Below are 56688 nucleotides of genomic sequence, written 5' to 3'. Positions count from 1 at the left end.
GGATGCGTCGGCTCCGGCTTGGGCGCAGGCTCGGGCGTCGACGGCACGTCGGGCAGGGGTATGAACTCCAGAGAGTCCTCGTCCGGCAGGGTCATCCGCCCGGCCTTCCAGTCCGCCTTGGCCTGATCCAGCCGGGCCTGGCTGGACGAAACGAAATTCCACCAGATCAGCCGCTCGCCCACGGGTTCGCCGCCCAGGACCATGACGCTGGACGGGCGGATGGCCTTGATGGTCGGCTCGGCGTTCGGTTCCAGCACGACCATCTGACCCTCTTGGAAGGTGCGGTCGCCGACTTCGATCTCGCCCTTGGCGATATAGAGGGCGCGTTCGGAATAGCCGCCGGAGCCGACGAAACTCTTGCCCGGCGGTGGCGCGGTGCGCACCCCCTCGGCCAGTTCCCAGTGGATATAGAACAGGGGCGACGAGGTCTTCACCGCCGCCCTGGCCCCGTAGGCCTCGCCCGCGACCAGCCGTGCGAACAGGCCGTTGTTGTCATAGGCGGGCTGATCCGCCTCGCCGTGGTGATGGAAGCTGGGATCGACCTCCTCGGCCTCGTCCGGCAGGGCGATCCAGGCCTGCATGCCGTGCATGGGGCCGCCGGTCGCCTTCTTCAGCGGATCGGTGCGCTCGGAATGGACGATGCCCTTGCCGGCGGTCATCCAGTTGACCTCTCCCGGACGAATGGCCTGGGTCGCACCGGTATTGTCCCGGTGCATGATCTCGCCCTCGAACAGATAGGTCAGGGTCGACAGACCGATATGCGGATGCGGCCGCACATTTATGGCCTCGGACCCTGGCGCGAACTCCGCCGGGCCCATCTGGTCCAGGAAGATGAAGGGGCCGACCATCCGGCGGCTGTGAAACGGCAGCACGCGTCCGACCTCGAACCCGCCCAGATCCTTGCGCCGCGCGTCGATCACCATTTCGATCATCGGATCAGTCCTCCAGTGTGCATCCCGAATGTGCGTCCCCGCTGCGGCGGGCGCAAGCGGGGGATGCCGAGCCCGAGGCTACGGATTTGATAGTCGTTCTCAATGTCCCTGCTGGAAACGTGGATACATGGACGCGCCCCACTGGCGTCGCTATATCCGGCGTCGCCGCAGCAGGCGTTCGCCGCGCGCGTCGGGGACCTGTGCGCCCCGCCGTCGATCGCGCGAACGTGCAACCGGATCCTCGGGCGGCCTTACAAGAGGACTATCCCATGCCGTCGAACGACAGCCTCAAGACCCGTCAGGACCTTTCCGTCGGGCGCAAGAAATACGCTTACTACAGCCTGCCCGCCGCCGAAGAAGCCGGTCTGGCCGGGATTTCCCGCCTGCCGCGCTCCATGAAGGTGCTGCTGGAGAACCTGCTGCGTAACGAGGACGGTGTTTCCGTCACCGAGGCCGACCTCAAGGCGGTGGCCGCCTGGATCGACAACAAGGGCTCGGTCGAGCACGAGATCGCCTTCCGTCCGGCCCGCGTGCTGATGCAGGACTTCACCGGCGTCCCCGCTGTCGTCGATCTGGCCGCCATGCGCGATGCGATGTCGGCGCTAGGTGCTGACGCTTCCAAAATCAATCCGCTGGTGCCCGTCGATCTGGTGATCGACCACTCCGTCATGGTCGACCATTTCGGCACGCCGGGGGCCTTCAACCAGAACGTCGAGCGCGAGTATGAGCGCAACATCGAGCGCTACAACTTCCTGCGCTGGGGTTCGTCGGCCTTCAACAACTTCCGCGTCGTGCCCCCCGGCACCGGCATCTGCCACCAGGTGAACCTGGAGAACCTGGCCCAGACCGTCTGGACCCTAGACGAGGGCAAGAAGACCGTCGCCTATCCCGACACGGTGGTGGGTACCGACAGTCACACGACGATGATCAACGGCCTGGCCGTTCTGGGCTGGGGCGTCGGCGGCATCGAGGCCGAGGCCGCCATGCTGGGCCAGCCGATCCCGATGCTGATCCCCGAAGTCATCGGCTTCAAGCTGACCGGCGCCCTGCCGGAAGGCGCGACGGCCACCGACCTGGTGCTGACCGTCACCCAGATGCTGCGCAAGAAGGGCGTGGTCGGCAAGTTCGTCGAATTCTTCGGCCCGGCCGTCAGCGGCCTGACCATCGAGGATCAGGCGACCATCGCCAACATGGCCCCGGAATACGGGGCTACCTGCGGCTTCTTCCCCGTCAGTCGCGCCACCATCGACTATCTGACCGCCACGGGCCGCGACAAGGCGCGTGTCGCCTTGGTCGAGGCCTATGCCAAGGCTCAAGGCCTGTGGATCGACGAGACCTCGGAAGACCCCGTCTTCACCGACGTGCTGGAACTGGACATCTCCACCGTCGTGCCGTCGCTGGCCGGACCCAAGCGTCCGCAGGACAAGGTCGCTCTGGATGTCGCCGCGCCGTCGTTCGAAACGGCCCTGACCGATGTGTTCAGCCGTGCGGTCGACGCGCCCCGCTACGCCGTCGAGGGCCAGAAATTCGATGTGGGTGACGGCGACGTCGTCATCGCGGCCATCACCTCCTGCACCAACACGTCCAACCCCTCGGTTCTGATCGCCGCCGGCCTGGTGGCGCGTAAGGCCAACGCCCTGGGTCTCAAGGCCAAGCCGTGGGTGAAGACTTCGCTGGCCCCCGGATCTCAGGTCGTCACCGACTATCTGACCGACGCCGGCCTGCAGAAGGATCTGGACGCCCTGGGCTTCAACCTGGTCGGCTATGGCTGCACCACCTGCATCGGCAACTCGGGGCCGCTTGATCCGGCCATCTCCAAGACGATCAACGACAACGGCATCGTCGCCACCTCGGTCCTGTCCGGCAACCGCAACTTCGAGGGACGGGTAAATCCCGACGTTCAAGCCAACTACCTGGCCTCGCCGCCGCTGGTCGTGGCCTATGCCATCGCCGGCTCGATGCGGATCGACATCACCACCCAGCCGATCGGCCAGGACAAGAAGGGCAAGGACGTCTTCCTGAAGGACATCTGGCCGACCTCGGAAGAGATCGCCGCCATCCAGAAGAAGTCGGTCACGCCGGCCATGTTCGCCAAACGCTACAAGGACGTCTTCAAGGGCGACAAGCACTGGCAGGCCATCAAGATCGAGGGCGGCCAGACCTATGAGTGGGAAGACACCTCCACCTACGTCGCCAATCCCCCGTATTTCGAGGGGCTGTCGATGGAGCCCGCGCCGGTCACCGACATCGTCGAAGGCCGCGTGCTGGCCATCTTCGGCGACAGCATCACCACAGACCACATCAGCCCGGCCGGTTCGATCAAGAAGACCTCGCCCGCCGGTGTCTATCTGACCAACCGCGGCGTCGACGCCCTGGACTTCAACAGCTATGGCGCGCGCCGGGGCCACCATGAAGTCATGATGCGCGGCACCTTCGCCAACATCCGCATCCGCAACAAGATCACGCCGGACATCGAGGGCGGGGTGACCAAACACTTCCCGTCGGGCGACACCATGTCGATCTACGACGCGGCCATGCGCTACCAGTCCGAGGGCCGTCCGCTGGTCGTCTTCGCGGGCAAGGAATACGGCACCGGCTCGTCGCGCGACTGGGCCGCCAAGGGCACCCGCCTGCTGGGCGTTCGCGCCGTCCTGGCCGAAAGCTACGAACGTATCCACCGCTCCAACCTGATCGGAATGGGCGTGGTGCCGCTGCAGTTCAAGGCTGACGGCTGGCAGAAGCTGGGCCTGACGGGCGAGGAGATCGTGACGATCCGTGGCCTGTCCGACGTCAACATCGGTCGCCTGCGTCCGCGCCAGGACATCTGGGTCGAGCTGTTCCGCCCGTCGGACGGCAAGATGGCCCGCTTCCCGGTCCGCTGCCGCATCGATAACCAGACCGAGCTGGACTACTTCAAGGCCGGCGGCGTCATGCCCTATGTGCTGCGTAACCTGGCGGGTGGAGATCAGCCGGCCCCGGCCAATGATGAAGCTGCAGCGATGGCGGCCGAATAGGCTTCGAGCGCTAGCCGTTGATAATAAAAGGTCGGCGGAGCGCTCCGCCGGCCTTTTTCATTTCTGGGGCGGTTCAGCCCCGGGTGGCGTTGTGCGGGCCGGGATCACGCGGATTGCGGCCAAACGCCTCCTCGCAGACGGCCCGACCGAAGGCTTCTGACACCATCATCTGGCGATCGCCTAGCAGGCCGCCGACGCGGCCCTGAGCGCTGGTCGAAACCCGGATCGGGTAACGGCCCAGTAGCCGATTGTTGCGAGCCGGATCGACGAACTCCACGGTGCCGGACAGGTAATGCTCGCCCTCTCCGTTCAGCAGGGTTTCCAAGCGACTGGCGCGGTCCAACTCGTTGATGTGGACCCGAAGATCGACCGGCGAGGTGCCCCACATGCAGCGGCGGAGCTCTTCATGCACTTCTTCATTGAAGGTGTCGGCGAAGTCGTCCTCAGCGTCGAGCCAGTCAGACGACATGACGATTGAGCCGATCTGCGCGGTCTCCTGAAGCCCGATCGGCAACGCTAACGGGGGGCCACCTTCGATTACTGGGGCGCAGGCCGCGGTGGCGCTAAGCGCCGCAAGGGTCACGGCGGTGATGAGGGATTTCATATCGGTCTCCTGTGCGTGCAGAAGACTTAGTCGAACCCTGTTCATTGACGAGTGAATTCGGCGTAATCAGCGTCCGAAGACCTCAACCCCGATCTGACCTCCGGTCGTCAGCCAGGCCCGCTTCATGCCTTGGCTGTTGAACGGTGCGGCGATGTTGCCGTCGCGATCCAGGGCGATCAGCCCGCCGTCGCCGCCCATGCCGCCGATCTGGTCGATGACACCCTGTGTCGCCTCGGCCAGCGGCTGACCGGCCTCGACGCGCCAGCCGACCTGGGCGGCGGCGGCGACACGGATGAAATATTCGCCCTGACCGGTGCAGGAGGTGGCGGTCCGCTCATCGGCCCAGGTCCCGGCCGCCGGAATGGGGGTGTCCCCGACCCGGCCCGGCATCTTGCCGAACACACCCGCCGTCGAGGTCGCCGCCGCCAGCCGCCCTTGAATGTCCAGAACGCAGCAGCCGACCGTGCCATGGCTCAGCGTCCCTGGCGGATGATTGTCCTCACCCTGACCGGCCCGCGTGAACCAGGCCGCCTCGTCGCCGATCGGCTCCAGCCCCCGATCGTGGGCGAACAGGGCCGCGCCTTCCCCTGCCAGCATGATGTGCGGTGTGCGGTCCATCACCGCCCGGGCGGCCACGACCGGATTGCGAAACCCTTGCAGCGCCGCCACCGCTCCCGCCTTGCGCGTCGCGCCGTCCATCAGGCTGGCATCCAGTTCATAGGCCCCGGCCAGATTGGGCGAGGCCCCCCGCCCGGCGACATAGAGGCCGGAATCCTCCAGCATCACCACGGCCTCGACTGCCACGTCCAGCGCACTGGCACCGGCGTCGAGCCGCGCCTTCATCGCCTCCACGACCTGGCGCATATGCACGACCTCGGCGTCATAGTTCCGCTCGCGCCGCGCACCGGCACCGCCGTGAAGGATGAGGGCCGGGGCATGGCTCATGAGGGTCTTCCCTGTCGTCGTCCGGACCGCTAGCGTCCCGGATCATCGTCGTCGTTTCGCCCGTCCATGCGCGACAATCCTTCCCCTGCGCAAGCCCTGGAAACCCTCTTGTCGTCGTCAATCCCCGACCTTGTTATCGACAGGCGATTGCATCCCGCCTCCATGGCTCCAGCCTTTGCGCGTTTTGGGCGGACGCATATTCCCGGCATCCTCAGCGTGGCCTCGGCGGAGGCCCTGCACACCGGTCTCCGGCAAGAGAGAGGCTGGGTCTGCTCGACCATGGGATCGGACGGCGGAGTCGATCTGCCGCTGGATGGTCTGGCGGCTTTGACGCCTGAGCAGGAGGCAGGCTTTCTGAAACTGGCGCACCGACAGGCGGCCCACGGCTTTCACTATATGTTCGACACGATCCGGATCAGCGACAAGGTAGAGGCGGGCGATCCAGTCTCGCCGGTGCTGAAGGCCGCCTACGACCTGGTCAACGGTCCGGCCTTTCTGGAATTCATAGCCGCCCTCACCGGCACCTCTCGCGGGGTCTACGCCGACATCCAGGCGACCCGCTTTCGGCCGGGCCACTATCTGACGCAGCACGACGATCACCGCGACGGGGCGGGAAGACTGTGTGCCTATGTGCTGAACCTGACGCCCCAGTGGCGGGCCGACTGGGGCGGGCTGCTGACCTTCATCGACGGCGATGGGCATGTGGCCGAGGCCTATACGCCGGCGTTCAATGCCCTCAATGTGCTGAAGGTGCCGCAGGCCCACGCCGTGTCCTGCGTCGCCCCGTTCGCCGATGGGGCGCGCCTGTCTCTGACCGGCTGGGTGCGTGACGCCCGGCCCGCCAAATGAAACTCTCACCAAGGATCCCCTGATGCGCGCAGTCCTGTCCAAGGCCCCCGGCGGCCCCGACACCCTGGTCGTCGAAGAGGTCATGGACCCGCGCCCGATGAAGGGCGAGGTGGTCATCGATGTGAAGGCGGTCGGCATCAACTTCCCTGACACCCTGATCATCGAGGACAAATACCAGTTCAAGCCGCAGCGCCCCTTTTCGCCCGGCGGCGAGGTGGCAGGGGTCGTCGAGGCGATCGGGGAAGGCGTCACCTCTGTGCGCAAGGGCGACCGCGTCATCGCCGTGCCCGGCTGGGGCGGTCTGGTCGAGCGGCTGGCGGTGCCCGCGACCAGCGTCATCAAGATCCCCGACGGCATGGACTTCCCCACCGCTGCGGCCCTGATCATGACCTATGGTACCAGCTACTATGCGCTCAAGGACCGGGCCCAGCTGAAGGCGGGCGAGAGTCTGCTGGTGCTTGGGGCTGCAGGCGGCGTCGGCATCGCTGCGGTCGAACTGGGCAAGGCCATGGGGGCCCGCGTCGTCGCCGCCGCCTCGACCAATGACAAGGTGCAGTTCGCGCTGGAGGCCGGGGCCGACGACGGTCTGATCTACCCCTCCGGCAAGATGGACAAGGCGGCCCAGAAGGAGCTGTCCGGCGAGCTGAAGCTGGCCTCGGGCCGCGACGGACCGGACGTCGTTTATGACGGGGTCGGGGGCGACTATTGCGAGCCGGCCCTGAGGTCCATGGACTGGAACGGGCGCTATCTGGTGGTCGGCTTCCCGGCGGGCATTCCGTCCCTCCCGCTGAACCTGACCCTGCTGAAGTCGGTGTCGGTGATCGGGGTGTTCTGGGGCGCCGCCGTGGCCCGGGACCCGGCCGGCCACGCCGCCAACATGACTGACCTGTTCCAGTTCTGGAGCGAGGGCAAGATCAGGCCGCGCATCAGCCGCACCTATCCGCTGGAGCGCGCGCACGAGGCCATTCAGGCCCTGGGCGACCGCTCGGTCATGGGCAAGGTCGTGGTGACGGTCGACGCCTGATGTCTGAGTTGGCGCTCTCACCGTCGCTGGATGTCGCGGCCCTGAACGCGGTCTTCAAGGTGCATCGCCGCCTGCACATCCCGGATGTGTTGACGCCCGACAGCGCCGAGGCCCTGACGGCGGCCATGGAGGCCTATGACGGCTGGCGGTTAACGGTGGATGCAGGCGGAGAGCGGTTCGAACTGCCGCTGAGCGGCGGTCGCGCCGCCGAGCCGGGCAAGCAGAGCTGGATCGACCAGGCTGCGCTGAACGGGGCCCACGCCGGCATGCAGTATATCTTCGACACCCGGCGTATCACGGTCGAGGGCATCGGCGACGATGTTCAGGACGCCGTGGCGGCCGTTCCCGCCTTTCTGAACAGCCCGGCCTTTATCGCCTTCGTGCGCGGCGTGACCGGCGACGACCGCATCGACTTCGCCGATGCCCAGGCCACACGCTATCGGCCCGGCCACGTCCTGACCGGCCACAACGACGATGCCGAGGGCAAGAACCGGCTCTATGCCTATGTGCTGAACCTGACCCGCGACTGGCGCGTGGACTGGGGCGGGGCGTTGATCTTTCCGGGTGCCGACGGCCAGATCGAACAGGGCTTCGTGCCGCGGTTTAACGCCCTCAATATTTTCGCCGTACCGATGGACCATGCGGTGACCCAGGTCGCCAGTTTCGCCGGTGCCGGCCGCCTGTCGATCACCGGCTGGCTGCGGAGCCACACTGCGATCTGACGGCAGGCCGAAGGCACGGCTTGGTCGAGATTTGCTTGGCCAAAAGCACCCTAGCGGGTGGGAGTGACATCGCCCGTCCGGGCGAGCGTGCCGCCGAACTGACCGGCCCAGGCCGGGGCCAGCAGGGACTGGAAGGTCGAGGCGGGCAGGGCGATCTCATAGGCCCCGTCGGAATAGGGGCCGATCTGAAAGGGGCCGACCAGGAAGATCAGTCCCGCCGCCTTGCCCGGCTCGGAGCCTCCCGCCAGCACAAACGGCGTCGCCGCCGCGCGGGGGCAGGACCAGTCCGACCCGGTCAGGGTCACCGGTGCGCTGTCCGGCGAGCGGGCCTTCTTGGCGGTATTCAGCGCGGAACACAGGGCCCGGTCCAGCGCCGTCATGTCGGCCCCGGCGCGGAACAGGGCGGTGCCCGGCACCTGCGCCTTCGCCGTCTTGTCCCACAGGATGCCGGTGGTGATCGTATTGGGGTGCGCCCCGCCGGAATAGTCGAAGTCCACCCGCTTGAGGCTGAGCAGACCGCTCGTCTCGCCCGCTGCGGCCACGGCGACAGTCTTCTCATAGGGCGGGCGCTGCTCGTCGAAGCCGGCCTCGGCCTGCTCGCCCTGCGCGCCCTCGACGAACTGGCGGAGGGTCTGAACCTCCTTGGCATAGAGGGCGGCATGAAGCTGGGGCTGGGCCTTGATCGCTTCCGGTAGGGTCAGCTTGACCTTGGCGAAGGGCGTGTCGCTGTCGAACTCGAGCGGCGCGGCGGCGGTGGTAGAGACCGCGCCAGGCGCGGCTGACGTTTCGGCCTCGGGTGCCGTCTCGCGATCGCGGTTGCAGGCCGTAAGCGTGGCGGCGACGGCGGCTGTCAGGATCAGGGCGCGGACGGTCTTCATGGGGCAACTCCTTGCAGGGGCCATACGGCACCCAGAATAATGGCGATCAGCAGGACGAACCCCGCCTCGCGATTGGATCGGAACAGGCGAAGCGCCAGCGTGCCGTCGTCGCTGCGCACCCGCCGCGTCTGCCACGCCAGATGAGCGGCATAGGCGGCGAGCCCGATCCAGAACAGCGGACCGAGGCCCGCGAGGGCCCCCGCCAGTCCGGCGAAGACTGTCGCCAGAGCGTAGAAGACGCCGACACCCCTTTGGACATTGCCACCCAGCCGCCGCGCCGAGGACTTCACCCCGACCATGGCGTCGTCCTCGATGTCTTGCAGGGCGTAAATGGTGTCGTAGCCGAGGGTCCAGAATACGCCGCCGAGGTAGAGGAGGAGGGCGGGGATCAGCAATGCAATGATCGGGTGGATGGGCACGGAAACAGCGAGCGGGACCGGCCATAGCGTTATCCAGACGTTCGCCGCCGCAAATCCCATCAGCGCCCCCCAGTTGAAAGTGAGACCCAGCCACGCCTGCGGCCACCAGGTGATCCGCTTCATGAAGGGATAGGCCGCCACCAGCGCCAGCGATCCGACGCCGAGCAAAATGGCCGTGAAGTTCAGCGTCAGCAGGATCAACAGGCTGATCAGGCTGCATCCCATGACGAAGGCCCAGGCCTGTCTGACGCCGATCTGGCCAGAAGGGATCGGCCGCATCGCCGTCCGCGCCACCTGGGCGTCGATGTTGCGGTCGACGATGTCGTTGAAGGCGCAGCCCGCCGCCCGCATCAGACAGGCCCCGATGGCAAAGCCGATAACCAGCCAAGCCTCATACCAGCCGGGCACCGCCCGATACTGCCCCAGCGCCAGCGCTATCCCCTGCCAGCCCGGCAGCAACAGCAGCCAGATGCCGATGGGCCGGTCGAACCGGCCCAGTTTCAGCCAGGGCTTCAGCCCCTCCGGCGCATGCCGGTCCACCCAGTTCGAACCGGCATCGGGAAGGGGGGCGGACGTCATGGGTGCGTCTATTCCCGTTCCGCCTTCAGCGGACGCGACAGCAGATCCTCGATAACCTTGTCGACGGTCGTCTCGCCGTTCAGCAGGGCGGCGACGGCGAGCGAAATGGGCATGTCCACGCCCGTCTTCGCCGCCAGTTCGCGCACGGCGGGCGCGCTCTCACAGCCCTCGGCCACCGACCGCTTGCCGGCGAGGGCCTGTTCCACCGTCTGGCCCTGACCGAGGGCGAGGCCCAGGCTCATGTTGCGCGACTGGGGACTGGAGCAGGTCAGGACCAGGTCGCCCAGCCCGCACAGGCCCGCCACCGTTTCTGCCCGACCGCCCAGGGCCACGCCCAGCCGGGTCATTTCGGCAAAGCCGCGCGTGATCAGGGCAGCGTGGGCACTGCGACCCAGCCCGCGTCCCTCAACGATGCCGCAGGCGATGGCCAGAACGTTCTTGATCGCCCCGCCGACCTCGGCCCCGATCAGGTCGGTCGCCAGATAGGGGCGGAAGGCCGGGGCCGACAGCGTCTCCATCAGCCGCTCGCCAAGGGCCTCGTCCGCGCAGGCCAAGGTGACCGCGCTGGGCAGGCCGCGTGCGACCTCGCCTGCGAAACTGGGGCCCGACAGGACGGCGGCGGGCGCATCCGGCAAGGTCTCGGCCAGCACGTCGGTCATCAGCTTCAGCGAGCCGCGCTCGATCCCCTTCGAACACAGGACGACGGGCACGCCCGCGCGGTGGAAGGGTGCAAAGGCGCTCAGGGTCGAACGCATGTGCTGGGCCGGCGGTACGGCCAGGATCAGGTCACAATGCGCCAGGTCGGACAGTTCCGTCGTCACCGCGACGTGGTCGTCCAGGGTGATGCCAGGCAGGAAGGCTTCGTTGACGCGGCGTTCGCGGATGCTGTCGACCACATCCGACTCACGCGCCTGAAGCAGCACGTCCAGACCGGCCGATCCGGCGACCTGGGCCAGGGCGGTGCCCCAAGCCCCTGCGCCGATCACGCCTGCGGTGCGAAATTCCATGCCCATCCCCTAAGCCTTGGCCCCTTTGCGGCCCGGCGTGTGCGTCGGGGCGGTCAGGGCGCTGTGTTCGTCCAGCGGCCAGCGTGGCCGGGCGGCGGTGTCGATGTCGGAGACCAGACCCAGCCGCAGCCGCTCCGCCCCCGCCAGCGCGATCATCGCCGCATTGTCGGTGCAGTAGGCCATGGGCGGGGCCAGGAAAGCAAAGCCGTTCCTGGCTGCCGTGGCTTCCAGCGTGGCGCGGATGGTCTTGTTGGCGGCGACGCCGCCAGCGACCACGAATAGAGATGGCCCTACCGCCTCGCCCGCGGGGCGAGACTGCTTGAGGGCGATGGCGCTGTCATGGGTCGCATAATCCTTCATCGCCCGGTCGGCACGTTCGCTGAGCTGGCGGGCGATGGCGGTCTGGACGGCGGCGGCGAGGTCGGCCTTGTCCTGCTCGGTCTCGCAGGTCTGGGCCAGGCGCGAGGCGGCGGTCTTGAGCCCCGAGAAGGAAAAATCGCAGTCCTTGCGGCCCAGCAAAGCGCGCGGCAGGTCGAAGCGGGAGCCGTCACCGGACGCCGCCAGCTTTTCTAAAGCCGGACCGCCGGGATAGCCGAGCCCCAGAGCCTTGGCGATCTTGTCGAAGGCCTCGCCCGCCGCATCGTCGATGGTGGTGCCCAGGCGCGTCTTGTCGCCGATGCCGCGCACCTCCAGCAACTGGCAATGCCCGCCAGATACGAGCAGCAGCAGGAAGGGATAATCTACCGGCTGGCCCAGGCGCGCGGAGACGGCGTGCCCCTCCAGATGGTTGACCGCGATTAGCGGCAGGTCGCGGGCCAGGGCTACGGCCTTGCCGAAGCCGAGGCCGACCATGACCCCGCCGACCAGGCCCGGCCCGGCGGTCGCGGCGACGCCGTCGAGGGCGTCATAGCCGATGCCGGCATCCGTCATCGCACGGCGGACGACGCCGTCGATCATCTCCACATGGCTGCGGGCGGCGATCTCGGGCACGACGCCGCCGAAGGCCGCATGGTCATCGATCTGGCTGTGGACCACAGACGAGAGGACCGTCGCACTGCCGTCAGGTGCCAGGCGCACGACCGAGGCGGCGGTTTCGTCGCAGCTCGTTTCCAGGCCCAAAACCGTGAGGGTTCGGGGCAGCGACGTCGCGTCGGTTGCCCGGCCTGCCTCGCTGCTATAGTCCGCGCCGATACTCATTGGGTCGAGGTAACGACCTCGTCCCGCTTCCGCAACGGTTCCCGTCACCCGCATGACCCCTCTCGTCCGCATCGGCACGCGTCGCTCCAAACTGGCCCTGACCCAGTCGGGCATGATGCAGCGCGCCATCGGACGCGCCCTGGGTGTGCCGGAGGCGGATATCGAGGCGGCGGTACCCCTGGTCGAAATCGTCACGACCGGGGATAGGGTGCAGGATCGCCGCCTGATGGACATCGGCGGAAAGGCCTTGTTCACCAAGGAGATCGAGGAGGCCCTGCTGGATGGCCGCGTGGATGTGGCCGTCCATTCGATGAAGGACATGCCGGCCGATCAGCCGCCGGGCCTGTGCATCGCCGCCGTGCCGGTGCGCGAGGATGCGCGCGACGCCTTCATCAGCGATGTGGTCCCCAGTTTCGACGAATTGCCTATGGGCGCGCGGCTGGGTACGGCCTCCCTGCGGCGACAGGCCCAGGCCTTGGCGCTGAGGCCTGACCTGAAGATCGAGATGCTGCGCGGCAATGTGGATACGCGGCTGCGGCGGCTGGCCGACGGCGAGTTCGACGCTATCCTGCTGGCCACCGCGGGATTAAACCGGCTGGGGTTCGAGGGCGTGATCCGCGAGCGCCTGTCTCTGGACAGTTTTCTGCCCGCGCCGGGTCAAGGCGCGCTGGCCCTGCAGACAAGGGTCGAGGATCTGGACGCGGCCTGGGTATCGGTTCTGAACGACACGATGACGGCCTTGGCCATCGAGGCCGAGCGCGGAGCCATGACAGCGCTGGAGGGGTCCTGTCGCACCGCGGTCGGGGCCCATGCCGAAATCGGCGACGGGCGGCTGTTGCTGACCACCGAAATGCTGGCCCCCGATGGCTCCGCCCGCTGGCGACGCGGCGGCGAGATGGTCGAAATCGAGGCGGTAGATGCCGGTGCACAGGCGCGGGCGCTCGGCCTGAGGCTGGGAGCCGAGGTGCATGCGCTGGCCGGCGATCAGAGGGTGTCGTCCTGAGCGACCGGCGTCGCGTCTGGGTCACCCGCGCCGAACCCGGCGCGTCGCGCACCGCCGGGCGATTGAGGGCGATGGGATGGGAGCCGGTGGTGCAGCCGCTGCTGGCGATCCGACCGCTGTCACCCGCCGTGCCAGAGCTGGAGGGCTTCGATGCTCTCGTCTTCACCAGCCGCAACGGCGTCAGTGGCTTTGCCGCCCTGACGCCCCGGCGCGATCTGCGGGTGTTCGCAGTGGGCGCGGCCACGGCACAGGCCGCAAGCGAGGCGGGCTTCTCCGACGTGCAATCGGCCGACGGCGCAGTGGACGATCTGGTCGCCCTGATCGCGCGCGAGATGCAACCCGGCGAGCGGCTGCTGGCCTTGGTGGCGCGCCAGCCCGTGGCCGATCTGGCCACCCTGCTGAACGGTCGGGTTCAGGTCGAGACCCTGGCCGTTTATGAAGCCGTCGAGACGAAGGCGGATGCGCCTGAGGATGTCGCGGCCATCCTGATCCATTCGCCCCGCGCGGCTGTGGCCCTGGCTGGCCTGGGAGTGAAGACCGTCCAACAGTGCCGCATCGTCGCCATTTCGGCACAGGCGGCTGCTCCCTTGCAAGGACTGCCTATCGCCGATCTGAGCATTGGCACCCATCCGAGCGAAACGGGGATGCTGGAGGCGCTTGGCAAGCCCGCGCCCGCCGTATAAAGAGCGCCTCTCTCGCGCGAGCCGGTTCCCGTCCGCGCCGGGCCGCTTTAGCTCAGCTGGTAGAGCACATCATTCGTAATGATGGGGTCAGGTGTTCGAGTCACCTAAGCGGCACCACCTTTTCCGACATCGCCGACGCATCTCCTGATCGCCTCCGCGCGTAAACGATGCGGGCTGCGTCGTGAGCAATCGCGGCGTGGCGTCTTGAACATATAAGGATGTCCTTATATGTCTGCTGGCCCTTACGGCCCGACTGGAGTCCGCCTTGTCCCGATCCACCTTCCTGTTCACGTCCGAAAGCGTTTCGGAGGGCCACCCCGACAAGGTCGCGGACCGGATTTCCGACACGGTCGTGGACCTGTTCCTGGCACGCGATCCCGAGGCGCGGGTGGCGTGTGAGACACTGTGCACGACCAATCTGGTGGTGCTGGCCGGCGAAATCCGCGGCAAGGGCATCTGGGAGAACGACGCCTGGGTCCCGGGTCTGGAGGCCGAGATCGAGGCGGCCGTGCGCGCCGCCGTGCGCGACATCGGCTATGAGCAGGACAAGTTCCACTGGAACACCTTCGAGTTCCAGAACCACCTGCACGGCCAGTCGGTGGACATCGCCGTGGGCGTGGACGCCGCCGACAACAAGGACGAGGGCGCGGGCGATCAGGGGATCATGTTCGGCTATGCCTCGAACGAGACGCCCGAACTGATGCCGGCGACCCTGGCCTACAGTCACGCCATCCTGAAGAAGCTGGCCGAGGTGCGTCATGCGGGCGGCACCCTGCTGGAGCCGGACGCCAAGAGCCAGGTGACCATCCAGTATGTGGACGGCAAGCCGGTGCGGGCGACCTCCATCGTGCTGTCGACCCAGCATGCGGCGGGCAAGGCCGATCAGGTGGCGGCCTTCGTCAAGCCGCTGATCCTGGAGGTCCTGCCCGAGGGCTTCACCGACGAGAACACCGTCTGGCACATCAATCCGACCGGCATCTTCGAGATCGGCGGGCCGGATGGCGACACCGGCCTGACCGGCCGCAAGATCATCGTCGATACCTATGGCGGGGCGTCTCCGCACGGCGGCGGCGCCTTCAGCGGCAAGGATCCGACCAAGGTGGACCGCTCGGCGGCCTATGCCTGCCGCTACCTGGCCAAGAATGTGGTGGCCGCGGGCCTGGCCGACCGCTGCACCATCCAGATCAGCTATGCCATCGGCGTGGCCGAGCCCCAGTCGATCCACGTCGATCTGCACCGCACGGGCCGCATCGACGAAAGCGTGCTGGAGCGCGAACTGCTGGGCCTGATCGGCGGCGCCACCCCGCGCGCCATCCGCCAGCACCTGGGTCTGAACAAGCCGATCTATGCCCGCACCGCCGCCTATGGCCACTTCGGGCGCGAGCCGGATGCGGACGGCGGGTTCGGCTGGGAGAAGACGGATCTGGTGGATCGGTTGAAGGCGCTGGCGGGCTGAGGCCAACCGGACCGATCCGGGACGATCAACCAACGGTGATTTGCCCCCCCCCATCGACAGTTGTGTAGCGTGAGGTTCTGAAAGCTCAGGAGCCGATCGACATGACCGATCCCACGACCTTGCCCGACGTCGTCAGTGTCGGACAGCGCCGCCGTCCCGGCGGCGTTTTCCCAACCGCAGGCGGTGGTGGAGGCGGCAATACGGGCGATCCGCCAGGCCGGACCATCGACCTCGATCCCGGCGACCCGGAGCCGCCACAACAGACAGACCCGTGCGCCTATCCGGATACAGCACTGCCCTGGAATGCGGATGCGGCAGGAGCTTATGCAGTCCAGAAGTTTTTGGAGAAGGCTGCCGAGATCGGCTTTGCCGATGCACCGAATGGGGTGCCGAACCTGCGGAATCGGGAGTTCGGAAGTTTCCTTATCCGAGGACCGGGTGCTTCAATAACCCTCACCCCTACGACGGCGGGAGAGGCTGGTGACCCGACCAGTCTGGAGCTGGACCCGCACAATACCACCCCCTCAAACTATCAAGGTGATGTTCATAGCCACCCATTTGGCAACCCTTTGCCAAGCCAGGACGACTGGAACACGTTTATGGCCAACAATGATCTCGCCCGTCGTGCTGGGCGATCGAACGAGACGTTCTACATGTACATCATTGCAGCAGACCAAAATGGAGGCCCGCCGATCACTTACGTGTATCAAGATGGTCCTCGTCCAGTAGGTAGTCCTGACCCGGCCAAACCAACGCAGCCAGGACCGGAGGTTAATCCCGATGCCCAACCCTGTCCTTAGTCTCGCATGTTTTGGGCTGTGCTTAGCCGTCAACCTGCTGTGCGGGTCACAGTCGCATGCTCAATCGGCAGAGCCCAACAACATCAGACCAACTCAGGCGGAAGGGCGCTCGTTGTTGGACTCATTGATGCTGGTCGCCGAGCGCCGCGACGGATACAGGATTGAAGTGCGTACAGATGCTGGGGTGTTCAATCAGGCAGCCTTGGTGTTGACGTTTGAAGGCCAAAGCTGGCGCGGCACCACAGCTTACTGTGATAGAGTTCGAAACGCCGTCGATGCCTTTCAGTATCTGCCACCTCTGCGGCCCGGCCCAGCGTTGATCTTGCCCGGCGCAGGCCCAGACACCTCCCGTATCGCAACCCGACGTGCACCACCGTGGACCATCAGGACGCAACTGACCGCGCCAGACGGCTCAAACGTCGATGCCGAGATGCAGGGTAGCCAGGGGCCATATGTTGATTGGCTTGATGAAACGATTGACGCGATCAAGGCGTGTGGACCACCGACATCGTGATGTTAGTGGGCACATGTGGCGTGCACCGCTATAGCCGCGCCATGACCACCGACCCCGACCCCATAAACCGCCCCCTACGCTCCTTCGGGCGGATCAAGGCGCGGCCGATCAAGCCGAAGCAGGCGGCGCTGTTCGACAGTCTGCTGCCGCGCATTGCCGTGCCCGATCCGGCGGCGGGGCCGATCGATCCGCAGGCGCTGATGCCGGGTGCGCAAGGCGTCTGGCTGGAGATCGGGTTCGGCGGGGGCGAACATCTGGCGACCCAGGCGGGACGGCATCCGGGCGTGCTGATGATCGGGTGCGAGCCGTTCCTGAACGGGGTGGCCTCGGTCCTGAGGCATATCGACGAGGGCGGGCTTAGCAATGTGCGTGTCCATGCCGACGATGCGCGGGCGGTGATGGCGGCTCTGCCGGACGCGTCGCTGGACCGGGTGATGATCCTGTTCCCCGACCCCTGGCACAAGGTGCGGCACAACAAGCGCCGCCTGTTGCAGGACGAGACGGCGGCCGAAATCGCGCGACTGCTGAAGCCCGGCGGGGTGGTGCGGTTCGTGACCGACTGGGAAGACTATGCGGGCTGGGCGCTGGAGCGATTGGCGCGGACGCCGGGGCTGGAGCGGGTGCCTTCGCCCGATGACGACTGGACCGTGCCGTGGGACGACCATGTCACCACCCGCTATGAGGAAAAGCGGCTGGGCGACACGACGCCGCTGTTCATGGAGTTCCGGCGGGTCTGACCGGCGTCAGTCGCGCAGAGCCGCAAAGGTGCGGATGAAGGCGAACTGTTCGTCGGTTTCTGGCACCGGGCGACCGCGCGCCTTGCCGACGCGAAGGACGGCCTCGTCCGGATCCATGCCGCCGACGATCAGGGCACAGATCGCCAGCGACGGCGCGCGCCCCAGGCCGGCGCGGCAGTGGATCACGATGGCTTGTCCCGCGCGCAGCCGCCGGTCAATGGCCTGGGCCAGCTTGCGATAGGCGGCGACATCGTCGGGCAGGCCATGGTCGGGAATGGGGAAGTTGTGAAAGCCGACGCCGTGTCGCGCGGCCGCACCGCCCTCGTCGGCGAGGCCCAGCTTCTGGGCCTCCGCGGGCTCCAGCATGCTGATGACATGATCGACCATGCCGTGCGACAGGCCGGCCATCTGTTCGTCGAGGGCCTCGCCGCCGTCGGGCTTGCGCGACACGCCCAGGCGGCCGGTGGTGTTCAGTCCGATCCAGTGGATTTTCATCGGCGCTTTCTGGCGGCGCGGGGCGGGGATGGCAATGACTGTCGTCGGCCTGTTGCGAGAAGGGGCTGACAAAGCCGTTCCGGGGGTCTATATGCCGCCCTACATCGTTAGACCGGCGTCAAACGGCGTCGTTCCAAGCGGCGGCCCCGGATGGCCCGCCGCTTTTTTATTGCCTGTGAGACTAGAGCCTTGAAGGCCAAGACCGTCGAAGACCGCGCTCTGCTGGAGCTGATCGAACCCGTGGCCGAGAGCCTGGGTCTCGACATCGTGCGGGTGCGGCTGATGGGCGGCACCCTGCGTCGCCGCCTGCAGATCATGGCCGAGCGGCCCAGCGACCACGATATCGCGGTCGAGGAGTGCGCCCGCCTGAGCCGCGCGGTGTCCGAGATTTTCGACGCCGCCGATCCGATCGCGGGCGAGTATCTGCTGGAAGTGTCATCGCCGGGCGTAGACCGCCCCCTCACGCGCCAGTCCGACTTCGACCTTTTCGAGGGCTATGAGGCGCGACTGGAGACCGACCGTATGGTCGAGGGCCGCAAGCGATTCAAAGGCGTCCTGGCAGGGACGGACGGCGAGAACATCGCCATCGATCTGGACGGGGAGGAGGACACCGCCCTGATCCCCTTCGACTGGTTGGTGGATGCCAAGCTGGTGCTGACCGACGAACTGATGAAGGCGGGGGCCGAAAAGCGCGCCGCCCGCAATGACAACGATACAACCGAGACCGAGGACTAAAGACATGGCTGTTGCCGGCGTTTCCGCGAACCGTCTTGAACTGCTGCAGATCGCCGATGCGGTCGCGCGCGAGAAGAACATCGACAAGGAGATCGTCGTCGAGGCGATCGAGGAGGCGATCCAGAAGGGCGCCAAGTCGCGCTATGGTGCTCACCACGACATCCGCGCCAAGATCGACATCAAGACCGGCGAGCTGAGCCTGACGCGTCACGTCACCATCGTGCCCGACGACTGGCAGCCAGAAGACGAGCTGGAAGAGTTCAACGACAGCGCCATGGTACGCCTGACCGACGCGTCCAAGCGTGATCCGGAAGCCGAGGTCGGCAAGGAATACGTCGAGAACCTGCCGCCGTTCGACTTCGGCCGGGTGCAGACCCAGATGGCCCGCCAGGTCGTCATGGGCAAGGTTCGCGACGCCGAACGCGCCAACCAATACGAAGAGTTCAAGGACCGCGTCGGGGAGATCGTCAACGGCACGGTCAAGCGCGTCGAATACGGCAACACCGTTGTCGACCTGGGCCGGGGCGAGGGCATCATGCGCCGCAACGATTCCATCCCGCGCGAAGTGTTCAACATCGGCGACCGGATCCGCACCTACATCTATGACGTCCGCGCCGAGGCCAAGGGCCCGCAGGTCATGCTGTCGCGCTCGCACCCCGGCTTCATGGCCAAGCTGTTCGCCCAGGAGGTGCCCGAGGTCTATGACGGCGTGATCGAAATCCGCGCCGCCGCCCGCGACGCCGGCTCGCGCGCCAAGATGGCCGTCCTGTCGAACGACAGCTCCATCGACCCGGTCGGCGCCTGCGTCGGCATGCGCGGCAGCCGCGTTCAGGCGGTCGTCGCCGAACTGCAGGGCGAGAAGATCGACATCATCCAGTGGAACAACGATGAGCCGACCTTCATCGTGAACGCCCTGGCCCCGGCCGAAGTCTCCAAGGTCGTGCTGGACGAAGAGGCCGACCGCGTCGAAGTCGTCGTGCCGGACGAGCAGTTGTCGCTGGCCATCGGCCGCCGCGGCCAGAACGTGCGTCTCGCCTCCCAGTTGACCGGCTGGCAGATCGACATCATCACCGAAAGCCAGGATTCCGAGCGTCGCCAGAAGGAGTTCGGCGAGCGCACGGCCCTGTTCCAGGAGGCCTTAGACGTCGACGAGGTCATCGCCCAGCTGCTGGTCACCGAAGGCTTTGCGACGGTCGAAGACCTGGCTTTTGTCGAGCCCTATGAAATCTCCGAGATCGAAGGCTTCGACGAGGACACCGCCGAGGAACTGCAGGCTCGCGCCCGCGACTTCCTGGACCGTCAGGCCGCCGAACTGGACGCCAAGCGCGTCGAGCTGGGCGTCGAGGATGCCGTCCTGTCCGTTCCGGGCGTGACCGGTGCCATCGCCGTCGCCCTGGGCGAAGGCGGGGTCAAGACGGTCGAGGACCTGGCCGACCTGGCCACCGACGAAATCCGTGGCGGCTATGAGGTCAAGAACGGCGAGCGCGTGAAGGTGCCCGGCGTGCTGGAGAGCTTCAACCTGGCCCAGGAAGAGGCGGAAATGCTGATCCTGCAGGCTCGCGTGGCCGCCGGCTGGATCGATGCGTCCGAACTGCCCCAGCCGCCCGAGCCCGAATACGAGGAAGAGGTCGAGTACGCCGAGGGTGAATATGACGCCGACGCCGTGTTCGGCGATGCGCCCGAAGCCGATGCCGAAACGGTTGATGCCGATGCCGACGAGGTCCTCGCCGAGGACTCCGACGACACGCGCGACGCGTGATGGGAGACCGGATCGTCCATGGGGTTGCGCGACGCGACGATCGATAGGGACCGCCGGGACCTGGTGACGCACCAGGTCATGGACGAATCTCGCCTGATCCGCTTCGTCGCCGCTCCTGACGGTTCGGTCGCCCCTGATCTGGCACGCAAACTGCCGGGGCGCGGCCTTTGGGTCGCGGCCGATCGCGCCTCCATCCAGGCGGCGGTCAAGAAGAACCTGTTCAGCCGCGCGGCCAAGACCCCGCTGAAACCGGCGGCCGATCTGGCCGATACGGTCGAAAGCCTGCTGGTCCGGCGCTGTCTGGATCAGCTGGGTCTTGCCCGGCGCGAGGGCGTGCTTATCTCTGGCTTCGAAAAATCGCTGGCCAATATCCGCGCCGGAAAAGTGGCCTGGATCGTGGAGGCGTCGAACGGTTCCGCCGACGGACGCGGCAAGCTGCTGGCCCTGGCCGGGCACATGTCGCCGCCCCCGAAAGTGTGCGGCACATTCAGCGCCGACGATTTGAGTTTGGCCCTTGGGCTGGAAAATGCGATACATGCCGTCCTGCTGACAGGCGGGCGGGCCGATCGCTGGACCATCGAGGTCGAGCGACTGGCGGGATTTCGATCGCTGATACCCACGGATTGGGGTGTCGGAGCGGCTGAGGGCCCGAGCAAGGATTCTGACGGGCGGAGTTCCGTTCCCTCATAGGGGGCGGGGCGACGCGCGGCTTTTTGTGTTTGAACGAGAGGGTGGCGGATGTCCTGCTGCCCCGAGTAAAGCGACCGAATGACTGACGAGAACGACAAGACCAAAGACGGCGCAACGCAGGCTCCGACCGGGACACCCTCCCAGACGGGACCGCGCGCGCCGCTGAGCCTGAAGCCACGCCAGGCGGGAGCGGTTTCGGCCGGCACCGTCAAGCAGAGCTTCAGCCACGGCCGGACCAAGACCGTGGTGGTCGAGACCAAGCGCCGCGTCGGCGCGACGCCCGGGCATCAGCGTCCGCAAGGCTTCGACGTCGCACGTCCGCGCACCGAGGTCGCCCCGGCGCCGCGTCCGGCGGCTGCGCCTGCGACCGGTCCCGCCGGTGGCCGCCTGTCCACCGAAGAGCAGGAGGCGCGCCGTCGCGCCATCGAACTGGCCACCCAGGCCCAGGCCGAGAAGGCCCGGGCCCAGGCCGCCGAACAGGCGCGCCGCGACGCTGCCGCCCGCGAACAGGCCGCCGCCGCGGAACAGGCCGCCAATGCCGCCCAAGCGGAAGCCGCGGCTGCCCGTGCCGCCGCCGAAGCCGCCCGTGCCGAGGCCTCCAAATTGGCGGCTGCCGCGCCTGCGCCCGCCAAGCCCGTCGCCAAGCCGGCTGCACCTGTCGCCGCAGCCCCGACGCCTGCCCCGGTCGCGCCGGCCCCGATACCTGCCCCTGCGGCTCCGGCGCGTCCGGCTCCGCCCGCTCGTCCGGTCGTCAACTTCGGCCAGCGTGTGCCCAAGGCCCCCAATCCGTCGCGCGCCCCTGCCGAACGTCCGGCCTTCGGTGGTCGCTCCGCCCGCGAACAGGCGATGGGCGGCGGCGAGAAGTCCTATTCCGACCGTCCTGCCGCGCCGTCCAGTCGTCCGGCCAAGCCGGCTGAACCCGTCCGCTATTCTGCCCTGAACCCGCGCCCGGCACCGGGTGCGGCCCGTCCGGGTGGTGCCCGCACAGGCCCGGGCGGTCGCCCGGCACCCAATGCTCCGCCCGCGCAGGCCGAGGTGGCGCGTCCCAGCCGTGCGCCCGGCGGCGGCTTTGCCCGCCCCGTCAGCCGCGAGGACGACCGCGACAAACGCTTCTCCGACGCCGGCAAGGCCGTGTCGCGCACGCGCGGCGAGCCCAAACGCCGCGAAGGCCGTCTGACCATCTCGGCCTTGGCCGGTGACGGGGACACCGCCGAGCGCATGCGCTCGCTGGCCTCGGTCCGCCGTGCCCGCGAACGCGAGAAGGAAAAGCGCAAGGGTGGCTCGACCGACACGCCGAACCGTCCGCGCGAGGTCGTCATTCCCGACGTCATCACCGTGGGCGATCTGGCCAACCGGATGGCCGTGCGCGGTGTCGATATCGTCAAGTTCCTGATGAAGCAGGGCCTGATGATGAAGATCAACGACGTCATCGACACCGACACCGCCGAGCTGGTGGCCGACGAATACGGCATGACCGTCAAGCGGGTGTCCGAATCCGACGTCGAGACCGGCTTCCTGTCCGATGCCGTGGATGACGAGGCGACCACGCCTCGCGCACCGGTGGTGGCCATCATGGGCCACGTCGACCACGGCAAGACCAGCCTGCTGGACGCGTTGCGCACCACCGATGTGGCGGCGGGCGAGGCCGGCGGCATCACCCAGCACATCGGCGCCTATCAGGTGAAGACGCCGTCGGGCGAGGCCGTGACCTTCCTGGATACGCCCGGCCACGCGGCCTTCAGCGCCATGCGGACGCGCGGTGCCAATGTCACCGACATCGTCATCCTGGTGGTGGCGGCCGACGACGGGGTCATGCCCCAGACGATCGAGAGCATCCAGCATGCCAAGGCGGCGAACGCCCCGATCATCGTGGCCGTCAACAAGATCGACAAGCCGGATGCGGACCCGCAAAAGGTCGTCAACGAGCTGCTGCAATACGAGATCATCGGCGAGGCCCTGGGTGGCGACACCCAGATCGTCGAGGTCTCAGCCAAGGCCCGCACCAATCTGGACGGCCTGATCGAGGCCATCCTGCTGCAGGCCGAGGTCATGGACCTGAAGGCCGATCCGGAACGCTCGGCCGAAGGCGTGGTCATCGAGGCCAAGCTGGACAAGGGCCGCGGCCCCGTCGCCACCGTCCTGGTCAAGCGCGGCACGCTGAAGCGCGGCGACATTGTCGTGGCCGGTTCGGCCTGGGGCAAGGTTCGCGCTCTGCTGAACGAGCGCAACGAGCAGCTGACCGAGGCCGGTCCGTCCGTCCCGGTCGAAATCCTGGGTCTGGACGAGGCTCCGTCGCCCGGCGACATCTTCGCCACGGTGGAGAATGAGGCGCGCGCCCGCGAGCTGACCGAATTCCGTGCCCGTCAGAAGCGCGAGAAGGCGACCGGCGGCATCAACCAGGTCAGCCTGGTCGACATGATGGCCAAGCTGGGCTCCAAGAAGATCAGCGAACTGCCGGTCCTCATCAAGTCGGACGTCCAGGGCTCGGGCGAGGCCATCCAAGGCTCGCTGGAGAAGATGGGCAATGACGAGGTGCGCGCCCGCGTCGTCTATTCAGGTGCCGGCGGCATCACCGAGAGCGACGTGCAGTTGGCCAAGTCGGCCGGTGCGCCGATCCTGGGCTTCAACGTCCGGGCCTCGAAACAGGCCAAGGACTTGGCCGATCGCGAAGGCGTGGAGATCCGTTACTATTCGATCATCTACGACCTGCTGGACGACATGAAGGGCGTGCTGTCCGGCATGCTGGCCCCGCTGCAGCGCGAAACCTTCCTCGGCAACGCCCAGGTGCTGCAGGTCTTCGACATCTCCAAGACCGGCAAGATCGCCGGCTGCCGGGTGTCCGAGGGCGTGGTCCGCAAGGGGGCCAAGGTCCGGATCATCCGCGACGACGTCGTGGTTCTGGAACTGGGCACGCTCACGACGCTCAAACGCTTCAAGGACGAGGTCAACGAGGTCCCGTCGGGCCAGGAGTGCGGCATGCACTTCCAGGGCTTCCAAGACATCAAGGCCGGCGACTACATCGAGTGCTTCACGGTCGAAGAGATCAAGCGCACGCTGGACTAGGCGGCGGGCGCTGGCTGTTTTCCCTCCCCCTGCGGGGGAGGGTGGTCGCGCAGCGACCGGGTGGGGAGGGCTAAGGCAAGGCATCTTCGGTGCTCGTGTCGCCTAGCCCCTCCCACCCTGTCATCGCTTCGCGCCGACATCCCTCCCTCTGCGAGGGAGGGAGGATTCTCCTGCCGCGATTTAGCCTTACAGGTCAGCGATCAAGCCTCATGAAACGCCTTCTGATCCCGCTTCTGGCCTTCGTCTCCGTCGCCGGACCGGCGATGGCCGAGACACGCTACCTCGCGTTCGATGCGTCCAATCGCGTGACCCAGGCCCTGACGCGCGGCGTGACGCTGGAGGCGGACCGCGGCCTGTTCGGCGCGATCAGCGTGCGCCGGATCATCTCCACCTCCAACCGCGGCTCGGCCGACATCCGGCGCGGCGGCCCGGATGCGGTGCGCCGTGCCCTGCCTGACGGCTCGCGCGAGACCAGCGTCTATACGATCAGTCCTGAAGGTGGCGGACGCGGCCTCAGTCGCGCCCTGTGTCCCAGTGCCGACGAGGCTTGGCTGGTGCTGGGGCGGGTACGTCTGGGGCGGCCCCTGACCCTGCATGCGGTCGGGCGCTGGACCGACGGCACCTACCGCCACTGTGTCGAGCTGTCCTACGACTGGCGCGGCGAATGGGCTATGCTGCCGGCGGGCGGCGTCGATCCGGATGCGGCGACCGCGCAGCCCTGACAGACCCTGCGGCCGGTGTTGACTATGCCGGTCCTGCGTTCGACAAGGCCTGATCCCTTGTTTCTGGCAGCCCTGTCGCCATTCGCGTCGAGCGCCGTTTCGTTTCTGGAGATCGACCTGTGTCCACCGAACATCTGATGGGTGTCTACAACCGTGCGCCGCTGGAGGTGGATCGCGGTCAGGGCGCACGTCTGTGGGCCAAGGACGGGACCGAGTATCTGGACTGCGTCATGGGCATTTCGACCAATGCCCTGGGCCACGCCCACCCCGTCCTGATTCAGGCGGTCAAGGACCAAGCCGAAAAGCTGTGGCACGTCTCGAACATCTTCCGCATTCCCGGTCAGGAAGCCTTGGCTGACGCTCTGTGCGAAAAATCGTTCGCCGATGTGGTCTTCTTCACCAACTCAGGCACCGAGGCGGTCGAGTGCGCGATCAAGACGGCGCGCAAATATCACTCGGCCAAGGGCAATGCCGAGCGGATCGACATCTACGGCTTCGACGGCAGTTTCCACGGCCGGACCTACGGCGCCATCAATGCCGCCGCCAACCCCACCTATACCAACGGTTTCGGCCCGCCGATGGAGGGCTTCCATCAGCTGAAGTTCGGTGATCACGACGCGATCAAGGCCGCCATCGCCAATCCGACGACGGCCGCCATCATCGTGGAGCCGGTGCAGGGCGAGGGCGGTTGCCGGGCCATTCCGGAAGTCTGCCTGCGGGGCCTGCGTGATCTCTGCGACGAGCACGGGGTGTTGATCATCTTCGACGAGGTCCAGTGCGGCATGGGCCGGACCGGCAAGCTGTGGGCGCATGAGTGGGGCGGCATGACGCCCGACATCATGGCCATCGCCAAGGCGCTGGGCGGCGGCTTCCCCATCGGAGCCTGTCTGGCGACGACCGAGGCGGCCAGCGGCATGGTCGCCGGGGTGCATGGCTCGACCTTCGGCGGCAATCCGCTGGCCATGGCCGTCGGACTGGCCGCGTTCGGCGAGGTCTCGAAGCCAGAGACCTTGGCCAACGTCAACGAGATCGCCGGCTATCTGAAACAGCAGCTGAACGGGCTGAAGGACCGCTATCCCGACGTCATCGTCGAGGTGCGGGGCAAGGGCCTGCTGATGGGGGTCAAGCTGATCCCCAACAACCGTGACTTCATGGGCTGGGCCAGAGATGAGGCGCAGCTGCTGGTGGCCGGTGGCGGCGACAATCTGGTCCGCATCCTGCCGCCGCTGAACCTGACGCTGGACGAGGCGCGCGAGGCGGTCGAGCGGTTCGAGAAGGCCTGCGAGGTCGCGCGCGGCAAGATGGCGGTCTGAGGCGGGATCTCAACCGCCTCCCAAGTCTTGCCTGACCGAAGAGGGCACCTGTCCGGTCGGGCAGTGGGTGTAGCGATCGCCGTATTCGACGGTCGAGAAGCTGCCGCGCCCGTTGACGACGATGTCGAAGTCCGCGCGGTCAACCTGATCCAGCTCGTTGCGGCTAGAGGCCTTGACCCGATAGCGGTTGCCGCCCAGCGCCTCGAAGCCGTCGATGGTGATGGCCCCGTCGAACGAGGCCAGCGTGCGCTCGTCGAAATAGCTGATCATGTCGCCGCCATTCGCGATCGCTTGGGCACAGGTCTGGCCGATGGCGTAATAGCCCTTCTCTAACGGCGGAAAGGTCAGAGCACCGCCGGGCGATGATGCGGTCGAGGCGGTTGACGCCGCAGCCTGGCGTCCCTCGTCGGTCAGAGTGCATATCTGCCCCTTGTCGCTGGTCCCGCCCAGGACGTATTCGCGGCCATTCCATCGCAGGAATTCGATGCAACCCGCGTCTTCGTCCATGCCGTTGACCATTTCGATGTCGGGCCATGCCAGCCCCGGGCGAGCATGAAATGCGTAGTGTCCGAAGGTTTCCCTGAAGTCGGCGATGGTCCGCCACTCGCCGCTCTGCTGAGTCAGCACAGTGATGCGGCGCTGGTTCATGCCATAGCAGTCGTCGCTGTCGCTCTTGACCAAGGCGTCGGGTCGACCGTCACTGTTCAAATCCCGATACTGTTCGATTTCGGCATAGACGGCGTCGCAATCGTCCTCGCTGTAGCGCCACTGGTTGTCGCCTTGCGGTCGGTCGAAACCGGCGGCCGTCATGATACCCGTCATCTCGCTCGGAGGGACCGCCGGTCGATCCTGTGCGCTGGATGCTGTCGCGCCGCTGTCCGCCGCCGTTTCGGGATTTGCGCGTGACTCAGAGCCACACGCCATGAGGCCGAAGGTCACCAAACCGATGGCGACGCCACGACCCAAGGTCGATCGTTCCGGTGAGCTATGAAAGGTCATGGATGAACCCCTGCATTCACAACAGGAGGAAAACTAAACATCGGCGAGCGTCAGTGTCCAGAACGCGGCTCGACGAGCGCCATGACCACGCATCTCCGGCTTGCCATTCCCCCAGTCTGACAGCATGAACGCGCCAAACCGCCCGAGGGCGGGAGGAGTTCATCATGGTGCGCCACTTCCTCGACATCCACCGCCTGTCCGCCGAGGACCTGCGCGCCATCCTGGATGACGCCCATGCGCGCAAGGCTGCGCGTCAAGGCTGGCCCAAGGGGCGCGTCGATGCTGATGCGCCGGCCAAGGACCGTGTCCTGGCGATGATCTTCGAGAAGAACTCCACCCGCACGCGCTTCAGCTTCGATGCCGCCATCCGCCAGCTGGGGGGATCGTCGATCATCGCCAATGCGGGAGACATGCAGCTGGGCCGGGGCGAGCCGGTCGAGGATACGGCCAAGGTGCTATCGCGCATGGTCGATGCGGTCATGATCCGCGCCAACGATCATGAGGATGTCGAGCGGTTCGCGCGGGTCTCGACCGTGCCGGTGATCAACGGCCTGACCGACCGGTCGCACCCCTGCCAGATCCTGGCCGACATACTGACGATCGAGGAACATCGCGGCCCGATCGCGGGCAAGACGGTCGCCTGGGTCGGGGACGGCAACAACGTCTGCCACAGCTTCATGCATGCGGCGGCCAAGCTGGACTTCCATCTCCAGGTCGCGTGTCCGGCGGACTATCATCCCGACCTGCACGACCTGGCTAAAGGCGGGGCGCATGTGACCCTGACCAGCGATCCGCGCGAGGCCGTGAAAGGGGCCGATGTGGTCGTGACCGACACCTGGGTGTCGATGGGCGACGGCGATTATGAGGACCGCCTGGAGGCATTCGACGGCTATACGGTCGATGATGCCCTGATGAACGCCGCCGCGCCGGACGCCGTGTTCCTCCACTGCCTGCCCGCGCACCGGGGCGAAGAGGTGTCGGACGCCGTCATCGACGGCCCGCGCTCGCTGGTCTGGGACGAGGCGGAGAACCGCATCCATGCCCAGAAGGCCGTTCTGGCCTGGTGTTTCGGGGGCTAGTCGAGACCAGCCCCCGACAACTAATCAGCGCAGATTGACGTCCGCGACACCACCGGCATCCGGAGTGGTCTTGGTCAGATTGGCCTTGGCGACTTCGTAGAAGAAGGCGACGGGACCCTTCTTGGAGACCCAGACACGGCCGTCGTCGCCGTCGAAGCGCAGCAGGGTCAGGTGCGGGTCGTCCTTGCCCTTGGGGTACCAGGCCGCGACGATCGGGTTCCAGTTGCGGTCGATGACGCCCTGGTCGTGGTCGATCGACAGCTTGCCGTGGAAGCAGGCCCAGACTTCCTGATCCTTGGAGCCATAGGTAAACATGGCGTCCTGGGCTCCACCCGAAACGTCGCGTGCCAGATCGGTGTCGTTGCGGGTGAAGAACCAGATGGTGCTGGTCTCCTCGTCGCGGAAGGCGGTCATCGGCTGGCTGTGATAGCCGGGACGGTCCAGCCCCAGCATGCCGGTGTTGGACGATTTCAGGTGTTTCCAGAACTCGGTTTCGGCTTCGGCGGCGGTGAGGGTCTTGTCGCTCATGGCGGGGCTCCTGATCGTTCGGGGATGGACAGGAGAAGGGTTCAGCCCCGGTGATGGTTCCGCGCAGTCAATCCCTCAATAGGTCCTCATCGGCATACCCATCAGGGCGGCCAGATGGATCGCCAAGATGAAGACAGCGGTGGCCGACAGCAGCATGATGATCCGCCAGGGGATCATGCGCACCCCCTTGCGGGGATCCCATGGCCGCGCCCCACGCCAGCCGGCAAAGACCGTCAGGGCCACGGCGGCGACGATCAGGACAAGGGTGACGCTCAGAGGCATGGGGGCGAAGTGGCCTGTGGGCTTGCCGGGCGCAAGAGCACAACTCCTTGCCGGGCCGTTAATCTTTACGGCGCATTAACCGCATCAGCGCGAGAAATCGTCTGCGTGCGGCGGTGTCCACAGGAAGTTGGTGACGACGCAACATCTAGCGGTTAACCACGCATTTACACCCACGATCTGGACGATTAGCGTTCGGCGTGAAGGTGGGGAGACGAATCAGTGAGCGCAGCGGCGCCTTGGAGCGTGAAGGGGATCGAACCCAAGGCCCGTGAGATCGCCAAGGACCTGGCGCGTCGCTCGGGCATGACTCTGGGCGAATGGTTGAACACCATGATCCTGGAGGACGGCGACGACGATGACGGCGTCGTGCCGCTGGCCCGCCGTCCCCATGTTTCCGACACCTATGAGCGCCGTGGGCGCAGCCGCCGCCTGGATGACGCCTATGGTTCGGGCGACGAGGGCTGGCAGCGTCTGGGAGCGTCCATCGACGCCATTGCCGCGCGTCTGGAAGCGGCCGAGCGGCGCTCCACCGTGGCCATTCAGGGGGTAGATCAGGCGGTCAGCGGTCTGGTGCGCCGTCTCGACGGGCAGGACGCGACGGGCAAGACCTATGCCCGCCGCATCGACGACATCGCCGAGGAGTTGCGCGAGGGTCACCGCCGTCTGCGCAAGTTCGAACAGGAAGTCGGCCCCCAGACCGCCGATGCCTTCGGCAAGATCGAGGCGTCTGTCGGAGCGATCACGGGCCGACTCTACGACATCGAGGAGCGTCAGCGTGCGGGTACCGAAGATCTGCGTCGGCGCATGGAGGCCATCGAGAAGGCCGCCGGTCCCGGTGTCGGAACCGATCTGCTGGCCCAGGTCGGCGCGCGGCTGGACGAGGCGCAGGCGCGCACGACCGAGGCTCTGCGCGGGCTGGAACGCTCCTTCGCCGGGCTGGACCAGCGCATGCGTGCGGCTGAGGGGCGGGTCGAGCCGGAAGGCGCGCGCGAGGCCGCCCGCTTCGAGAAGCTGGCCGAAACCCTGACCCGTCAGGTCGAGGCCAGCCGTTCGGAGATGATGCGGCGTCTCGACACCGCCGAGACCGAGGGCCGGATCGACCGGATCGAGCGCGCCGTCCAGGCCATCGGCGATCAGGTCAAGGCCTCCGAAGAACGCGCCGCCCGCGCCGTCGAGGCCATGGGCCGTGAAGTCCTGAAGATCGCCCAGAACCTGAACGGTCGGGTCGAGGCCGTCGAGGCCGAGGGAGCCTGTCGTCTGGACCGGATCGTCGAGGCCGCCAGCCTGGCCGCGACGCGCAAGGTCGAGGCGGATATGGGCGAGCTGTCGCATGCCCTGACCCAGACCCTGACGCAGTCGCTGGACCAGCGGGTCGAGCGCCGCCTGACAGCTTCGGACGATCGTCATGCGCTGGCCCTGGAAACCCTCGGAAGCGAGATCACGCGCATCTCCGACCGCCTCAGCGAGCGTATCGCCCAGTCCGAGCGCCGCTCGGCCCAGGCCCTGGACGACATCGGCCAACGGCTGAGCGAAAGTTCGGGTCGGATCGAGCAGCGCTATGACCGCGCCTCCGGCGAACTGGCCGAGCGCATGCGCCAGTCCGAAGAGCGTACCGCGGCCTTGCTGAGCGAGGCGCGCGACACCCTGCTGCGCCGTGTCGAGCCCAAGCTGGCGGTCGCAGCCCCGGTCTATCAGGCGGAGCCCGACTGGCGCACGGCGGCCTATCCAGGTGCCAGCTTCCCCGACGCGGCCTTCCCTGATTCTGATTTCGGCAAGGCGGACTTCGGTGGCGTCGAATCGCCCTTTGCGGATCCGATGTTCGAGGACGCGACCCCGGCGGCGCAGACCGCCCAGACCGCATGGGCCGATGAAGTCGTTGAGGCCGAAACCCCGGCATCGATCGCCGCCGAGTCTGAATCCGACGATCCTGTCGCGCCGACGACCGGGACATCGGCCGCCATGGTGTCCGACGACCTTCTGGACGCCGTTCTGCACGGGCCCTTGTCGCAGGACCGCGACGAGGCTCTGGAGACCGAGGTCGATCAGCCTGTCGATGCCGAGCCACCGGTGGTGCCGACCTTCGAAAGCACGCCTGCGCCTCGACCGACGTCCACACCGTTCGGCCAAGGCTTTGGTGGGGCCGATGTATCGGACGCTCTGGCCGCGACCGCGCCCGATATTCTGGACGACGACGTCGACGACTTCGGCACGGATTTCGACGCCGGCACCGACTTCGTCAGCGACCGGACGGTCCGGTCGTCCGACACGCGCCAGACCATAGATGCGGCTCGTGCGGCGATGGCTCCGACCGACGTCGAGGCCCCGCGTTCCGCCTTCGGACTGAAGCGCGGCGGCAAGTCCAGGCTTCAGGAGCGGATGGACAAGCAGTCGGGCGGCACGGTGCGCAAGGCGCTGGGGGCCTCGGCCCTGGCCGCGACCCTGACCGTGGCGGGCGTGGTCGCCTATGGTCAGATGACGGGCAACGGCATAGCCATTCCCGGTCTGGACCGATTCACCGGCGGTGCCGAAACCGTGACGCCGACGGCCGCCCTGGCGATGACGCCGGCGGCACCGTCAGAGGCCGATCTGGCCCGGGGCGAAACCCTCTATGAAGAGGCGATCGCCAAGCTGGATGCCGACGATGCGACCGGTGTCGACACCCTGAAGCAGGCGGCGGACCTCGGCTTTGGCCAAGCCCAGCTGCATCTGGCGGGGCTCTATCAGGACGGCGACAAGGGACTGGACATCGATCCGGTTCAGGCACGGCTCTGGGCCAAGCGCGCGGCCGAGGGTGGCGATGCCCGGGGCATGCACGCCTATGGCATGTATCTGTTCGAAGGCTTCGGCGGCACGCAGGACGGCCCCTCGGCCCTGACCTGGCTGCGTCGCGCGGCCGATCAGGGTCTGGTCGACAGCCAGTACAATGTCGCCAAACTGTACGAGACCGGCGAGAACGGCATCGGCCAGGACCTGTCGGAAGCCTATAAATGGTATCTGATCGCGGCCCGCTCCGGTGACGGCGATGCTCAGGCCTCGGTCGAGCGTCTGAAGGCGACAGTGCCGACCGAGGTTCGCGGCCAGGCCCGTGCGGAGGCCGAACGGTTCCAGGTCGAACCCCTCGGGTAATCCTGGCGGCAGTTATTCCGGGCGCGACGGGTGGCGGTAAACATCTGACGCGTCTATGCGTTTGAGACCTTCACCGTCGCTTTCGGGCGTTTGATTTCCGTTCCAGCCGAAGGCGCGTCCTTTGGATATCTATCTGCCGATCGCCGAGGTTTCGGTGAACTGGCCGTTCCTGGTTCTGCTGGGGGCGATGGTCGGTTTCGTGTCCGGGCTGTTCGGCATCGGCGGGGGCTTCCTGATGGCCCCCATCCTGATCTTCCTGGGCATCCCTCCCGCCGTGGCCGTTGCCAGCCAGGCCAGCCACGTCGTCGCCTCCTCGACCTCGGGCGTGATCAACTACGCCGGCAAGAAGGCCATCGACTTCAAGATTGGCAGCGTGATGGCGGTCGGCGGCGTCTTGGGGGCGCTTCTGGGGGTCGAGCTGTTCCGCTACCTGCGCCTGCTGGGTCAGGCGGATCTGGCGGTCGCCCTGTCCTATTTGCTGTTCCTTGGTGCCATCGGGCTGATGATGCTGTACGAAAGCCTTGGGGCCATCCTGCGCCGCGTGCGGGGCGAGGTGGTGCCGCACAAGGAACGGCGGCGTCCGCTGTGGTTGTACGGCCTGCCGCTGAAGATGCGGTTCCCGCGATCGGGCCTCTACATCAGTGCCATTCCGCCGCTGGGTCTGGGTCTGCTGGTTGGCATCCTCTCGGCCATCATGGGCGTGGGCGGCGGCTTCATCCTGGTGCCGGCCATGCTGTACGTCCTGCGCATGCGGGCCAGTGTGGTGGTGGGGACCAGCCTGTTCCAGATCATCGTGACGACCGCCATGACCACCGTGCTTCAGGCCGGACGGAACCAGACGGTGGATGTGGTGCTGTCGACCATACTGTTGCTGGGCGGGGTCGTCGGGGCCCAGTATGGCGCGCGCTGGTCGGGCAAGTTCCGGGCCGAGGAGCTGCGGGCTGTGCTGGGGCTGATCGTCCTACTGGTCGGGATCCAGATGGGGCTGGAGCTGTTCGTGCGGCCCAGCGACCTGTTCGCCTTCGCCCCTGGCGTGAACTGAGGAGGGAGTGATGATGCAACTGCCGCCACCCCCGCCCGCCGTCGAAGCAGCTGCGCCCACGGCAGAGCCGTCGGTCGCTACGACCCAGCAGGTCCGCGTCGCCGCCGCCCTGACCAATGCCGAGGTGCGGGTCGACTCCAGCTTCCGGGGGGCGTCGATCGTCCTCTACGGCGCGGTGTTCAATCCGACGGACACGCCCGCCGATGTCGTGGTGGTGGTGCGCGGCCCTGACGGCCCGGTGCGTCTGGTCAAGAAGACCCGCAACACGGGCGTCTGGCTGAACAGCCGGCCTGTACTGTTCGAGGGCGCGCCCGGCTTCTACATGACGGCGACCAGCCGCCCCCTGTCCGACATCGCCGACTTTGGCCAGCTGCGCCGCGAGGGCATCGGCCTGGATCACCTGCGTATCAATGCGCCGGAGGAGAGCCGGACTGTCACCCGCTATGGCGTACGCGACGTGGTCGTCAGCCGCCTGGGCGAGGACTATCTGGACTGGCGCCGCGCGGTGATCCGCTTGCGCGAGGATGCAGCGCTGTACAATACCGATCCGACCGGGGTCACGTTCGTGGACCGCGGCCTGTTCCGCGCCCAGATTGAGCTGCCGGCCGTCGCCCCCACAGGCCAGTACGAGGCCGAAGTCTGGCTGTTCCAGGACGGCCAGCCCGTCAGCGCGACCGAACTGGAGCTGACCGTAGAAAAGGTCGGCATCGAGCGGGACATTTACGAATTCTCGCAGAACCGGCCGTGGACCTACGGGATTTTGTGCGTGCTGCTGGCCGCCTTCACGGGCTGGGCGGCGAGCCGGGTGTTCAAGCGGGACTGATCATCCCGCCGCACGGCGCCAGGCCGATGGACTCAAGCCGGTGAAGCCGCGGAAGGCCGTGGCGAAGCGGCTCGGGCTCTCGTATCCGACAGCTGCCGCCACATCGATGATGGAACGTTTCGGATCAGTCAGCAGCTTCTGGGCGACCGAGAGGCGGCGCATGCGGATCCAGGCGGCAGGGGCGGCACCCATCGAGTTCCGGAACGCACGGGAAAAATGAAATGGCGATAACTGCACCAACTGCGCCAGTTCTGTATTGGGCAAGGGCTGCGAAAGGCGGGTTTCAACGTGGTCCTTCAGCCGAGACAGTTGCCGGAGGCTCAAACCCCCTTTGACCTGCAGGCTTCGTACAGGTGTCGAAGCCATGGCCACCTCCATGAAGAGGGGCCTCAGCAAAGCCTCGGCAAGGATCGCATCGCCGGAGAAGACGCGCTCGACAAGATCGGTCAGGAATCGGTCAGCCAAAGGCTGCTCCAGATGGCCGGGCATCCGGAATGGCTGGCCCGTCAGCCGTTCGATTGCCGTCATGGTCGCGCGCACGACCAGCAGGTCCTGATCGGCATGTGCCGCGAGTTTACACTGGCCGCCGGGTCCGACCATCAGGATGAAATCCGGCGCGAAACACTGCTCCAGACACGACCCGTTCGGCGAACCGGTGCGCAGCGCGCGAGCCACGCGATTGATCCGCACCACCACGGTCAGGGTCTCGCCCGACTGAATATCGACCGGACCCTTGGGTCTATCCAGCCGCGTCAGGGTGACGCCATCCAGAGGAACCGCAAGTGCGGGCTGTTCGACAGCATGGACGGGCGCGACCGCCGGACGCGGCTGGGCGAATGTCGAGCGCCCGGCCACGCGGGCAAGCTCGGAGGAAAACCTCGATGATGCGTTCATTTGCCCTGGCCGTCGCCGCCACAGTCTCCATCCAGATGGTTGCACCCGATCTGGCTCATGCACAAGCGCCCCGTCCGGCGGCCTTGGCGCAGCCCGAGGTGTCCGACACGGTCCTGATCTATGTCGATTACGTCACCGGGCTGGACAATCTGATCACGACCATTCCGGGACCTCAGTTCCGCAACAACATCACCGCCTTCGCCAAGTTCAACACCCTGTTCCGTACGCCGACGATCGTGCTGGGCGAGGAGAACGACTATTACGGCACGTTCCTGCCGGAGATCACCGAGCATGTGACGCATGACGTGCATCGCTTCAATCGCACGCAGGTGTCGGGCTACACGCCGGAGGTGAAAGCCTGGCTGGCATCGACAGGGCGCAAGACCATCGTGATCGGTGGCATATCGATCGACAACTGCACCCTGCATACGACGCTGGACCTCCTGCGCGACGGCTACAAGGTCTATGTCATCAGCGACGTTTCGGGCTCTAACGCCAGCCTGGCTGAGCAGGACGCCCTGGCCAGAATGAGGGATGCCGGCGCGGTCACTGGCGGTTGGCTGACCATCCTGACCGACCTGGGACGCGACTTCGCCTCACCGCAATACGGCCAGGGCATGATGGGGATCATTCAGGCGCACTGGCCCGCCTCGACGACAGGTACTGTCAACGACACGACGCCCGATGGCCACGGGATGCAGCCGGTCCGGCGGTAGTCTCCGGTTCAGCCCGCCGCGAATTCGCTCAGCGCATCGATGACCGCCCGGTTCTGGTCCTCGGTGCCGATGGTGATGCGCAAGCAGTCGGGCAGGCCATATCCTCCGACGGCGCGGACGATGATGCCCTTGCTGTTCAGATAGTCGTTGGCCGCTGCGGCCTGGGCAGCATCCTTGAAGCGGACCAGAACGAAGTTGCCGGCGGAGGGGAAGACCTCGAAGCCGAAGCCCTTGATGGCCTGGGTCAGGCGGGGGCGCCAGGCCTCGACCAGATCGCGCGAGGCCTGCTGGTGCGCCTCGTCGCCGATGGCGGCGGTGGCGGCGTCCAGGCCGGGCACCGAAACGTTGAACGGCAGGCGGATGCGGTCGATCGCCTCGCAGATGGCCAGCGGCGCATAGCCGAAGCCGATGCGCAGGCCGCCCAGGCCGTGGATCTTGGAGAAGGTGCGGGTGACGACGATGTTGGCGGCGTCGCGGGCAAGGCCGAAGCTGGTTTCCCAGTCCGGCGCGGTCACGAACTCGGCATAGGCCTCGTCCACGACCAGGATCACGTCGGCGGGCAGACCTTCGTGCAGGCGGCGGATTTCCTCGGCGGTGTTGTAGCTGCCGGTCGGATTGGCCGGGCTGGAGACATAGACAATGCGGGTGCGGTCATCGACCTGGGCCAGCAGGGCCTCGGGCGTTGCCTTGAACTCGGGCTCGGGGGCCAGCTTGACCTCGGCCTGGTTGGCCAGGGCGCTGATCCGATAAGCCAGGAAGCCGTACTGGCCGCTGACGATATTGTCTCCAGCGGTCAGATAGGTCTGGTTCAGCAGGGCGAAGACCTCGTCCGAACCATTGCCGAAGATCAGACGCTCAGGCTCCAGACCATGATGCTCGGCGACCGCATCGCGCAGCTTTCCGGCGCGGCCATCGGGATATAGATGGATGTTCTTCAGCGCGGCCTCATAGGCGGCGCGGGCCTTCTCGCCGGCCCCCAGGGCGTTCTCGTTGGACGACAGCTTCATCGGCTCGGCGACGCCGGCGATGGCGGACTTGCCGCCGACATAGGGGGCGATGTCGAGGATGCCGGGCTTTGGAGCAGGGCTGTTTGTCATGCGATCCTCGAGAAATCAGAACAGGGGGGCGGCACCGATGATGCCGTTCAGCGTGCCCGGCGCATCAATCAACCGGACGTCTTCAGCCTGCACATAGCCCGCCAGGGTGAACAGCTTCAACCCGCCCGCCGCGATCAGCGGTGTCGCGGCAAGGCCCGAGGCCGACAGGGCCTCGACGATGCGGGTATCAGCAGCGGGGCTGTCGGTGACCCAGAAGGTGCGGTCGTCGCCGGTCGGGCCGGGCGGGGTCTGCTGAACCATCACGGCGCGGGGCATGCCGTTCCTGTCGTCCGGCAGGGCACCGACGATGCGCAGGGCCGGCTCAGCCAGAAGGCGCCCCCACCAGGCCTTGTCGGGGGTGAGGTCCAGCAGGGCGCGGGAGCCGGAACGGACGGCGGCCAGGGCCTGATCCGGCTCGGCGGCGACGCGGGCGCACAGGCCGAACCGGTCAGCGGCCAGAACCTGAGCCGAGGGGCCCCAGACGACCAGCGGCAGGCCCTGCGCGGCGTCGATGCGGCCCAGGATGGCACGGACGGTGGCGCTCTGGGCGGCCGTCAGACCGGCCAGTGTCTGGCGCAGAGTGATGGCCTGGGCGTCCGGATGGGCGTGTGCCGGAGCGGCCAGGCGATCGCGCACGGCCTCGGCCACCGCCTGGTCCAGTGCCAGAAGAGCGGCGTCGGTTTGCGGCTCCGTCAGCATTCGGGGCGCATCAAAACAGCTTGGGCGCGGGCGCAAGGGCGAACGGACCCAACCATGTGCGGCCATCGCGGAAGTCGATGGTCAGCTCGACTGGTTCCTCGCCTCGGGTTGCCTGCTCGGCTCCGGCAGCGACTGCGGCACCCGCTGCGGCGGGACGGTTGACGGTCCCGGTCCGGGAGCCTGCCAGACCGGCGATGGCCTGCATGGGCCGTTCGGCGACCACGGCCAGGGTGCCGGTCAGGCGGCCGTTGGCATCGGCGGACAGGGTCGCGCTGGACAGGCGGGCGCGGCTGTCACCGGCGCGGATCTCGCCCCGCACGGGCGCGAACCGGCCCCCGGCGTCAGTGAAGGCGGCGAACACGCCCCGGCCGTCGATGGCGCGCAGGTGGCTGGCCCCGACGATGGTGGTTTCCAGATCGAGGCTCAGCTCGCCCTGGCGCGTCGCGCCCTCGACCGGACCGCCGGGACGGCCCTTGGCCTCGACCAGACGGAACAGCACATCGACAGAATCGTCACCTGCCTTCGGGGCCTGGGCCGGACGGGTCTCCAGCTGGATGTGGCGGGCCGAGGCGATGGGGAAGGGTTCGGCACCGGGTTGGGCGGTGAAGGTCGGGCGGATCATCTCGACCCGCAGGTCAGGGAAGCGGGCGCGCAGGTCGCTGACGCTGAGCCGCAGGCCGTCGCCGTCGATTTTCACCCGACCCTTGGCCGCGCGGGTCAGGGTCAGGCCGTCGGGCGCGATCATGACCCAGTGGTCGGGGTTCCAGGCATTGGCCTCGGCCACCAGCTCCGGCGCGGCGATGCCGTGGCCGGACGGGGCCAGAATGTCGGCCTGGGGAAGGGCGACCCGAACGCGGAACGGATAGCCGCTGATGTCCGTGCCGTCATGCGTGATGACCCAGCCGTCGCTGCGCAGGGCCGCCTCCTGCGCCTCCAGCCGCGTCCGTACCTGATCCGACAGATACAGCCACCACCCGCTCCAGACCGCCAGAGCCAGCCCGACGATCAGGAAGGGGATGATCAGCCCCCGGCGGGAGTGGCGGACGACGCGGTCGGTCATGGAGAACGCAGGCCTACAGCAGCCGCTTGCGCATCGCCTGGGACAGCATGTCGATCAGGGTGACCGCCACGATGATGATGATGGCGATGGTCGAAACGGTCCGATATTCGAAGGCCTGAAGGTTCTCGAACAGAGCCTGGCCGATACCGCCTGCGCCGATCAGACCCAGGATGGTGGCGGCGCGGCTGTTCGATTCGAAACGATACAGAGCGAAACTGGTCCACAGCGGGGCCACCTGCGGGATGACGCCCCAGGTGATCTCATGCAGGCGACCGGCCCCCGTCGCCTTGACGCCGTCGATGGGGCCCTGATCGATGGACTCCACGGCTTCGGAGAACAGTTTGGCCAGGACGCCAGCGGTGTTCAGGGCAATGGCAAGAACCCCTGCAAGCGGGCCGAGGCCGACCGCCACGATGAAGAGTGTCGCGATGACCAGGTCAGGGATGGAGCGCATGATGTCCATGACCCGGCGCACCGGCCAGACCAGCCAGGCCGGTGACAGGTTGCGCGAGGCCATCAGGCTGAGCGGCACGGCCAGAAAGACGGCCAGGAACGTACCCCACAGAGCGATCTGGACCGTCAGCCACATCAGGCCGACCAGCTGACGCCACTCGCTGAAGTCCGGGTTCAGGAAGTCGCGGCCATAGGTCTGCATGCGCTCCGGATTGGAGAACAGGTTGCCGATATTGGGCAGGCCCACCGTTCCGAAGGCGGCGATCAGAATGATCGCGAACCCGCCCCATAGCAGGATGTCCAGCGACCAGGCGGCGGCGGATTTCTCGGGCGGAGACGGAATCTGACCTTCGGCCAAGGCGGCTGGAGCCTTCTTCCGGCGCAGGTTCATCACGATGGCAGCCAGCACCAGCAGGCCAATCAGAGCAAACGGACCGACCTGTTTGATCCTCTGCCAGGGGCTGACGACCGGAGGCGCGACGTCGGACGGACGGTTTTCACGTCGCGCCTGATCGGCCTTCATCACGCGGATGGGGTTCAGGTAGCTGTTGTCGGCGGCGCGGAACTGGGAATAGTTCAGCCGGTCCATGACCGCCTTCTGGCGGTCCGCGTCAGGGCCGAAGCCCTGGCCGTAGTTGACGAAGAACTCGCGGATGCGGGCCTTCAGTTCGGCGGGCAGGCTGCCACGCACCAGGATGCCGGACTCCGGAATGGGCGGCGATTCCCAGATGACTTCGATCTGACGGGCGACCTCGGGATTCTGGCGCGTCAGGAAAACGGTGTTGACCGAGTTGGACGTCGCGATGTCCACCTGTCCGTTGGCGACCGCGAAAGAGTTGCCCTGGTGGCTGGCCGATCGCACGGTCGAGAAACAGGTGGTCGGGTCGATGTTCCGTGGACTGAAGAAATACGTCAGCGGGGCCAGGGTGCCGGACGTCGACTGGGCGTCGCCGATGCCGAAGGTGTATTTCTTGCCGCACGCCGCCACGTCGTCGAGGGTGATGCCCGAGCCACGCTTCACGATCAGGGACGAGACGTAGGAATCCTTGCCCTCGACATCGACGGTGCGGGCCACGACCTCGGCCCCGGCACGGTCGATGGCCTGGACGGCCGGCAGGGCCGAGAACCAGCCGATCTGGGCCTGATCGGCGCGCATCGCCTCGACCAGGACGGAATAGTTGGAGCCGAACACCGGCTCGACTGGCACGCCGATGGCGCGCTCCAGATCGTCCAGCAGGGGTTGCCAGAGCGGGCCGGAATTGGCCTGACCCTCGGCCGACAGGATCGAGAAGACCAGCTTGTCGGGCTGACGCGACTGTTCGGTCTGGGCCGCGGCAGGCATCCCTCCCGACAGGATCAGGGCGGCACCGGCCAGGATGCCGGCGGCAAGGCGATGAAGTCGGCTCATGCCTTGGCCTCCCAGAACGCATCCTCGAACTCGGGACCGTAGATGTCGATAAGGGTCTTGGTGTCCAGGCCGCTGGATGGGCCGTCATAGACGATCGACCCGGCCTTCAGCGCCACGACGCGGTTGCAGTAGCGGATGGCGTAATCGACCTGGTGCAGGGTGACGATGACGCCCAGGCCGTCGCGCTGATTCAGCTCGACCAGCAGTTCCATGACCTTACGGGCCGAGACGGGATCGAGGGAGGCGACGGGCTCGTCGGCCAGGATCGCCTTGGCTCCCTGAACGATGGCGCGGGCGATGGCTCCACGCTGCTGCTGCCCCCCCGACAGGGTGTTGGCGCGCTGGGCGGCATAGTCGGCCACGCCGACGCGGTGCAGGGCCGCCATGGCCCGGGTCTTGTCCTCCGACGGCCAGGCCCCGGCCAGACCGCGCCAGCCGGGCACGCGTCCCAGGGCCCCCAGCATGACGTTGGAAAACAGCGACAGCCGCCCGACCAGATTGAACTGCTGGAAGATCATGCCCAGCTTTTGACGCGCGGCGCGGACGGCACCGGTGGTGGAGCCGTTCTTTTGCACCACGGTGCCGAAGACCTCGATTACGCCCGGTCCATTGTCGATCGACTGCAGCCCCGTGATGGAGCGCAGCAGGGTCGATTTGCCCGAGCCGGACGGCCCGATCAGGGCCACCATCTCGCCGGCGGCGACCTCGACGGACACGCCGTTGAGGGCCTTGCGGGCACCGAATGTCTTGGACACATCCCTGACGGATGCGACGGCGGTGGATGCGGTCATGGATCTCGCTGGAGGCCATTGAACAGGGCGCGCCGCATCGCCCGAAAACCGGGTGCGAGGCAAGTCTTAATGGCATGTCCGGAGCGAAGGCGTCCAGCGGAACGGTCCCTGCGGCACCTCTGCAACGGCATGGCGCAGCCAGATCCCTGCCGCGAGCAGGCCCTGCCTTCAAAAAACCGCTTTACATGACGGCGACTTATCCCCATATCGCCTGCTCCGGCGGACCCCGTAGGTCCTGTCTGCGCCGCTAACGCCGGTCTGGGTTTAACAATTAGCAGGGGGTTACGTGAATTGCGCACGTACCAATTTCCCCTGGACCTGGTCCGTGAGCGGTCCCCTGAACGTCCCGTCGCCCTCGTGCGGCCGCGTTCGGTTTCCGTAGCGGCGCGCTGGTTCCAGGATAATCTAAAGGCCGACGTCTTCTACGCTGTGAAGGCCAACCCCTCGCGCTGGGTCGTCGAGACCCTGGTCGAGTCCGGCGTCACAGCCTTCGACGTCGCCTCCATTGCCGAGATCGAGCTGGTCCGTTCGGTCAGCGCCGACGCTCGCCTGGCCTTCATGCATCCGGTCAAGAGCCGCGGCGCGATCACCAAGGCCTATTTCGAATATGGCGTCCGCACCTTCTCGCTGGACAGCCATGACGAGCTGGCCAAGATCATCGATGCGACGGGCGGGGCGACCGACCTGAACCTGCTGGTCCGTATGGCGGTCTCGGCGGACGGCGCGGCCTATTCGCTGTCGGGCAAATTCGGCATCTCGCCGGATCAGGCACCCTCGCTGCTGCTGGCCACGCGCCAGGCGGTGACGGATGGCCTGATGGGTGTCTGCTTCCACGTCGGTTCGCAGTGCATGCGTCCGTCCGCCTATGAGGCCGCCATGGCCCAGGTCGGCCGTGCCATCACCCGCGCCGGTGTGTTCGTGGACATCGTCGATGTCGGCGGCGGCTTCCCCTCCGTCTATCCGGGCATGGTCCCGCCGGACATGCAGGAATATGCCGACGCCATCCATCGCGGCTTCAACGAGATGCCGGTGTCGGAAACGACCGAGTTGTGGTGCGAGCCCGGCCGGGCGCTGGTCGCCGAGTCCTCCTCGGTCCTGTGCCGGGTCGACCTGCGCAAGGGCGACGCCCTGTATCTGAACGACGGCTCCTACGGCTCGCTGTTCGACGCGACCCATTCGCGCTGGCCCTTCCCGACCAAGCTGGTCCGGGACGGTGACAGTGCCAACGAGCTGAAGCCCTTCCGCTTCTACGGCCCGACCTGCGACAGCATCGATCACATGCCGGGCCCGTTCTGGCTACCGGCCGACGTGCAGGAAGGCGACTTCATCGAGATCGGCATGCTGGGCGCCTATGGCGTGGCCATGTCGACGGGCTTCAACGGCTATGGCGAGCACGACATCGCCGCCGTCGAGGACGCCCCGATGGCGTCGCTCTACGGCCTGGCGCCCCGCTCCATCCCGACCGTGCGCACCACGGCGGAAGAGCAGGCCCGCAAGGTCGTTCGCCTGAGCCGTCCCAAGGGCAAGGCCGGTCAACGCAAGAAGGCGCGGCGTTAGCACTATGTCGAGGCAGGGACGGGCGATCAGTCCGGTCCCTGCGTTCGCTTTTCAAGCCTGACGTCAGTCGCGCGCCACGCACATGGCCACGCCCATGCCGCCGCCGATGCACAGGGTAGCCAGGCCCTTCCTGGCCCCCGACCGCTTCATCTCGTGCAGCAGGGTGGTCAGGATGCGCGCACCGGAGGCACCGATGGGGTGGCCGATGGCGATGGCTCCGCCGTTCACGTTTACCCTGGCCGGGTCGAGCCCCAGTTCCTTGACGACGCACAGGCTCTGGGCGGCGAAGGCTTCGTTGGATTCGATCAGATCCAGATCGGCGACTGTCCAGCCTGCCTTCTCCAACGCCTTCTTCGACGCCGGGATGGGTCCGGTGCCCATGATCGAGGGATCGACCCCGGCGGTAGCGTGGCTGACGATGCGGGCCAGCGGCTCCAGCCCGCGCGCCTTGGCCTCATCGGCGCTCATCAGCACCAGGGCCGCCGCGCCGTCGTTCAGGCCGGAGGCGTTGGCGGCGGTGACGCTGCCCTCCTTGGTGAAGGCGGGCTTCAACTTCTGCATGGCGTCGATGGTCGCGCCGTGGCGGATGTACTCGTCCTTGTCGACGGTGACGTCACCCTTGCGGCCGGGGATGACGACCGGCACGATCTCGGCATCGAACTTGCCTGCGGTCTGGGCCGCCTCGGCCTTGTGCTGGCTGGCCAGGGCGAAATCGTCCTGGGCCTCTCGGCTGATCGACCATGTGTCGGCGATGTTCTCGGCCGTCTGGCCCATGTGATAGCCGTTGAAGGCATCCCACAGCCCGTCGCTGATCATGGTGTCGATCAGGCTGACGTCGCCCATCTTGTGCCCGGTCCGCAGCGCCTGGGCATGCGGGGCCTGGCTCATGCTTTCCTGACCCCCGGCGACCACGATCTTCGCATCGCCAAGCGCTATCTGCTGGGCCGCGATGGCAACGGCGCGCAGCCCCGAGCCGCAGATCTGGTTCAGGCTCCAGGCCGCGGCTTCCTTGCGCACGCCCGCGCCGACGGCGGCCTGACGCGCGGGGCCCTGACCGGCGGCGGCCTGGAGCACATGGCCAAGGATCACTTCGTCGACCTCATCGCCCGATACCCCGGCGCGATCCAGCGCGGCCTTGATGGCGATCTCGCCCAGTTTGGAGGCCGGCAGGCTGGACAGCCCGCCCAGGAAGGATCCCACGGGCGTGCGGGCGGCGGAGACGATGACGACGTCGGTCATGAGTTTTCCTTTCGGGGAGAAAAGACGTGTGGCGCTTGTGCCGCATCGCAGCGCCTTCGTCACCTGCGACCCCGCCTGTTCAGCGTGCAGTCACCATGTCGTGACAGTGTCAGGGAACGAACCTGTCACCCCGTGGCTTGAAGGAGCCATGCTGATGAGACTGAAACGACTGTTCACCCGGGTGTGCACACCCGACGAACTCGACATGATCGAGCATTACAGGACGCCTGGCGAAAAGTCGGCGGACCTCTGGGTGCATGTGGTGGGTCTGGTCCTGGCCGGTATCGGAGGCATCGTGCTGGCGGTGCTGGCGGCGGTCTATTCCGGCATCGGAGCCACGGTGGCGACGGCGATCTATGCGCTTTGCCTGATTGCCATGCTGTCGATCTCCACCGTCTACAACCAGATCCGGCCCTGCGCAGCGCGGCCGATCCTGCGCAGGCTGGACGAGGCGGCGATCTTTCTGATGATCGCGGGCAGCTATACCCCCTTCACGACGCAGAGGTTCGAGGGGGCCTGGTCGATCGGATTTTCGATTCTGGTCTGGGCCATCGCTTTCGGGGGCGTGTTCGCGAAACTGGCCCTGCCGCGGCTGTCGGATGCGGTGTGGAGCGCGGTTTACGTGGGTTTCGGCTGGGTCGCGGTTCTGGCGCTGAAACCCATGATGGAGACGGTCCATCCCATCGCCCTGGGCCTGCTGGTTGCCGGTGGTCTGATCTACACGGCGGGCGTCTTCGTCTTCATCAGTCCCAAGGTGAAGTTCCGTCGGGCGATCTGGCACGGCTTCGTCGTCACGGGTGCGATGACACACTGGGCGGCGGTTCTGGTGGGTGTCGTCCTGGCCCCCGCCGCCTTGGGCACCTGATCGCACCTGCACACGATTTGGTCAGGTGATTTGCGCTGGCCTTCGCGCTGCGGGATAGTGCGCGCCAGAACAATAAAATGTCAGGGAACGCAGCGTGGCCGACAAGAAATCCGGGACCGACAAGAACGGCACCGTCATCATCAAGAAGTACGCCAACCGTCGGCTCTATAACACCGCGACCTCGGCCTATGTGACGCTGGAAGATCTGGCGAAAATGGTCCGCGACGGCGTCGAGTTCGTGGTCTATGACGCCAAGACCGAGGACGACCTGACCCGTCAAATCCTGACCCAGATCATTTTCGAGGAGGAAAGCCGGGGCGAGGCCCTGCTGCCCGTCCAGTTCCTGCGCCAGCTGATCGGTTTCTACGGCGGCCAGATGCAGGGCGTGCTGCCCAGCTATCTGGAGATGTCGCTGGACAGCTTCACCCGCCAGCAGGAGCAGATCCGGGGCCAGTTCTCCAAGGCCTTCGGGGCGACGCCGGGCGCAGGCCTGATGGATGAGGCGGTCAAGCGCAACATGGCCATGTTCAGCGAGGCCATGAAGATGTGGCCCGGTTTCGGTGCGGTCATGCCCAAGGCCCCGGCCACATCCGAAACTCCGCCGCCTGTCACCGATCCCCTGGCCATGATGCAGCGCCAGATGGAGGAGATGCGCGATCAGCTGGATCGTCTGGCCAAGGCGGGGTCGGGCACCCCGTCAAACAAGGACAGCTGAGGCATGAGTGACGACGTTCGCCCCATCTCTGCGGTTCAGCCGCGCGAACGTCGCTCTACTCAGCGTCGGGGTGATGAACGCCGGGCCGAAGCCCTTCAGGCGCGACGCGAGACCGTGCCGGTCGAACCCGTCACGGATCACGAGATCAGCCCGGCAAGACCTGCCCCGACACCGCCCATCGATGCCTCGCCGGCCGCCTTTGCCGCCCAATTGCTGGGTCAGTCGGGTCAGAAGCGTGGGCTGAAGGGTGGCCCGCCTGTGCTGGGCGCGGCACGCAATACCTATCTGGGCGCGGAATATTCGGGACCGGCAGAGCGACGGCCCCAGCCGGGCAAGGCGACAGACACCGACATCTGATCGCGGCACGGTCCTTGCTGGTGAAGGGGCTGATCGCCCATCTGCCGGACACTCGCCATGCTCACCTTCCTCGCCCGCGCCTTCGACGTGACCGTGGTCGCCGTGCTGTTCGTCGGGTTTTCCTGACCTTGCCCTGTCGCCGCTCGGCTGCTTGAGGGCGACCGATCGAAACTAGCGTCCCGCGCCGAAGTCCAGGTCCTTGCGTGACGAGATGATGGTCACGATGAAGCCGGCCAGCACGTCCAGCAGCACCATCGTTCCGATCAGGAAGAAGGTCGAGGTTGCGAACCCGCGCAGCAGCAGGAACTCGACCAGGCAGACGACCAGCAGGATCATCGACAGGGCGTGATTGACGATGGCAATCCGCTGGCTGGACGTGGACTTCAACAGCTCGAAGAACAGCAGCACCAGCGACAGCAGCAGGATCAGGTCGCCTGCCCCCACGCTCCAGTCCGCGCCAGACGCCATGGGGATGGAGAAGATCGGATCGCGCAGGATGGCGTCGGCGCCGACGCCCGCGCCGTCATCGCCCACAAGTCCGCTCAGGACCACGATGTTGTAGAGCACCACCGGAATGACCAGCAGCGGCAGGGCGATCAGCATGACAGGCTCCCCGAGCATGGACGCGAGCACCGCATCCAGAGGTCCTGCTTAACGCAAGGCGACGCCCTTCACCATCGGCCTCAAAACTCCGAGATCGATCCCGGTTGGCGCGAACGCGACTTCAGCCAGACGACACCCATCAGGTCCGAGACCGAAGCCATCAACCGTCCCCAGTTGGTGTATTTCGACTGCCCGACCTCACGGTGACGGTGGTCCACGTCCAGATACAGGTTCTGATAACCCTCGCGGATCATCAGGGCCGGCAGATAGCGGTGGATGTGATCGAAATAGGGAAGCCGCAGAAAGACGTCGCGGCGAAAGGCCTTCAGCCCGCAGCCGGTATCGTCGGCATCATCGGCCAGCAGCTTCTTGCGGATGCGGTTGGCCCAGCGCGAGGCCCAGCGCTTGGCTTCGGTATCCTGGCGCTTGGACCGCACGCCGCCGACGAGCCCCACCGTCGCGGGCGATGACGCCAGCAGATCGGCCAGCCGTGGCGCATCGGCCGGCGGGTTCTGGCCGTCGCCGTCCAGGGTGACCACGATGGGCGCGCGGGCGGCCAGGACGCCGGTGCGGACCGCCCGGCTCTGGCCCGCATTGGTCGCGTGGCTGAGCACCCGCAAGGTCGGCAAATCGGCCATCAGGCTGCGCAGTTCGGCCAGGGTCTCGTCACGCGAGGCATCATCGACGAAGACCATCTCGTAAGAGCGACCCTGAAAGGCGGCGGCAATCTCGCGCGCCAGCGGCGCGGCCGCGCCCTGCTCGTTATGCACGGGGACGACGACGGAAATGTCGGGCAGGGCTTCGCTCATGGAACCGTCTCTAGCCGACTTCGGTCGCAGGGGGGAGGGCCGAACATAGGCTCAAGCTGGTCGTGAAGCCGGACGCATGACGAAGGCTCAATGCCCGTGTAAGGACGTTCATCATGACGCGTCCCGATCTCGATCGCTACATCGCCGGCTGGCGCGGACCGCTGCTTGCGGCCGTGGTGGCCCTGTTCGCCGGCCTGCCCGTGATGATGCTGCTGCCGCCGCTGGATCGTGACGAAAGCCGCTATGCCCAGGCCACGTCGCAGATGCTGCAGAGCGGCGATTATGTCGACATCCGCTTCCAGGACGAGCCGCGCTGGAAGAAGCCGGTCGGCATCTACTGGATGCAGGCGGTCGCGGTGGCGGCGACCTCGGGCATCGAGGCGCGCGATATCTCGTCCTATCGCATCCCCTCCCTGCTGGCGGCCATGCTGGCCGCGGCGGCCTGTGCCTGGGCGGGAGCGGCGATGTTCGGTCAGCGCGCGGGCTTCCTCGCCGGGGCCATGCTGGGGGCCAGTTTCCTGCTGTCGACCGAGGCGGGGATCGCCAAGACCGATGCCATGCTGTGCGCCGCCGTAACCCTGTCGATGGCGGGTCTGGCACGGGTCTATCTGGCAAGGCGGGCGGGCGAGACGCCGCTCAGACCGCACAAGCTGATGTTCTGGTTCGGGCTGGGCCTTTCCATTCTGGTCAAGGGGCCGGTCGGGCTGATCGTGATCGCGCCCGCCATGCTGACCCTGTCGATCTGGGATCGCGATTTCAGATGGCTGCGCAGTCTGGGATGGGGCTGGGGCCTGCCCCTGGTCGCGTTGCTGGTCGGGCCGTGGGCCATCGCCATCACCATCGCCACCGACGGCGGCTTCTGGCGCGAGGCCATCATGGGCGACCTGGCCCCCAAGATCGCGGGCGGGCACGAAAGCCACGGGGCCTGGCCGGGCTACTTCCTGCTGCTGGCCCCGGTGCTGCTGTTCCCGGCGACACTGGTTCTACCTGCCGCGATCTCGACCGGCTGGCATCGACGGGCCGAGCCTGCGGTGCGGTTTCTGGTCTGCTGGCTGGTTCCGGCCTGGCTGATCTTCGAGCTGACGCCGACCAAGCTGGCGCACTACACACTGCCGACCTTCGGCGCGATCGCCCTGCTGGCCGCCGCGGCCCTGACCCAGCCGATCGGCAAGGTCTCGCGCCTCGTCGGGGCGGGTCTGGCATTGTTCGCCGGCCTGATCGTCGTCCTGATCACCGTCTATGGCCTGACCGAGTTCGGGCGGTCGACGGCCCAGACCTGGGCGACCCTGACCATTGTCTTCGCGGCACTGGCGGCCCTTATCGGGGCCTTCCTGCTGATGCACCGTGCGGCAGTGACGGCGGTGCTGATCTCGATCACCCTAGGCCTGGTGGCCCATGCAGGGCTGGCTGGGACCATCCGCCAGCTCAAGCCGCTGGCCATCGCGCCGCAACTGGTCGAGGTTCTGGCCAAGGCCGAACTGCTGCCCAGTCAGGGACGCAACGGGCCGGTGGCCATCACGGGCTTTCATGAGCCCAGCTTCGTCTTTCTGACGGGCAAGGATACGGAACTGACCGATGCCGCCGGGGCCGCGAAGGCCCTCGCCGAAGGGCGGCCCGTCATCGTCGAGGCGGCCGACGCCGATGCCTTCCGCGTCGCCAGCGCCGCCCTGGGCGTGACCGGGCGCGAGGTCGGCGTGGTGCGGGGCCACAACTATTCGCAGGGCGACGACGTGACCCTGACCGTCTATGCGCCGCCGGAACTGGCGCGCCCAACGCTGCGGCGATCCCGCCCCACGCCGCTGGAGGTTGAAACGACCACCGAGGACGGGGTCGATCCCGCCCTGATCACCGAGGATCCGCCCGGGACGGCCCTGACGCCCGCGCCCGGCCCGGATGAGCCGCCCGTGGTCATCGTGCCCGCGCCGGGACAGGCCCCCGCGTCCGCTCCGACGCCTGTCCCGGCCCCCGTACCCGCAACGCCCACCCCGACGCCCGAGCCTGCCCGGTGAGCCGCCCCATCACCATCGTCGAGGTCGGCCCCCGCGACGGACTGCAGAACGAAAGAGCCGTGTTGGAGCCCGCCGTCCGTGCCGATCTGGTGCGCCGACTGGAGGCCGCAGGGGCGCGGCGCATCGAGGCCGTCAGCTTCGTCCATCCGAAGTATGTGCCCCAGATGGCCGGGGCCGAGGAAGTCATGGCTGCCCTGCCTCACGAGGCCGGACGCAGCCGCATAGGCCTGGGGCTGAACGCCAAGGGCTATGACCGCGCCCTTGGTACGGCGGTGGACGAAGTGAACGTGGCCATGAGCGCCACCGACGGCTTTGGCCTGAAAAACCAGGGGCTGTCAGTCGATCAGCAGGTGCAGATGCTGGCTGATATCGTGGCTGGCCGGGCCAATGCCGACGGCGCAGCAGGTGAAACGCCGTCCCTGTCGGCGACCCTGTCCTGCGTCTGGGGCTGCCCCTTCGACGGCGAGGTTTCGGTGGGTCAGGTGGCCGATCTTGTGGGTCGGATCGCGGAATTGGGCGTCGCCGAAATCGCCCTGGCCGACACCATCGGCGTGGGCAATCCCTGGGCCGTGACCCGCATGGTCGAGGCCGTCCGCAAGTCCGCCCTCGACGCGACCCTGCGCCTGCATTTCCACGACACCCGCAACACCGGCCTGGCCAATGCCTATGCGGGTGTCGAAGCGGGTATCGATGTTCTGGATGCGTCGGTCGGCGGCATCGGCGGCTGCCCCTTCGCGCCGGGGGCCACCGGCAACATCGCCACCGAGGACCTTGTTTACATGCTGGAGCGGGCTGGCTTCTCCACCGGCTACGACCTCGACGCTCTCATCGCCACCGCCCGCTGGATCGGCGACAAGATCGGCCGGCCGGCTCCCAGCGCACTGAGCCGAGCGGGAGGCTGGCCGAGCTAGAGTCGAACCGGAGGTGCCGGGACACAGTCTGGCCAAGGTTGCGGGATGATCTTTGTCGACACGGGGATCACACATGCTGACACGACGCGGATTTGGGCTGACGACGGCCGCAGCAGGGCTGGCGAGCACTGTCCCCGCATGGGCTCAAATACCTCTTACCTCAGAACAGCGACTCCATTTGGAGGGGCGGTACCTTCCCTACTATCTCGAGCTCAAGTCCAAGGTTGAGGCCGGTGATGCCGATGCTCGGGGGGCGCTGAGCCAGTACGCCGCTTTCCTGGGTGACGAGCGAACTGCAGTGGGGCTGTACGAACGCTCTCCGCGCGCAGGCGATGAACGCCCGACTCTCGAAGGTGCCGAAAGCCGAGATGCAATCGAAGCTGTCGTCGAAGCAGCGCGAGGAACACAGGTCGTCATTCTGAATGAAGCACACAATGTCTCGGCCCATCGCGCCTTCGCTGCACGCGTTGTCCGGGCTCTCCGACCTCTAGGCTTTGACTGGTTCGCAGCCGAGGCATTTACGCCGCCTCAGGATGGGCCAGCCCCGTCTGTCAGCCTGTATCGCGACGGTATGGCCTTCACGCGCGACTTCGGCTGGTACACGCAGGACCCGGTCTTTGCCGAAACCATTCGAGAGGCGGCGCGGTTGGGCTACCGCTTCAGGGATTACGAGTTCAACTGGATGCAGCGGGCACCCGATGACGCCGGTGCCGAAGCCCGGATCGCGATGCGCGAACAGGCGCAAGCAGACAATCTGATAGCCAATGTCCTGGCCCCAAATCCGGACGCCAAGGTGCTGGTTTACGTCGGCTATGATCATGCGATGGAGAAGCCCAATCGCTTCGGAACCTGGTTTGCGGCGCGGCTGAAGGCGGCCTCGGGGATAGACCCATTGACCATCGAACAAGCCTACAACTGGCTGGCGCTGGACCCGGCAAACGACGCGCCACACGTGGCGGCCGTACTGGACCGGTTCGAGCCAGAAGACTCGATAGTGGTCTCAAAGGATGGTGTCGCGTTTGCCAGTCGGCATTTCACCGGACAGAGCGATCTGTCGGTGTTCCACCCTCGTCGGCCGGAGGTCGCTGGACGTCCGGGTTGGTTGGCGGCCGATCCACTTCGTCGGGCTGTAGAGGTTGCCGTTCCCCGCTTCGACGGATTGGCCTTGCTTCAAGCCTTGCGGGTCAGCGAAGGCCCCGCGGGCGTTCCGGCGGACCAATTTCTGCTGAAGCCCGGTCAGTCAACCGCGAGCCTCATGCTGCACCCTGGCTCCTATTTTCTGAGGTTGGAGCATCGCGACGGGATTGATCCAGCCTATGGCACCGTGGACGTGGAGGCCTGAGGCTGCGCGTTAGCCCGGAATGCTACCGATCGGCCAGGTGCCCAGTCCGGCGAGGTCTTCGGCGTCGCTGGGGCACATGTCGTAGAGGGTGAAGGCCTTTTCGCCGTCGATGAACCAGTCCGCACCGCGGGTGTATTTCTCGACGCCGGTCGAATAGCAGACGGCACCGCGCTGGCCGTCCAGAGAGATCAGGACGCCCCAGTTGACGTCCCCGCCGCTGGCGGCCTCGAAGCCGCGCGACATCAGGCGTCCATCCACCTCAATGATCGGGACCACGACCGTATTGTCGTTGCGAATGTAGTCCAGCGCCTCCTGAGGAGCACCCGATCGCTCGATGGCCGCGCGGACCAGGGAGTGATCGACGAAGCGCACGCCGTCGACAGCGTCGAACGGATATTTGTCGACATAGGCCGACAGGGGCGGCGCGGCCTGGCCGGGGGATGGCGCGGGTGTGGCGGCCTCGGCACTGCCATAGGCCGCTTCGCTGGCCGAGGCCGCGCCTTGCGGAGCCTCGCTCTCGGCGGCGGTGCAGGCGGTGGCGACGACCGCCAGGACGGCGACGAGCAACAGATGACGCATGGCGAACTCCCTCGGAAAGCCAACCATTCTTAGCCCCAGGCCCAATAAGCGTGAAGTCTGTGGTGGATGTCGAAACCTGACGTCCCGCTTTCGGGTCGCTAAAGATTCAACAGTGCCGGATCACCGCCCTGGGCGGAAATGTTGTTCGAGATCGCTTTCTCCGCCGCATAGCGGATCAGGCTGTTGGGGCCGCCGGCCTTGGGGCCTGTGCCGGACAGGCCTTCACCGCCGAACGGCTGAACGCCGACGACGGCACCCGTCACGCCGCGGTTGATATAGACATTACCGGCCGGGACCAAGCGGATGACCTCCTCGGCAAAGGCCTCGATCCGGCTGTGCACGCCCAACGTCAGGCCATAGCCGCGCGCGGCCAGCTTGCCCGCGACGGCCTTCAGGTCCTTGGGCTCATAGCGATAGATGTGCAGGACGGGGCCGAAGACCTCGCGCTCCAGAAAGTCGGGGGTGGGGATTTCGGCGATGGTGGGCGCGAACAGGTCACCCTTGTCGGCACCGGCGGGCAGGGTGGCACGGGCGATGATCTTCGCCTCCTTGCCCAGACGGCCGATGTGGGCTTCCAGCGCGGCGCGGCTTTCGGAGTCGATGACCGGGCCGATGTCGGTGGCCGGGTCGGTCGGGTCGCCGACGACCTGGGCAGCCAAGGCCCCCTTCAGACCCTCGATCAGGCTGTCGGCCGAATCCTTCGGCGCATAGAGGATGCGCAGGGCCGAGCAGCGCTGGCCCGCCGAGCCGAAGGCGGAGTTGATGACGTCGTCGATCACCTGTTCGCGCAGCGCCGTGGTGTCCACGAACATGCCGTTCAGACCGCCGGTCTCGGCAATGAAGGGAATGATCGCGCCGGGCCGGGCCGCGATCGACCGGTTGATGGCATAGGCGGTGTCGGTGCCCCCGGTGAAGGCCACTCCATCGACCAGCGGGTGCGAAACCAAGGTTGCGCCCACCGTCTCGCCGCGCCCGGGCACCAGGGCCAGCAGATCGGGGTTCAGGCCCGCCTTCTGGAACAGGCGCACGGCTTCGGCGGCGATCAGCGGCGTCTGTTCGGCGGGCTTGGCCAGGACGGCATTGCCGGCGGCCAAGGCGGCGGCGATCTGGCCGGTGAAGATGGCGAGCGGGAAGTTCCAGGGGCTGATGCAGGCGAAGACGCCACGTCCGTGCAGGACCAGCTGGTTGATCTCGCCGACGGGTCCCTTCAGTTCGGCGCGCCCGCCGAAGTCGCGCTCGGCCAGCATGGCGTAGTAGCGGCAGAAGTCGGCGGCCTCGCGCACCTCGGCGACGCCGTCGGTCAGGGTCTTGCCCGCCTCGCGCGACAGAAGCGCGACCAGACGGTCCATATCGGCCTCCAGCGCATCGGCCATGGCGCGCAGGACGGGCGCGCGGCCCGCACCGCCCAGACGGTCCCAGGCCACTTGCGCCTCGGCGGCGGCCTGGGCGGCGGCGTCGATATCGGCGGCGGTCGCCTCCGACACATGGCCCAGCACCTGGCTGCGGTCAAACGGGTTGGTCACGTCCTGCGCATCCGTGCCTGCCAGCAGTTTGCCGCCGATGATCGGGCCGGAGGTGAAGCGCTCGCGGTCGACCTTCTCCAGCGCAGCGGCGTGGCGGTCGCGGTCGGCGGCCTGGCTGTAATCGCGGCCCAGCGAGTTCTGGCGGTCCATGTACATGTCCTTGGGGGTCGGAATCTTGGCGTGGCGGTCGGGGTGGGCCTCGACGGCGTCGATGGGGTCGGCGGCGACGGCACCGGCGGGCACCCGCTCGTCCAGCAGGGCGTGCACGAAGCTGGAGTTGGCTCCATTCTCCAGCAGACGACGGACCAGATAGGGCAGCAGGTCCTCATGGCCGCCAACAGGCGCATAGGCCCGCACCGTGACGGCTCCGAAGGTGGCGATGGCGGCGTCGTACAGGGCCTCGCCCATGCCATGCAGGCGCTGGAACTCGATCTTGACGCCCCGGTCGGCCGCCATCTTGTGCACGGCGGCCAGCGAATGGGCGTTGTGGGTGGCGAACTGGCTGTAGATGTGCGGCGAGGCCTCGATCATCATCCGGGCACAGACCAGATAGTTCAGATCGGTCGCCGCCTTGGTCGTGAAGACCGGATAGTCGGTGCGACCCGCGACCTGGGCACGCTTGATCTCGGTGTCCCAATAGGCGCCCTTGACCAGACGCACCATCAGGCGACGGCCGGAGGTGCGCGCCAGCTCGGCCACGCGGGCGATGACTTCGGGGCAGCGCTTCTGATAGGCCTGAACGGCCAGGCCCAGCCCGGTCCACGCCCCCAGTTCCGGCTCTCGCGCCAGCCGGTCGAGCAGCTTCAACGACAAGGCCAGGCGATCGGCCTCTTCCGCATCCATGGTGAAGTTGATGTCGGCGGCGGCGGCGATCTTCGCCAGCCGGAGGACGCGTGGATAGAGCTCTTCCCAGACGCGCGCCTCATGCGTCGCTTCATAGCGCGGCGACAGGGCCGACAGCTTGACCGAGACGCCGTGGCCGACCTCCGGCCCCTGGCCCTTTGCGGTCTTGCCGACGGCGGTGATGGCATCCGCATAGATGCGCTCATAGCGTTCGGCGTCGGCAGCTGTCCGCGCCCCTTCGCCCAGCATGTCGAAAGAGCACAGCCAGCCCTCGCGGTTCGACCGCTTCAGGGCCGCCTCGATAGTGCGGCCGACCACAAACTGTTCGCCCATGATGCGGACGGCGGCGGCCACGGCCTGACGGATCACCGGTTCACCCAGGCGACCGGCGACACGCTTGAGGAAACCCGGCAGGTCGGTCTTGGCCTGATCGTCGGCATCCACCAGCTTGCCCGTCAGCATCAGGCCCCAGGTCGAGGCGTTGACGAACAGGCTGTCGGACTGCCCCAGATGACTGGCCCAGTCGGCTGAGCCGATCTTCTCGGCGATCAGGCGGTCGCGGGTGTCTTCGTCCGGCGTGCGCAGCAGGGCCTCGGCCAGGCACATCAGGGCCAGACCCTCTCGGGTGCCCAGCGAAAACTCCTGCAGGAAGCTCTCGACCACGCCCTGTTTCTTGACGCTGGCGCGGGCCTGTTCGACTAGGCCCGTGGCGCTGGCCAGGACGGCGGCACGCTCAGCGGCGTCCAGCGGCAAACGGGCCAGATTGTCGGCCACGGCCCGGCGCTCGTCGGCGAACTTGCCGTGGTCCAGACTATCCCAGTCCTGCGACAGCGCGGCGGGCGGAATGACGTGTGCGTGCATGGCTGCGCACATATCCCTTCCCCTCACGCGGGGGAAGGTGGCGCGTCATTGACGCTGCGAGGCGTGGCTTTAGCGCCCTCTCAGGCGAAGTCTCGCCAAAGGCTCAATCAGGCGCTAGAGGTGGCGACCGATCAACGGCGGAGCCAACCGGCCCACATGCGCATCGTTCTGGCCACCGACGCCTGGGAGCCCCAGGTCAACGGCGTCGTCCGTACCCTGACCCGGACCATCGCGGAGTGCCGCGCCATGGGCCATGAGGTCGAGGTCATCGAACCCAGCCAGTTCAAGACCATTCCCTGCCCGACTTACCCGGAAATACGCCTGGCTCTGGGTGCTGAAGAAGAGATCCGCGAACGCCTGCGCGCCTTCGAGCCCGAGGCCGTGCATATCGCCACCGAGGGTCCCATCGGCATCGCCACGCGCCGCATCTGCGTGGAATGGAAGCTGCCGTTCACGACCAGCTATCACACCAAGTTCCCCGAATATGTCTCTGCCCGGTTCCCGATTCCGGTCCAGGTCGGCTATGCCTACATGAAGTGGTTCCACAAGCCGTCGGGACGGCTGATGGTGGCGACGCCGACGCTGCGTGACGAACTGGTTTCGCACGGGTTCCGCAACGTCTCGCCCTGGACGCGGGGCGTGGATACCGAACAGTTCAATCCCGATCTTGAGCCCATCTATGCCGAGTTGGGTGGCAAGGACTGGCCGCGGCCCTTCTGGCTCAACGTCGGGCGCGTGGCCGTCGAGAAGAATATCGAGGCGTTTCTGTCCACCGACCTGCCGGGGACCAAGATCATCGTCGGCGACGGGCCCGCTCGGGCCGAGCTGCAGGAAAAGTACCCGCAGGCCAAGTTTCTGGGGGCCAAGTTTGGGGAGGATCTGGCGCGGTGCTTCCGCGACGCGGACGTCTTCGTCTTCCCCAGTTGGACCGACACTTTCGGCCTGGTGATCCTGGAGGCCATGGGGACCGGCACGCCGGTCGCGGCCTATCCGGCGCATGGGCCGATCGACATCATTCCGGGCTCCAACGCCGGGGTCATCGACGACGATCTGCGGACCGCCTGCCTCGAAGCCCTGAAATGCGACCGCAAGGCCGTGCGCGCCTATGCCGAGAAGTTCAGCTGGCGCGCCTCGGCCGAACAGTTCGTCGAGAATCTGCAGCCGTACCCCGAGCCGGATCGCGGCCGGTTCTGGCGCCGCCTGCGCCGCATCGCTCGGATCCGGCGCAAGGTCGCCGCCTGACGGGAACCGTCACCCTGTCATCGCGCTTTGTCGGAGATACTAAGGAGCGCGCGTGATGAGCGATCAAGAGCCCGACCCCAAGACCCAGACCCACGA

General features: G+C 66.9%; 51 protein-coding genes and 1 tRNA gene (1 of these 52 only partly in view). 30 read left to right on the top strand and 22 right to left on the bottom strand.

The annotated features are described in order from the left end of the window. Nucleotides 1-932, bottom strand: the 5' portion of a protein-coding gene (locus tag JHC81_RS02740) for a pirin family protein (RefSeq protein WP_292170334.1). It extends 7 nt beyond the left edge of the window; only the first 932 of its 939 coding nucleotides appear in the window; its start codon is at nucleotides 930-932; its stop codon lies off the left edge, out of view. A gap of 269 nt (nucleotides 933-1201) precedes the next feature. Between JHC81_RS02740 and acnA the strand changes: the two genes are divergently transcribed. After that, nucleotides 1202-3946: an aconitate hydratase AcnA gene (acnA, locus tag JHC81_RS02735; RefSeq protein ID WP_292170332.1), complete on the top strand. Its 2745-nt coding sequence runs from the start codon at nucleotides 1202-1204 to the stop codon at nucleotides 3944-3946. Nucleotides 3947-4019: 73 nt separating this feature from the next. Here the strand turns inward: acnA and JHC81_RS02730 are convergent, their stop codons facing one another. Both JHC81_RS02730 and JHC81_RS02725 read right to left on the bottom strand, forming a co-directional pair. Continuing rightward, nucleotides 4020-4550: a hypothetical protein gene (locus JHC81_RS02730; protein WP_292170329.1), complete on the bottom strand. Its 531-nt coding sequence runs from the start codon at nucleotides 4548-4550 to the stop codon at nucleotides 4020-4022. 66 nt (nucleotides 4551-4616) lie between these two features. After that, the gene (locus JHC81_RS02725) at nucleotides 4617-5495 is read right to left on the bottom strand and encodes an isoaspartyl peptidase/L-asparaginase family protein (RefSeq protein ID WP_292170327.1); all 879 of its coding nucleotides are present in this window, start codon (nucleotides 5493-5495) and stop codon (nucleotides 4617-4619) included. 162 nt (nucleotides 5496-5657) lie between these two features. Between JHC81_RS02725 and JHC81_RS02720 the strand changes: the two genes are divergently transcribed. Genes JHC81_RS02720 through JHC81_RS02710 form a run of 3 tightly spaced genes read left to right on the top strand, consistent with a single transcriptional unit; the run spans nucleotide 5658 to nucleotide 8090 of the window. Continuing rightward, entirely contained in the window at nucleotides 5658-6344 is a 687-nt protein-coding gene (locus JHC81_RS02720; RefSeq protein ID WP_292170325.1) for a 2OG-Fe(II) oxygenase family protein, read from the top strand. 22 nt (nucleotides 6345-6366) lie between these two features. Further along, a complete protein-coding gene (locus JHC81_RS02715; RefSeq protein ID WP_292170323.1) occupies nucleotides 6367-7368 on the top strand; it encodes an NADPH:quinone oxidoreductase family protein in 1002 nt (333 codons plus the stop codon). After that, on the top strand, nucleotides 7368-8090 hold the full coding sequence (locus JHC81_RS02710) for a 2OG-Fe(II) oxygenase family protein (protein ID WP_292170321.1): 723 nt from the start codon (nucleotides 7368-7370) through the stop codon (nucleotides 8088-8090). The genes JHC81_RS02715 and JHC81_RS02710 overlap by 1 nt, the downstream gene beginning before the upstream one ends. A gap of 50 nt (nucleotides 8091-8140) precedes the next feature. Here the strand turns inward: JHC81_RS02710 and JHC81_RS02705 are convergent, their stop codons facing one another. The 4 genes from JHC81_RS02705 to tsaD are packed head-to-tail and all read right to left on the bottom strand — an operon-like array spanning nucleotide 8141 to nucleotide 12170. After that, the gene (locus JHC81_RS02705; protein WP_292170319.1) at nucleotides 8141-8968 is read right to left on the bottom strand and encodes a DUF4163 domain-containing protein; all 828 of its coding nucleotides are present in this window, start codon (nucleotides 8966-8968) and stop codon (nucleotides 8141-8143) included. Then, entirely contained in the window at nucleotides 8965-9966 is a 1002-nt protein-coding gene (gene ubiA / locus JHC81_RS02700) for a 4-hydroxybenzoate octaprenyltransferase (protein WP_292170316.1), read from the bottom strand. The genes JHC81_RS02705 and ubiA overlap by 4 nt, the downstream gene beginning before the upstream one ends. An 8-nt stretch (nucleotides 9967-9974) precedes the next feature. Then, on the bottom strand, nucleotides 9975-10973 hold the full coding sequence (locus JHC81_RS02695; RefSeq protein ID WP_292170313.1) for an NAD(P)H-dependent glycerol-3-phosphate dehydrogenase: 999 nt from the start codon (nucleotides 10971-10973) through the stop codon (nucleotides 9975-9977). Between the two features lie 9 nt (nucleotides 10974-10982). Further along, nucleotides 10983-12170 (bottom strand): tRNA (adenosine(37)-N6)-threonylcarbamoyltransferase complex transferase subunit TsaD, encoded by a 1188-nt coding sequence (gene tsaD, locus JHC81_RS02690; protein WP_292170311.1) that lies wholly within the window; start codon nucleotides 12168-12170, stop codon nucleotides 10983-10985. Between the two features lie 52 nt (nucleotides 12171-12222). Here tsaD and hemC point away from each other — a divergent pair, with 52 nt between their 5' ends. The 7 genes from hemC (at nucleotide 12223) to trmB (ending at nucleotide 17363) form a co-directional block, all read left to right on the top strand. Beyond that, on the top strand, nucleotides 12223-13173 hold the full coding sequence (gene hemC, locus JHC81_RS02685; protein ID WP_292170310.1) for a hydroxymethylbilane synthase: 951 nt from the start codon (nucleotides 12223-12225) through the stop codon (nucleotides 13171-13173). After that, on the top strand, nucleotides 13170-13856 hold the full coding sequence (locus JHC81_RS02680) for a uroporphyrinogen-III synthase (protein ID WP_292170379.1): 687 nt from the start codon (nucleotides 13170-13172) through the stop codon (nucleotides 13854-13856). Before hemC ends, JHC81_RS02680 begins: the two co-directional genes overlap by 4 nt. 41 nt (nucleotides 13857-13897) lie before the next feature. Continuing rightward, nucleotides 13898-13973: transfer RNA gene (locus JHC81_RS02675), tRNA-Thr, on the top strand. Nucleotides 13974-14121: 148 nt separating this feature from the next. After that, nucleotides 14122-15312 carry a methionine adenosyltransferase gene (metK, locus tag JHC81_RS02670; RefSeq protein WP_292170308.1) on the top strand — a complete coding sequence of 397 codons (1191 nt, stop codon included), beginning with the start codon at nucleotides 14122-14124 and terminating at the stop codon, nucleotides 15310-15312. 101 nt (nucleotides 15313-15413) lie between these two features. Continuing rightward, entirely contained in the window at nucleotides 15414-16112 is a 699-nt protein-coding gene (locus JHC81_RS02665) for a hypothetical protein (RefSeq protein WP_292170306.1), read from the top strand. A 127-nt stretch (nucleotides 16113-16239) separates the two neighbouring features. Beyond that, a complete protein-coding gene (locus JHC81_RS02660; protein ID WP_292170304.1) occupies nucleotides 16240-16626 on the top strand; it encodes a hypothetical protein in 387 nt (128 codons plus the stop codon). Nucleotides 16627-16667: 41 nt separating this feature from the next. After that, nucleotides 16668-17363, top strand: a complete 696-nt coding sequence (trmB, locus tag JHC81_RS02655) for a tRNA (guanosine(46)-N7)-methyltransferase TrmB (RefSeq protein WP_292170301.1) — start codon at nucleotides 16668-16670, stop codon at nucleotides 17361-17363. A 6-nt stretch (nucleotides 17364-17369) separates the two neighbouring features. Here trmB and JHC81_RS02650 read toward each other — a convergent pair whose 3' ends face one another. Further along, nucleotides 17370-17858 (bottom strand): hypothetical protein, encoded by a 489-nt coding sequence (locus tag JHC81_RS02650; RefSeq protein WP_292170298.1) that lies wholly within the window; start codon nucleotides 17856-17858, stop codon nucleotides 17370-17372. A 189-nt stretch (nucleotides 17859-18047) separates the two neighbouring features. Here JHC81_RS02650 and rimP point away from each other — a divergent pair, with 189 nt between their 5' ends. From rimP to JHC81_RS02620, 6 genes are all read left to right on the top strand, one after another. Then, the gene (rimP, locus tag JHC81_RS02645; RefSeq protein ID WP_292170296.1) at nucleotides 18048-18593 is read left to right on the top strand and encodes a ribosome maturation factor RimP; all 546 of its coding nucleotides are present in this window, start codon (nucleotides 18048-18050) and stop codon (nucleotides 18591-18593) included. A 4-nt stretch (nucleotides 18594-18597) separates the two neighbouring features. Continuing rightward, the gene (nusA, locus tag JHC81_RS02640; RefSeq protein ID WP_292170295.1) at nucleotides 18598-20352 is read left to right on the top strand and encodes a transcription termination factor NusA; all 1755 of its coding nucleotides are present in this window, start codon (nucleotides 18598-18600) and stop codon (nucleotides 20350-20352) included. A gap of 18 nt (nucleotides 20353-20370) precedes the next feature. After that, nucleotides 20371-21042, top strand: a complete 672-nt coding sequence (locus JHC81_RS02635) for an RNA-binding protein (protein ID WP_292170292.1) — start codon at nucleotides 20371-20373, stop codon at nucleotides 21040-21042. A gap of 78 nt (nucleotides 21043-21120) precedes the next feature. Next, nucleotides 21121-24105: a translation initiation factor IF-2 gene (gene infB / locus JHC81_RS02630; RefSeq protein WP_292170290.1), complete on the top strand. Its 2985-nt coding sequence runs from the start codon at nucleotides 21121-21123 to the stop codon at nucleotides 24103-24105. Nucleotides 24106-24314: 209 nt separating this feature from the next. After that, on the top strand, nucleotides 24315-24827 hold the full coding sequence (locus JHC81_RS02625) for a hypothetical protein (RefSeq protein ID WP_292170286.1): 513 nt from the start codon (nucleotides 24315-24317) through the stop codon (nucleotides 24825-24827). Between the two features lie 119 nt (nucleotides 24828-24946). Further along, nucleotides 24947-26140 carry an aspartate aminotransferase family protein gene (locus JHC81_RS02620; protein ID WP_292170283.1) on the top strand — a complete coding sequence of 398 codons (1194 nt, stop codon included), beginning with the start codon at nucleotides 24947-24949 and terminating at the stop codon, nucleotides 26138-26140. A 9-nt stretch (nucleotides 26141-26149) separates the two neighbouring features. Here JHC81_RS02620 and JHC81_RS02615 read toward each other — a convergent pair whose 3' ends face one another. Then, complete coding sequence (locus JHC81_RS02615; RefSeq protein WP_292170280.1) at nucleotides 26150-26950, bottom strand: hypothetical protein; 801 nt, start codon at nucleotides 26948-26950, stop codon at nucleotides 26150-26152. Nucleotides 26951-27303: 353 nt separating this feature from the next. Here JHC81_RS02615 and argF point away from each other — a divergent pair, with 353 nt between their 5' ends. After that, nucleotides 27304-28218: an ornithine carbamoyltransferase gene (argF, locus tag JHC81_RS02610; RefSeq protein WP_292170277.1), complete on the top strand. Its 915-nt coding sequence runs from the start codon at nucleotides 27304-27306 to the stop codon at nucleotides 28216-28218. A gap of 24 nt (nucleotides 28219-28242) precedes the next feature. Here argF and JHC81_RS02605 read toward each other — a convergent pair whose 3' ends face one another. Together JHC81_RS02605 and JHC81_RS02600 are read right to left on the bottom strand one after the other, a co-directional pair. Further along, nucleotides 28243-28746, bottom strand: a complete 504-nt coding sequence (locus JHC81_RS02605; RefSeq protein ID WP_292170275.1) for a pyridoxamine 5'-phosphate oxidase family protein — start codon at nucleotides 28744-28746, stop codon at nucleotides 28243-28245. Between the two features lie 75 nt (nucleotides 28747-28821). Then, complete coding sequence (locus JHC81_RS02600; RefSeq protein ID WP_292170272.1) at nucleotides 28822-29028, bottom strand: hypothetical protein; 207 nt, start codon at nucleotides 29026-29028, stop codon at nucleotides 28822-28824. 243 nt (nucleotides 29029-29271) lie between these two features. Here JHC81_RS02600 and JHC81_RS02595 point away from each other — a divergent pair, with 243 nt between their 5' ends. From JHC81_RS02595 to JHC81_RS02585, 3 genes are all read left to right on the top strand, one after another. Next, entirely contained in the window at nucleotides 29272-32154 is a 2883-nt protein-coding gene (locus JHC81_RS02595; protein WP_292170269.1) for a hypothetical protein, read from the top strand. Between the two features lie 121 nt (nucleotides 32155-32275). Continuing rightward, a complete protein-coding gene (locus tag JHC81_RS02590; protein WP_292170266.1) occupies nucleotides 32276-33196 on the top strand; it encodes a sulfite exporter TauE/SafE family protein in 921 nt (306 codons plus the stop codon). Between the two features lie 10 nt (nucleotides 33197-33206). After that, nucleotides 33207-34019 carry a TIGR02186 family protein gene (locus tag JHC81_RS02585; protein WP_292170263.1) on the top strand — a complete coding sequence of 271 codons (813 nt, stop codon included), beginning with the start codon at nucleotides 33207-33209 and terminating at the stop codon, nucleotides 34017-34019. Here the strand turns inward: JHC81_RS02585 and JHC81_RS02580 are convergent, their stop codons facing one another. Then, nucleotides 34020-34715 (bottom strand): AraC family transcriptional regulator, encoded by a 696-nt coding sequence (locus JHC81_RS02580; RefSeq protein WP_292170261.1) that lies wholly within the window; start codon nucleotides 34713-34715, stop codon nucleotides 34020-34022. 185 nt (nucleotides 34716-34900) lie between these two features. Between JHC81_RS02580 and JHC81_RS02575 the strand changes: the two genes are divergently transcribed. Further along, nucleotides 34901-35629 carry an isochorismatase family protein gene (locus tag JHC81_RS02575; protein ID WP_292170260.1) on the top strand — a complete coding sequence of 243 codons (729 nt, stop codon included), beginning with the start codon at nucleotides 34901-34903 and terminating at the stop codon, nucleotides 35627-35629. 8 nt (nucleotides 35630-35637) lie between these two features. On the opposite strand, the gene hisC is transcribed toward JHC81_RS02575, so the two are convergent. The 5 genes from hisC to phnC are packed head-to-tail and all read right to left on the bottom strand — an operon-like array spanning nucleotide 35638 to nucleotide 41137. Further along, on the bottom strand, nucleotides 35638-36726 hold the full coding sequence (hisC, locus tag JHC81_RS02570; RefSeq protein WP_292170258.1) for a histidinol-phosphate transaminase: 1089 nt from the start codon (nucleotides 36724-36726) through the stop codon (nucleotides 35638-35640). Between the two features lie 15 nt (nucleotides 36727-36741). Next, nucleotides 36742-37425: a hypothetical protein gene (locus tag JHC81_RS02565; RefSeq protein WP_292170256.1), complete on the bottom strand. Its 684-nt coding sequence runs from the start codon at nucleotides 37423-37425 to the stop codon at nucleotides 36742-36744. A gap of 10 nt (nucleotides 37426-37435) precedes the next feature. Then, nucleotides 37436-38485, bottom strand: a complete 1050-nt coding sequence (locus JHC81_RS02560) for a DUF2125 domain-containing protein (protein WP_292170255.1) — start codon at nucleotides 38483-38485, stop codon at nucleotides 37436-37438. Between the two features lie 13 nt (nucleotides 38486-38498). Then, on the bottom strand, nucleotides 38499-40346 hold the full coding sequence (gene phnE / locus JHC81_RS14410; RefSeq protein ID WP_366465464.1) for a phosphonate ABC transporter, permease protein PhnE: 1848 nt from the start codon (nucleotides 40344-40346) through the stop codon (nucleotides 38499-38501). Beyond that, a complete protein-coding gene (gene phnC / locus JHC81_RS02545; RefSeq protein ID WP_292170252.1) occupies nucleotides 40343-41137 on the bottom strand; it encodes a phosphonate ABC transporter ATP-binding protein in 795 nt (264 codons plus the stop codon). The genes phnE and phnC overlap by 4 nt, the downstream gene beginning before the upstream one ends. Before the next feature lie 291 nt (nucleotides 41138-41428). On the opposite strand from phnC, the gene JHC81_RS02540 reads away from it, so the two are divergent. After that, nucleotides 41429-42694: a type III PLP-dependent enzyme gene (locus tag JHC81_RS02540; protein ID WP_292170249.1), complete on the top strand. Its 1266-nt coding sequence runs from the start codon at nucleotides 41429-41431 to the stop codon at nucleotides 42692-42694. 63 nt (nucleotides 42695-42757) lie between these two features. Here JHC81_RS02540 and JHC81_RS02535 read toward each other — a convergent pair whose 3' ends face one another. Continuing rightward, nucleotides 42758-43933, bottom strand: coding sequence for an acetyl-CoA C-acetyltransferase (locus JHC81_RS02535; RefSeq protein WP_292170246.1), 1176 nt, complete (start codon nucleotides 43931-43933; stop codon nucleotides 42758-42760). 148 nt (nucleotides 43934-44081) lie between these two features. On the opposite strand from JHC81_RS02535, the gene JHC81_RS02530 reads away from it, so the two are divergent. The 3 genes from JHC81_RS02530 (at nucleotide 44082) to JHC81_RS14405 (ending at nucleotide 45870) form a co-directional block, all read left to right on the top strand. Then, entirely contained in the window at nucleotides 44082-44798 is a 717-nt protein-coding gene (locus JHC81_RS02530) for a hemolysin III family protein (RefSeq protein WP_292170242.1), read from the top strand. Between the two features lie 94 nt (nucleotides 44799-44892). Further along, a complete protein-coding gene (phaR, locus tag JHC81_RS02525) occupies nucleotides 44893-45513 on the top strand; it encodes a polyhydroxyalkanoate synthesis repressor PhaR (RefSeq protein ID WP_292170240.1) in 621 nt (206 codons plus the stop codon). A 3-nt stretch (nucleotides 45514-45516) separates the two neighbouring features. Further along, a complete protein-coding gene (locus JHC81_RS14405; protein WP_366465461.1) occupies nucleotides 45517-45870 on the top strand; it encodes a hypothetical protein in 354 nt (117 codons plus the stop codon). 171 nt (nucleotides 45871-46041) lie between these two features. Here the strand turns inward: JHC81_RS14405 and JHC81_RS02515 are convergent, their stop codons facing one another. Both JHC81_RS02515 and JHC81_RS02510 read right to left on the bottom strand, forming a co-directional pair. Next, nucleotides 46042-46473 (bottom strand): hypothetical protein, encoded by a 432-nt coding sequence (locus JHC81_RS02515; RefSeq protein WP_292170239.1) that lies wholly within the window; start codon nucleotides 46471-46473, stop codon nucleotides 46042-46044. An 80-nt stretch (nucleotides 46474-46553) separates the two neighbouring features. Further along, nucleotides 46554-47282, bottom strand: coding sequence for a glycosyltransferase family 2 protein (locus JHC81_RS02510; RefSeq protein ID WP_292170237.1), 729 nt, complete (start codon nucleotides 47280-47282; stop codon nucleotides 46554-46556). A gap of 113 nt (nucleotides 47283-47395) precedes the next feature. Here JHC81_RS02510 and JHC81_RS02505 point away from each other — a divergent pair, with 113 nt between their 5' ends. From JHC81_RS02505 to JHC81_RS02495, 3 genes are all read left to right on the top strand, one after another. Beyond that, nucleotides 47396-49291, top strand: a complete 1896-nt coding sequence (locus tag JHC81_RS02505; protein WP_292170234.1) for a glycosyltransferase family 39 protein — start codon at nucleotides 47396-47398, stop codon at nucleotides 49289-49291. After that, nucleotides 49288-50202 (top strand): hydroxymethylglutaryl-CoA lyase, encoded by a 915-nt coding sequence (locus JHC81_RS02500; protein ID WP_292170232.1) that lies wholly within the window; start codon nucleotides 49288-49290, stop codon nucleotides 50200-50202. Before JHC81_RS02505 ends, JHC81_RS02500 begins: the two co-directional genes overlap by 4 nt. Before the next feature lie 73 nt (nucleotides 50203-50275). Beyond that, nucleotides 50276-51544, top strand: a complete 1269-nt coding sequence (locus tag JHC81_RS02495; RefSeq protein WP_292170231.1) for a hypothetical protein — start codon at nucleotides 50276-50278, stop codon at nucleotides 51542-51544. 9 nt (nucleotides 51545-51553) lie between these two features. Here JHC81_RS02495 and JHC81_RS02490 read toward each other — a convergent pair whose 3' ends face one another. After that, a complete protein-coding gene (locus JHC81_RS02490) occupies nucleotides 51554-52123 on the bottom strand; it encodes a hypothetical protein (protein WP_292170229.1) in 570 nt (189 codons plus the stop codon). A gap of 98 nt (nucleotides 52124-52221) precedes the next feature. After that, the gene (gene putA / locus JHC81_RS02485; RefSeq protein ID WP_292170226.1) at nucleotides 52222-55350 is read right to left on the bottom strand and encodes a bifunctional proline dehydrogenase/L-glutamate gamma-semialdehyde dehydrogenase PutA; all 3129 of its coding nucleotides are present in this window, start codon (nucleotides 55348-55350) and stop codon (nucleotides 52222-52224) included. A 156-nt stretch (nucleotides 55351-55506) separates the two neighbouring features. Between putA and JHC81_RS02480 the strand changes: the two genes are divergently transcribed. Continuing rightward, the gene (locus JHC81_RS02480; protein ID WP_292170224.1) at nucleotides 55507-56592 is read left to right on the top strand and encodes a glycosyltransferase family 1 protein; all 1086 of its coding nucleotides are present in this window, start codon (nucleotides 55507-55509) and stop codon (nucleotides 56590-56592) included. Nucleotides 56593-56688: the final 96 nt, after the last annotated feature.

It is taken from the genome of Brevundimonas sp. (genome assembly GCF_016463295.1).
GTDB lineage: Bacteria > Pseudomonadota > Alphaproteobacteria > Caulobacterales > Caulobacteraceae > Brevundimonas.
The sequence above is the reverse complement of the archived record's forward strand: the minus strand, read 5'-3'. Positions and strand labels throughout refer to the sequence as shown.

Excerpts from the sequence above, each read along its gene's own strand:
- JHC81_RS02730 (WP_292170329.1), bottom strand. The coding sequence starts at position 4,550 with ATGAAATCCCTCATCACCGCCGTGACCCTTGCGGCGCTTAGCGCCACC.
- JHC81_RS02710 (WP_292170321.1), top strand. The coding sequence starts at position 7,368 with ATGTCTGAGTTGGCGCTCTCACCGTCGCTGGATGTCGCGGCCCTGAAC.
- infB (WP_292170290.1), top strand. The coding sequence starts at position 21,121 with ATGACTGACGAGAACGACAAGACCAAAGACGGCGCAACGCAGGCTCCG.
- trmB (WP_292170301.1), top strand. The coding sequence starts at position 16,668 with ATGACCACCGACCCCGACCCCATAAACCGCCCCCTACGCTCCTTCGGG.
- JHC81_RS02605 (WP_292170275.1), bottom strand. The coding sequence starts at position 28,746 with ATGAGCGACAAGACCCTCACCGCCGCCGAAGCCGAAACCGAGTTCTGG.
- JHC81_RS02505 (WP_292170234.1), top strand. The coding sequence starts at position 47,396 with ATGACGCGTCCCGATCTCGATCGCTACATCGCCGGCTGGCGCGGACCG.
- phnC (WP_292170252.1), bottom strand. The coding sequence starts at position 41,137 with ATGACCGCATCCACCGCCGTCGCATCCGTCAGGGATGTGTCCAAGACA.
- JHC81_RS02625 (WP_292170286.1), top strand. The coding sequence starts at position 24,315 with ATGAAACGCCTTCTGATCCCGCTTCTGGCCTTCGTCTCCGTCGCCGGA.
- ubiA (WP_292170316.1), bottom strand. The coding sequence starts at position 9,966 with ATGACGTCCGCCCCCCTTCCCGATGCCGGTTCGAACTGGGTGGACCGG.
- JHC81_RS02635 (WP_292170292.1), top strand. The coding sequence starts at position 20,371 with ATGGGGTTGCGCGACGCGACGATCGATAGGGACCGCCGGGACCTGGTG.
- JHC81_RS14405 (WP_366465461.1), top strand. The coding sequence starts at position 45,517 with ATGAGTGACGACGTTCGCCCCATCTCTGCGGTTCAGCCGCGCGAACGT.
- JHC81_RS02510 (WP_292170237.1), bottom strand. The coding sequence starts at position 47,282 with ATGAGCGAAGCCCTGCCCGACATTTCCGTCGTCGTCCCCGTGCATAAC.
- putA (WP_292170226.1), bottom strand. The coding sequence starts at position 55,350 with ATGCACGCACACGTCATTCCGCCCGCCGCGCTGTCGCAGGACTGGGAT.
- JHC81_RS02650 (WP_292170298.1), bottom strand. The coding sequence starts at position 17,858 with ATGAAAATCCACTGGATCGGACTGAACACCACCGGCCGCCTGGGCGTG.
- argF (WP_292170277.1), top strand. The coding sequence starts at position 27,304 with ATGGTGCGCCACTTCCTCGACATCCACCGCCTGTCCGCCGAGGACCTG.
- JHC81_RS02660 (WP_292170304.1), top strand. The coding sequence starts at position 16,240 with ATGCTGGTCGCCGAGCGCCGCGACGGATACAGGATTGAAGTGCGTACA.
- JHC81_RS02515 (WP_292170239.1), bottom strand. The coding sequence starts at position 46,473 with ATGCTGATCGCCCTGCCGCTGCTGGTCATTCCGGTGGTGCTCTACAAC.
- JHC81_RS02600 (WP_292170272.1), bottom strand. The coding sequence starts at position 29,028 with ATGCCTCTGAGCGTCACCCTTGTCCTGATCGTCGCCGCCGTGGCCCTG.
- JHC81_RS02725 (WP_292170327.1), bottom strand. The coding sequence starts at position 5,495 with ATGAGCCATGCCCCGGCCCTCATCCTTCACGGCGGTGCCGGTGCGCGG.
- phnE (WP_366465464.1), bottom strand. The coding sequence starts at position 40,346 with ATGAGCCGACTTCATCGCCTTGCCGCCGGCATCCTGGCCGGTGCCGCC.
- JHC81_RS02705 (WP_292170319.1), bottom strand. The coding sequence starts at position 8,968 with ATGAAGACCGTCCGCGCCCTGATCCTGACAGCCGCCGTCGCCGCCACG.
- tsaD (WP_292170311.1), bottom strand. The coding sequence starts at position 12,170 with ATGAGTATCGGCGCGGACTATAGCAGCGAGGCAGGCCGGGCAACCGAC.
- hemC (WP_292170310.1), top strand. The coding sequence starts at position 12,223 with ATGACCCCTCTCGTCCGCATCGGCACGCGTCGCTCCAAACTGGCCCTG.
- JHC81_RS02575 (WP_292170260.1), top strand. The coding sequence starts at position 34,901 with ATGATGCGTTCATTTGCCCTGGCCGTCGCCGCCACAGTCTCCATCCAG.
- JHC81_RS02615 (WP_292170280.1), bottom strand. The coding sequence starts at position 26,950 with ATGACGGCCGCCGGTTTCGACCGACCGCAAGGCGACAACCAGTGGCGC.
- JHC81_RS02490 (WP_292170229.1), bottom strand. The coding sequence starts at position 52,123 with ATGCGTCATCTGTTGCTCGTCGCCGTCCTGGCGGTCGTCGCCACCGCC.
- JHC81_RS02565 (WP_292170256.1), bottom strand. The coding sequence starts at position 37,425 with ATGCTGACGGAGCCGCAAACCGACGCCGCTCTTCTGGCACTGGACCAG.
- JHC81_RS02530 (WP_292170242.1), top strand. The coding sequence starts at position 44,082 with ATGCTGATGAGACTGAAACGACTGTTCACCCGGGTGTGCACACCCGAC.
- JHC81_RS02715 (WP_292170323.1), top strand. The coding sequence starts at position 6,367 with ATGCGCGCAGTCCTGTCCAAGGCCCCCGGCGGCCCCGACACCCTGGTC.
- JHC81_RS02720 (WP_292170325.1), top strand. The coding sequence starts at position 5,658 with ATGGCTCCAGCCTTTGCGCGTTTTGGGCGGACGCATATTCCCGGCATC.
- JHC81_RS02495 (WP_292170231.1), top strand. The coding sequence starts at position 50,276 with ATGCTGACACGACGCGGATTTGGGCTGACGACGGCCGCAGCAGGGCTG.
- nusA (WP_292170295.1), top strand. The coding sequence starts at position 18,598 with ATGGCTGTTGCCGGCGTTTCCGCGAACCGTCTTGAACTGCTGCAGATC.
- acnA (WP_292170332.1), top strand. The coding sequence starts at position 1,202 with ATGCCGTCGAACGACAGCCTCAAGACCCGTCAGGACCTTTCCGTCGGG.
- JHC81_RS02480 (WP_292170224.1), top strand. The coding sequence starts at position 55,507 with ATGCGCATCGTTCTGGCCACCGACGCCTGGGAGCCCCAGGTCAACGGC.
- JHC81_RS02585 (WP_292170263.1), top strand. The coding sequence starts at position 33,207 with ATGATGCAACTGCCGCCACCCCCGCCCGCCGTCGAAGCAGCTGCGCCC.
- JHC81_RS02665 (WP_292170306.1), top strand. The coding sequence starts at position 15,414 with ATGACCGATCCCACGACCTTGCCCGACGTCGTCAGTGTCGGACAGCGC.
- JHC81_RS02560 (WP_292170255.1), bottom strand. The coding sequence starts at position 38,485 with ATGACCGACCGCGTCGTCCGCCACTCCCGCCGGGGGCTGATCATCCCC.
- JHC81_RS02695 (WP_292170313.1), bottom strand. The coding sequence starts at position 10,973 with ATGGAATTTCGCACCGCAGGCGTGATCGGCGCAGGGGCTTGGGGCACC.
- hisC (WP_292170258.1), bottom strand. The coding sequence starts at position 36,726 with ATGACAAACAGCCCTGCTCCAAAGCCCGGCATCCTCGACATCGCCCCC.
- JHC81_RS02535 (WP_292170246.1), bottom strand. The coding sequence starts at position 43,933 with ATGACCGACGTCGTCATCGTCTCCGCCGCCCGCACGCCCGTGGGATCC.